Raw genomic sequence first — 57,671 nt, 5'->3', positions numbered from 1 at the left:
TTAGTTCCATCTTTTCTTTTTCTAGTTGACCTACTTACTGTCATTGATGCTCCGCAAACAGGACATTTTAGTAGTCCACTTAGAATTAGCTCACTATCATAGACTCTATTGTGAGTTTTACTCCTATCTTTTAGTATTATTTGTACCTTTTCCCATGTTTGAGTATCTATTATTGCATCATGTTCTCCATCTACAAGTATTGGGTCAGGATTGATATTTCTTCTTCTTTTTTCATTCCAATCTTGTCTTAAATTGTATCTTATCTTTCCAATGTAGACTGGATTTTTTAGTATCTCTTTTATTGTGGCTGTCGCAAATGCATTGCCTTTCTTACTTCTATGACCTTCTTGATTTACTCTATTTACAGTAGCTTTGTATCCATGTCCTTCACTATACAACTCAAATATTCTTCTTACTGTCATTGCTTCTTTTTCATTTATTACTAGTTTAGTCTCTTTTCTCTTCTTTCCTTCACTTGGTGTCTCTACTATGTCGTATCCAAGTACTTTGCCCCCATTCCACTTTCCTTCTCTAGCTCTTGCTATCATTCCCATTTTTACATTCTCTGCTATAGTACCTCTTTCAAATTCACCTATCGCTCCCATTATGTTAAGTTGTAACTTCCCTGCTGGAGTTTCTGTTTCAAAACTCTCTGTTAGAGAACGAAATGCTATCTTATTTTTATCTAATGTATCTACTATGTTAAGTATGTCTATTAGTTTTCTACTTATTCTATTTAGTTTCCAAACTATTACTAAATCAAATTTTCCTGCATTAGAATCTTGTAAGAGATCTTTCAGACCAGGTCGCCCTGAAATATTTTTACCACTTATTCCCCTATCTTCGTAGACTTTGTACACTTCATGCCCTTCTTTTTCACAGTATTCTATGTTCCTTCTTCTTTGTTCGTCAATACTATATCCTTCTTCTGCCTGCTCTACCGTTGAAACTCTACAATAAATTGCTACTTTTTTACTCATGTCAATTCCCTCCTAGTGTTGATATTTTCTCGTCTTATTGTCACTAATTCACATTGGAAATACATTTAGATTCACGTTAAACTTTGTGTATTTCCAATGGTTTAAGTGCTATTTTCACGATTTCACGCTATTTTTTAAGTATAGTTTATTTTTATTTATTATTTACTAAGTTACATTATTTCAATTGTTGTAAGAAATCCATTCAAGTAAACATTTCTTCTTTTACACTCTTCTACTAACCTACCTACTATTTCTACTGGTATCTCTTCAAAATCCCAAATTAATATAGCTTTTATCTCCTCTTGTTTTACTAATTCTATTAGTCTGTTTATCTGTTGATAGTCTCCTGCTACATGACTATCAACAAATTCTACTATGTTAACATTGAAATACTCTAACTCCAGCTTCATCCATGATACTTTACCTACAAAAGGTTCATTTACATCTTCTTCTTTTGATGTTTTTTTAGTATAGATTGCTACATTCTCATTTTTGTAACTACTGTATTTGTTCATTCTGCATGTATTCATTGTCTATCTCCTTAATTACTTATTATTTTTTATCATCTATCTTAATTTTCACGTGAAAACGTGAAAATTTATGCTCTATCGTTGTTATTTCTCAATCTCTATCATGTGAGTTTTATGTTGGTAGAACGTGATTTTTCACGTTCTACTTATTTACTACCCTAATAGTCTAAGTATTGTCTTTGAATGTCTTCCTTGTATGCATTTAGCTCTATTCCTTTTTGATAACATGTCTCTTTTAATCTATCTAGCATCTCTTCTTCAATATCTGAATATGACCAAATTATTACTGCACTAATTCTGTAACATTCAACCATTTCTATTAATCTTTCTAGTTCTCTATAGTCTCCTTCAACCTCTGTATCTATCATTGTTATTGGTTCACACTCATAGTCATATAGGTCTAATGTAAGTATGCTAGTCTTAGTATGAAGATATGACTCACTATCTCTCAATTGTGGCTTTATGTACACTGCTACGTTTTGGTATTTGTATTCTCTGTATCTTTCCATGTTTCTATCTCCTGTCTATTTACATTTATTTTTTATCTATCTTAATTTTCACGTGAAAACGTGAATTTCTATCTTATCCTATTGATATTACTAATCTTTCAGTATGTGATTTTATGTTGGTAGGACGTGATTTTTCACATGTCCTACCTTTAAGTATCTATTGTTCAATCTTTTCACTATCAGAACCTTCTCTTATCAAGTAGTTTTGGATTACATCACTAAGTATCTCAATCACAGCACTACATTTAACGTCTGTCTCAGTCATTTTCCCTATGTTGTCCATTTTGCACCTCTTACTTTAATGTTCTATTTAATTACAATTACTTGGCTCTAGTTTAATTTTCACTATTTCACTTTACTTTTCATTTAGCTTAAGTTTTATTACGTACACTGGTGTTGTTATAGCATTTATCTTTCTCTTTCTAGTTAGTCTACCTTCTTCATAGTCTAGCTTTCCTTCTTTCTTCAATTGATCTAGTACAACGTTTGTATCTTCAAACTTTCCTTGTTTCATTATCTCTTCAAACTTATTCTTTAAGATTGCAATCTCCAATTCTCCGTTTGGTAGCTCTTTTCTACTTCCCCAGTAGTCTACATTAGAGTTGCTTTCTGTGCCACATTTGAACTTAGATGCATTAGTTTCTACGTATTGTATCAACCAATCCTCAGCTTTTCTTTTAATCCCTCTTCTCTGTATGCTCTTTACTTCTGTCTCAACCAACAACCCTCTTATTCCTTCTATGTCTAAGTGTATTCCATAGTCTCTATACCCTGCATTTATTAGTGTTGCAGTTAGTGTTACTAAAGCATACTTAGATGAAGTTCTTCTAATCATATTATCTACTGTTCCACTTTCTTTTAACTTCTCTAAGAATATTTCCTTCTCTTTTTCAAATAGTAGTTTAATCTTATTTATCGAACAGTTAACCAACTTTTTTGCGAAACTGTATCCAAAAACTCCATAGTTTCTATTAGCTAATGCTTTTACTTCGTCAGAATGCTTTGCATCTTCTGTCCAAACTATCCCCTCTAACTCTAATGTCCTTACTTCTAGTCCAGTATTATTTTTAGCTCTACTTAGTATAGATGCCTCTCCATTAGAAATTATTGTAGTTGCCCAAGTTCCTGATTTTCTAAGTTCTATCTCTTTAGTAAGTCTAGCTTTGTCTTTTCCTCCAACAATATTGTAGATTAAGCTTGTTGTATCTTCTATTTTAGACATTGACAGCTCATCTAGTGCATATGCTACCCCATAGTTACCTGTAAGTGAGGTTATTAGTGCATTTTCTGTTGAATTCCAAGTATTATACAGTCCTCCTACTCCTAAATTCGGATTTCCCCAAACAGATATTGCTAACATTGTTGCCGTACTCTTACCTTTACTTGATTCAGTTACAAAATGTGCAAGTAAGGTGTTTATGTCCTCACATGACTTATTTAATTTAGCAACTACTGCTGAACTTACTCCTAGTGCAAATGCTAAAGACATGTTTCTATACGGCATTACTAGATTTTTTATGTCTTTTAAGTATTCATCTAATGTCCCTTTTGGTTTAATGTCTAATGAACCACAGTACCTACTATCTATGTTTATAGCATCATACAGTTTAAACACTTCTTTGCCATTGTACATGCAGTAACCTATTTCACTATGTATATTTCGTATCATTCCAAGATGTTTTTCTTGGTATGCAATTGCATTTATATGGTGCTTAGCATTTATCTCATTTACATCTGCTCCATCAGCACTAAGTTTAATGATTTCTCTCTTACTAGACACACGATCTTTTGGTACATTTAATTCAATTGTTTTACCCATGTAAGTAGTGTTAAGAGGGAGTGTTATCTTTCCTGTGTCTATGTTTAATTCTGGGGTCCCTAGTTTTAGTAAATTAGCAGTTTTGTCCCCTTCAAAAACCATTAGTCCTAACTTTTTAGAGATTAGTAAGTTATTATCTACCTCTTCAAACTCATCATTTTCTTGTGGTATACTTTCATCTTCATCATTTACAAATTCTACTTCAAGAGTATCTTTTTCCTCTGAACTTTCCTTAGTATCTATCACTTGAACCTCTTTATCTACTACTTGAATCTTTTGCGATGTATCTTCATTGACAGTAACTTTGTTCTCTAAGTTCATCTCCTTTTCTTTCTCTTTGTACCAATCTGGTACTATTAGTGGTTTCCTTTCAACTTTCTTTATAGCCATAGCAAATATTCCTCCTTGATGTTTTTATTAGTTGTCTTGTTGCTATGAACCTATATTATCACAGAAAGATCATACTGAAATGTATGGTTGTTACTATCTTTATTTCCCCCCCCTTAGGGATATTTTTGTGAATTTGTTACAAAAAAAATGACCTTATTGGCCATTTTTTGCAATTGATTCTATTTCTTTTAATGTCTTTGTTATCTTATTTTCTTTTAAGTTTGTATCTCTTCCTAAAAACTCTGCTATTTTTTTCAACTCATCTTCAGATATTTTATCTTTTATTGTATCCTTTTCTCTATACGTTACTTCTAATGCATCTTTTAACATACTTAGTTCTAAATCTATTAGCTTCTCTGCATCTTCAAATGTCGTCCAAAGAACATAGTGCCTTTTTTGTTTAACATATTCATCTACAATTTTGCTCCATTTATCATTTAATGCTTCTATCATTAGTGAGTATGCATCTACTAAAATTTCCGCATCTCTAGTAGTTAGACTATTTTCATACTTTGATGAAAGTATCTTTTTTTCTCCATTTTCTGTACCAAACTTTACAAATCCATCTGTTTCCTTTATATTGTATATGGTTTTTATGTTCTTATTTATACTTTTATTAGATATTTCTATTAGCTTTTCTTTCTTTTCATTAGCTTTTTGTAGAACATCTATCATTTCTACATATTCTTTTCTTAGTATTTCACAATACTCTCTGTCTTCACTATCTCTACATGACCCAAGAACTCTATCAAATGCTTTATGTACAAATTCAAGCTTTTCTTCATTTTTTACCTGATTTAGTTTATTATTTTTTATTTTACTTACAAATGAACCCTTTGTACTATCTTCTACTATGTATTGATGAATTACTTCTGCAACATTGAATGGGATAGTGTATCTATTTGAATTTTTCTGAAACTCTTTGATATCCCTATCTAAATTTTTAGCAATTAGAGATATTTTTAATTTTTGTTCATCTCTATAGTTTTTATAGCTACTATCTAAAGATGTATTCAATTCACTTCTTTCTATATTGTATCTTTCACAATAAGCATCTGCAATTATATCATTCAATGACCTTTCTTTAGTTTCCAAAGGAGTTACCATTTCATTTAGCTGTTCTAACATATTTTTCATTTATCTATCTCCTTATCATTTTTTTAGTATTAGTCTATTTTATACCAATATAGCTTTAGTAGAAACCATCAATTCTATTGCTATGCAAATTCCTAATCCTAGTACTGCTCCTATTACAAATCCCCACATTTTACTATCCCTCCTTATTTTAGTATTCTTTTCTTTGTTGTATTACTGTCTTGAAAATTGATATTCCAAATGTTACTCCTGCTACAAATAGTTCTACTGACATGTTTTTTCCTCATACTTGTTAAGAATCTCTTTTAGCCTACCTACAAACTCTTTTGAGAACACATTTTGTTTTATTGATAGTTCCATCAACTTTATTAAGTCATCTTCTGGTAAGTCTAGTGGTCTTACTATCAGTTGTTCTTTCTTTCTTATTGTATCTTTAAAGTACACAAACCTTATTTCTTCTTGATTTAATCCCTTTACAAAAATCTTCTCTATTCCATATGCAACATTATTGTCTCTTATTTTTGCTTGTCTTAATACTAAGCAGTATTTGGTGTTTTTTGTTACTTTACTCATTACAATTCTCCTTCTAGTACTCTTCACTTAGCATCATAGTTGAATATTCTCCATCATTAATTACAAATATCTTTACTTTAGAATTTATTCCCACGTTTCTTACTACAATTTCTTTTTTGTACTTCGGCACTTCTTGTCTGTGTTCTATCTTTAATAAGTTATCCTTTACAGGCTCTATCTCGAAGACTTGTAAGTAGTCCTTTTTTACTGTCACATCTTCTATCATTGACCATAGTAGTAGCTGTATTTCAAATGGTATTTCCTTTGAAACACCTCTCGTTGAGTATCTATCTTTATCTAACATTTATCTTCATCCTTTCATTTTGAACATAGAAAAAGAGATAGTATTTTATATACTATCTCTTCTGAACTACTCTTATTCTTCTATCTTTACTTTAGCTCTTCTAACATTTCGTAGAATCCTGATTCTACTTTCAACTCTTCTATTTTTTCATCAAATTTATAAATCTTCTCTTTTAACTTAGCTTCTAATTGAATTAGTTTCTTATCCCCTGTAACTTGAAGTACTCCTTTATTCCAATTGTCTACAATAGTATCAACTAGGCATTCTGATATTTCTACATACGCATTTAGTACTTCTTTACCTTCTTTTGTTTTCATCTTAGTTTTTTCTAAATCTTTTATTATTTTCTTTGCTTCTTTTTTGAACTCACTTTTACTCCCTGAGTTATCATATGCATCTGATATTGCTAAGCTAGTTGTACTTATTTCTGATACTTTATTGTAGTCATCTGAATATGTACTTGAACTCATACTTGTATTTGTACAGCCTGTTATCATAGCAATCATTATAGTTGTTACTATTATTGTAAATACGTTTTTATTTATCATGCTTAATTACTCCTCATTACCATTAATTTTACTTCCAATAAAACCTATTATCGCTAGTATTACTCCTCCAATTACTAACCATTTTAGTAATCCAAGTACAAATCCTCCTAGCAACATAAATCCTGCTGTAGTAAGTAAGACACATGTAAACCAAAAGCTTGCTATTGCTCCACATCCAAAGTATGTAATATTAACTGATTCATTTATAAGAAAAAATATTACTGTTCCTACTATTAATCCTAAAATTGCTGACATTCTCAATTTCCTCCAAATGTTATTATTCTGTACTTAATTTATTTACCAACCTTTTTACCCATCTATCAGAGTAACCTAGTTCTCTAGCCATCTCTCTTAAGCTTTTCTTATCCTTATTTTCAATGATGTACTTTTTTACGTACTTATCTGAATGCAATTTCATAGGTAGATTTATTTGTTGACCTTTATAGTGCTTATGTATCATCTTTACAATTTCTTCACCTAAGATCTCTACCATTTCTGCATAGATTCCTCTATAGTCACTCTTATCTTTTTTCATGATTCACCTCCTCTGTCAGTACCTATTAATAATAACTACTTCTTTAGAAAGTTTCTTCTGTAATTATCCCTTGAAAAGTTCCACCTATTGTTCCTTTGTTTTACTCTTCTAACTCTGCGTATTTGTATTGTATTCCTCCTATTGAAAAAGCTTCTTGTGGATATAGTTCTAGTGTTTCTTCCAAGTCCCCACTATCCACAATTTCATCTATCATTTCATCTTTAGTTGTCTTGTTTATCCACATTTCAATTATAGTTTCTTTTTCAAATAGCTTATCCACATAGTACTCTTGGTCTAGCCGATCTTCTAATAATTCTCTCGCATACTCTTTTAAGTACCTTTCATCTTGATAGATTAGATATTCTTCTATCTCTATGTACTTATTTGATTTTAGCTCCTCAATGCACTCCTTAGATTTGTGTATGCTTATTGGTTTTATTTCTAAGTTGTACCAAACAAAAAATGTTACTACGTCTTCGTCTACTTCATCAATTTCTTGTAGCATCTCTAGCAACTTATTTGGATTTCTCATTAGGTATGCTTGTAACTCTTCATCTTTTAAGTTAGTTACTATGCTTTCAATGTTTTTCTTAGTAGCTTCATCTATTTTATTGTATTTTTCTACTAGCATTTGTAACTCTGTGAAAAATAGTTTATTTAGTATTTCTGAGTTTTGATTTATCATCTTAGTTCTCCTCACATTCTATTAGATTCTTTAGTTCTTTCTTACAAACAACTACTATTGAAAAGTCATTTGAGCACAAAAATAGAGCTGAAATGTATTCAGCTCCTTCTATTTCGTCTATGTATTCAGGTATTATTCCTTTTAGTTGATGTTTTTTTAACTCTTCTATCCCTTCTTTATCTACTACAGCTACGTATCCACCTAAGCTTTTCGCAGTTCTTTCTGTACCATAGTTTTCATCTAGTATCTCTATAGTGGTTTCTATTGCAGATAGTACTTCTGTCGGTAGCTCCTTTACTAAATCCAAGTCTTGTTTTTTCCAAATGATTATTATCATTACTCTTCCTCCTTATTTTTGGAAACAAAATATGCTAGATGAAGTATATTTGCTCCATCTAGCTCTATCGTAGTTATAATATATATTTGAAGTTAGCTTTTACTACAGTTTATTTCTTCTTTCTCAAAGTACCTTACATTATTCCAGTTTACTTCTGGATTTTGCTTATTCATGAATCTTTCTAACACTAGATTTTTTAGAAGATTTTCAACTACTTCATCTACTGTATCTTCATCTGTTAATTCTATTTCATAGTAGTTCCAATCTTCAAAATGTATTTCTACTATGTATCTACTTATATCTTCTGTATTATCTATGTAGATAGTAGTTCGTTCTCCAAATATTCTATCTGCTATTGATTGATATATTTGTCTATTTTCTCTAAAGTTCTTATCTACTTTATTTATTTCCTCTATTATCATTTGTTTGTATTTTCTTTTCATCTTATACTCCTCTAATTAAAAAAGTGGATAAATATTAAGTATACTTAATATTCACCCACTTTATATCTACTAATCTTCTCTTGTAATTGCTACTTCATTTAAACTATCTAATCTATTATAATATTCATCTAACAGTTTTTTACTTGACTGAGCTAATGCTCTAGCTAAAGCAGGTGGTACAGCATTCCCTACATGTTCACATCTTTTTGAATGGCTTCCAAAGAATTTGTAATCTATCGGAAATCCAGTAATAGCCGCGGCTTCTCTAACTGTTATGCTCCTATGTTCTACTGGATGTACTGGGAAATTACTATGTCCTGGTACTAATGTTGGACTACATTTATTTCCATCTAATCTCATAGTACTCCCTCTTGAATAAAACTTACTTATTTTTAAATCATCAGGTAATTTATCTATATGATTTGCAATACTGTCACCTGCTGGTATATATTTAAATCTTTCTACAGTCTTTGGATTATGCTTCATAGGTAAGTTATCTATATCTTTATCATCTGAATAATCTATCTCTTCAAATGCATCAAATATAGTTTTAGGTTTTAGTAAATTATCATTTTCTCTATCTACTAAATCCTTAGACCCCTTCTCTATAGTTTCATCCATATGTGTAGGTTTAGGGAATTCAAATGGTATACCCACATCTGTCCTTACCGCAACAATTATAATACGCTCTCTCTTTGTAGCAGAACCATACCATGCTGAGTTTAATACTCTGTGATATACATCATATCCCATTTGACTATATATATTCTTTATATCATCTATTACAGAAATTAAATATCCTTCTCTCTTTATATCTTTTAGTAAAGCTTCTTTTTTATTTCTTAATATTTTACCCTCATCTTCAAACTCCTTAGTTATCCCCCCAATTTTCCTAAGATGTGCTTTCTTTCCTTTATAATTCTCCAATTCTTTCCATAGCTCATCTATTTCATTTCTTATCTCTATTGGAGTATCTTGAGATAACACTTCTGCATTTATAAGCCCTGGTACATTTTCTATTATACTTATCTTAGGCTTAATCTTATCTATTATCTCTAGTTGTTTGTGGTAAAAGTAGTTTCTTTCATCATTTGGGCATCTCTCTCCTGCCATACTGAAACCTTTGCACACTATTCCGCCAAAGAATACATCTGCTTCTCCTTGAGACATACCTGTTTTTTCAAGCATCTCATTAGGATCTATGTCTATTATACTTCTTAAATCTACCATTGCTGTCTCTCTAATTTCTGGATTGTTGTATAAAAGAGTCTCTATACATTTATCATTTATATCATTTACATATTTAGATACAAATCCTTCTTGCTTAAATCCAATGTGTGCTCCTCCGGCTCCTACAAAAGTCTCAAATATTGTATACATATTGTTTTTGTCACGCTCCTCTATTTTATCAAACTATAGTACCTATCAATATATTCATAGGCTATTGAATTATCTTTTATTTCTTTTTTCAAACTATTTTTATTAAATTTACATGGATTGTATTTTATAGTTCTTGTTGAATTTCTTGGTGCAAAATCTATACATCCATAATCATCTCTCAATATATTTAACCAGCTCGACATATACCTTCCATCAGACTCTGTTAGGAATAATACATCTCTTCCTCTAAAGTTATTTCTAATTTCTTCACATATTTTAGTATTATTTAAGGATACAACAGACTGACCATTCAGTTCAAGTACCTTAAATATTTGCTCTACATATGGACTTAAATATGTTTCAAAAACATCTGATGCAAATTCTTCGTAATCTTTAGCTCCATATGATATGCCTATTGCAGTTGGCATATTATCAGTATTTATGAATCCTAAAGATGCTAATGATATGAATGCATTCCTCCAATTTCTATTATTATGTGTCTCTAACTTCATTAAGAATTCTTGTTCCATTTTACTTCTATTACACTCTGTTTCTCCTTTTAGTTTAAGATAGCTTAAGTGCTTTAAAAGTATATATAACTCATACATTCTATTATCTCTTATATAATATTGACTTATCGTAACCAATTGTCTGTATTGAGCTTGTTCTAATTTATTTAGTTCGTCTCTAGTTATTTCTCTTACAGCATGTGTACTATCATTTACTTCTATTATCACAGCTTTTTCAGGATATTTAAGTAGTCCTATATTAAATTTACAATTTCTTATTAGTGATGATGGAAAGCAAAATATTGGCTTTGCATTGCAATCAAATTCATATCCTTTAGTAGATAGTTTCTTATCTATAAAGTTTTCATATTGCATTATTTGACCAATTCCTCTTACATAGTCAGTTACACTAATATTCGAACCCTTACATTCTATTATAGCTTTTACACAATTCTCTTGCTTTATAGTAAAATCTGCTGTAATTTCATTTATATAGCTATCTTCGTGTATGAATTCACACTTATCAAAATCAGAACCTATTATACTGCATATATCTTTTTGTACATTACTATCTTTAATTATTAAATCATGTAGTTTAAACTCTTCCATAACTTAATCCCCCTAATATTATCTTTAACTAACTTATGATACTATACATATATATTTTAGTCAAAAATTTAAAAGGATTTCAGCTATACTTTTAAAATTAAAAAATGTATTGATTAAAAAACCAATACATCAATCTTTATTTAACAAACTTATCCTCTTTTGTATACTTTTCAAAACCGCGCTCCGTTACTTGTGATACGGTTCACCATTATTTATTCTATAAGCTCTATATACCTGTTCTAATAATATTAACCTCATAAGTTGATGAGGGAATGTCATTTTAGAAAATGATAATTTATAATCGGCTCTACCTAGTACTTCATCAGATAAACCTAAAGAACCTCCTATTACAAATGTAATATGACTATTCCCTCTAATAGCAAGTTTACTCATAGTATCTGCTAACTCTTCCGAAGATAAATTCTTTCCATCAATAGCTAAAACTATAACATAACTATTACTCTTAATCTTACTTAAGATTTTTTTACCTTCTTTATCTTTTATCATAAGCATCTCTTTTTCACTTAGGTTCTCAGGTGCCTTTTCATCATCTAATTCAATTACATCTAGCTTACAGTATTTAGTCAATCTTTTCTTAAACTCATCTATCCCTAACTTTAAATATTTTTCTTTAATCTTGCCGACACAAACTATGTTTATATTCATATATTTCTCCTTATTCTTTTACAGAAGTTTATAAACATCTGAAACTTCACTTCTTGATAATACATCCAATTTTATATCTTGTCCTACAATTATATTATTTTGTGCTAATATTCCTTTTGATGTTTCATAAGCTAACTCAGGAAAATTATTTTCTTTACTTAAATGAGCTAATAGTATTCGTTCCGTTCCTTCTTTTACAAGCTCTACACAAAATTTTCCAGCATCTTCATTCGATAAATGTCCTTCTTCTGACATTACTCTCCTCTTTAATGAATATGGATAGCTTCCCATCATTAACATATTTGGATCATAATTCGACTCTAAAACAACTAACTTAGATTTATATAAATGTTTTCTTATATTTTCGGTTATTTGACCTATATCTGTTGCTATCGATATCTTATCATTAGTTCCTGCATAGAAGTTATATCCAACTGCATCTTCAGAGTCATGTGGTATTGAAAATGGTCTTATTATTATGTCTCCTAATGAATAAGTTTTATCATTTTCAAAGACTTTCATGTTACTATCTTTTATATCTCCAATTTTATCTTTCATTGAACACCATGTTTTTATATTTGCAAAAATAGGTATATCAAACTTTCTAGATATTATTCCTGCACCTTTTATATGATCAGAGTGCTCATGTGTTATAAATATTCCTTTTACTTTATCTATATCAACTTCGATATCTTTTAATCCTGTAGTTATTCTCTTACCACTAAGGCCTGCATCAACTAATATATTAGTGTCTTTATACCCTACATAATGACAATTTCCGCTACTTCCACTTCCTATTGAACAATATTTTAGCATCCTGCCACCTCTTCTTCATAGTCTCATTAGATTATATTATACCAAAAAAATAGAGCATTAAATATTTTTTAATGCTCTATTTTAAATCTATTTATATTCACTTATAATTTTGTCTATATCTACTCCCTTTTCTTTCCACAGTTCAACAAATTTAGCTCCATTTACATTTTCATACATATACTTACTATAATATTCTTTTAATGTAGCAAAAAATATATCATCCCCTACTTTATTTCTTATTTCATTGAAAATCACAGCACCCTTAGTATATACATTTAAGCTATAGTCAGTTGAATCTTTATATTGAGTTGTTGCTTTAAAAATGTTCTGACTTAAATAGTTTCTACTTTGAATCTCCATAGTATTCATAAGTCTAGACCCTACATCTTTTCCATATTTGTTTTCAAAATAAAGTACAGTAGAATATTCAGTAAGAGCTTCATCTAGCCAAGGCTCACTTATTTCGTCATTACCGATTACCGAGTACCACCATTGATGTGCAGTTTCATGAGCTATAATGTATTCTAATAAGAATTTTTTATTTTCTTTATATATACTTTGGTCTATCATTACCAAAGTTGGGTATTCCATTCCTCCAATATAAAAATCACTAGCTACTACAGAATACGTATCGTATGGATATTCACCAAATAAATTACTAAAAATTTTTATAGAATCTTTTGCTACTTCTGTCGTATATTCAGAAAACTCACTATTTAAATTATATGTATTTATCAATACTCCCTTATATGAATCAGTATCAATATCAAATTTATCACTTAATATAAAAGCAAAATCTCTTACTTTTTTAGCTTCTATTTCATAAAATATTTTTTCATCATCATGTTTTTCACTAACTATCTTTCCTGTGCAACCAACATCATACTTTCTAGGTATTAATATACTTACATTAAAATCACTAGTATCACTATAAAAAGGATCACCTACAGATTCATAACTTTTTAAATTCCAACCTCTATCATCATATACACATGCTATAGGAAACCAATTAGTTACATTTATAGTATTTTCCCCATATCCAAATCTTCCTAAACAATTTGGTATTTTTATAGTATACTTCAAATCTATTGAAATTTTTTCATTGCTTTTAATTGATTTTCCCAAATTTACCTTTAATATGTCATTTTTATCTCCAGTTATACTATATTCTAACTTATCATTATTATTAAGTACATTTTTTACATCTATATACCCTTCATTAAATCCATTTGGATATGCTTGTGACATTTCACTTTCTTCAAAAGGAGCCAATTCTTTCTTTGAAAATGCATTTGGGTATATGTGTAAGTATATCTTGTCTATTTCTTTTCCAGTTTTATTTACATAAATTATATTTTGGTTACACATCATTCTTTTACTTTCATCATCCAAAATAACATCTATTGTATATTGATTTCTACTTTCCTCTTTAATTTTAGATGTTTCTTTAGAATCATTTTTATTAAATAGATATATCCCCCCTCCTAACAATATTATTAACACAATTATGCTCAAAGTTATTCGTCTTATCTTTTTAGTAAATTTAATAACCAAATTATCTCCTCCTATTTTTCATGAATAATTTGAAAAAATATTTACAAGATAAATTTGTAATACCTTTTATGATATAATCTAATCTGAGGTGATAAAATGTTTTTTAAGGAAGTAAATGAAATAGATTTAGGTGAAACTACAATTGCCAATATCTTCATAGATATATTTATGCCTATGGCAAATGGTTTATACGTAAAAGTTTATCTTTTAGGATACAGACAGGCTTGCGATTCTAGTTCAAATCCTAAATTTGACAATAAATCAATTGCTAAAAATTTGAACGTCCCATTATCAGATGTAATTGATGCTTGGAAGTTTTGGGAGAAAAAAAGCATAATTAAAATGCATAAAAATGACGGATTAAATGATTATGACTACTCTATAGAATTCTTAGACCTAAAGAGATTTTATATGGAAAATATGCATATTAATACAACCTCTATAAAATCTAATAGTGATAGCATTGTTTCCGTTGCTGAAAATCCTAGCATTAGAAATATGTTTAACTCTATTAACAAAATAATTGGAAGATATCTTGATCCTGGTGAGAAAATTAATATATTAGATATTATGAATAAGTATAATCTTGATCCAGATATGATTATATATGCTTATCAATATGTAAAAGATAAACACGGTGCTGCTCGTCCAGTTAGATACATTGAATCTATACTGAGAAGTTGGTATGATTCTAATTTATATACACCTCAAGATATAGAAAATAGTTTTGCTGTAAGAAAAGAAAGATATATACTATATAAAACTATATTCAATGAATTAGGATTTTATAGACAGCCTTCTAAAGAAGAAGAGCGCATAATGAATGTTTGGTTAGATAAATACAACATGGATATAGAGGTAATTCTTGAAGCATGTTCTAAATCTAAAAATGTATCAAAACCATCTATATCTTATATAAATGGAATAATTGAAAAGTGGAAAGATAAAAATGTAAAAACTTTAGAAGATGTTAAGTTATTAGATGAAGAGCATAAAACTAAAACAGAAAAGAAGTCATCTAATAATAAAACTAGTAATATTCCTCAAGTAAAAACTAGATATCATAATATAAATCAAACTTTTACAAATTATAGTCCTGATGAACTAGAAAAATTACTTCAAGAAAGTCAAAAAGGTAAATTTAAGTAGGTGATTAAATGAAAGAATCTAAATTAAGAGAGATTTTAGTTTCATATGAAAGAAAGCGTGATAAGGCTGAATCAGATTTAGAAATTAGAAAAAAAGATGTATACAACCAAATTCCAGAAATAAAAAATATCGATGATGAAGTATCTAAAATAGGTTTAAAATTAACTAAACTAGTTCTATCTAATCCATCTAATAAAGATGAAATTTTACTTCAATCAAAAGAAAAAATGGCTGAGCTTCGATCTAAGAAAGAGTTTTTATTAAAACAGTATAAAGTTCCAGATTGGTATTTGGATGTGCAGTATAACTGTAATATATGCAATGATAGAGGATTTTTAAAAAATGGAAATAAGTGTAACTGCTTAAAGCAAGAAATTATAAATGATGCCTACAAGATGTCTAATTTATCTAGAGTATTAGATAGCCAAAATTTTTCTACTTTAGATACATCAATATTTTCAAAAGAAAAAATATCAGCCTCTAATGTTTCTCCATATGAAAATATTTTAGAAATAATATCTATTGCCGAATTGTTTATTATGCATTTTGATAAAGATAATGGAGAAAATTTATTATTTTATGGCGATACAGGCCTTGGAAAAACTTTCATGTGTAACTGTATAGCAAAAGAACTTTTAGATAAAGGTTACCTTGTAATATATCAAACAGCATTTAAAATGTTTGAAATTATTGAAGACTATAAGTTTAAAAATTCTGATAGCCATATAAGTAAAGATAATTATGAAAACTTATTTGACTGTGATTTGCTAATAATAGATGATTTAGGAACAGAACTTACAAATTCATTTACTAATAGTGAATTATTTAATATTATAAATACTAGACTATTATCAGGAAAGAAAACAATTATATCTACAAATCTATCACCTATGCAACTAGGCTCAGAATATGCTCAGAGAATTTTCTCTAGAGTTTTTGATAGGTTCAAAATGGTTAAATTTATAGGTAAAGATTTAAGGTGGGAAAATAAAAAGTAGAAGAAAATACTTAAGGTATTTCTTCTACTTTTTATTTTAATTATCTATTTGTTACCTCTGTTAGTAGCTTTATAAAATCTATACAATCATTTTCACTTGTTGCAAAAGAAGTAACAAGTCTTATCGCTCTTCTTTCCTCATCAACTTTTTCCCATATATTAAATCCATAGTATCTTTCTAATTCATTAATTATGTTATTGCTAAATATAGGGAATATTTGATTCGAAGGTGAATCTACTAAAAACTCATACCCAAGTTTTTTTATACCATCTCTTAATATATCTGCCATATAATTTTCATGACGTCCTATTTCAAGGTATAAATCATCTTTAAATAATTCTAAAAACTGAATTCCAAGTAATCTGCCTTTAGCAAGCATTGCTCCTTTTTGCTTTAAATTATATCTAAAGTCAGCTTGTAAGTCTTTATTACATATAACAAGGGCTTCTCCTAAAAGCGCACCATTTTTTGTTCCACCTATATAAAATAAATCAGTTAATCTACTTATATCTTCAAATGTTAAATCATTCTCTTTACAAGAAAGTGCAGATCCTAATCTTGCACCATCCATAAATAATAATAAATTATTTTCTTTACATACATCATTTAAGTCTTTTAACTCTGATTTTGTGTATATTGTACCTATCTCTGTTGAATTCGATATATACACTAATTTAGGCTTAACTACATGCTCATTTGTGTATTTACTTAAAACAGCTAAAATATCCTCTCTTCTAAGTTTACCATCTTTAACATTTACACCTATTACCTTATGCCCTGTAGACTCTATTGATCCAGCTTCATTTATATATATATGCCCAGTATTAGCTGATATAACAGCTTCATAAGGCTTTAAAAAAGCCGATATGGCTATTAAATTAGTTTGTGTTCCTCCTGATATAAAATGAACATCTACATCTTTATTATTTAGTTTATTTTGTATTAATTCCTTAGCTTCTTCACAATATGTATCTTTACCATACCCCTCACATTGTTCTAAATTACTCTTTAATAAGCTTTCTAATATCTTAGGATGAGCCCCTTCACTATAATCATTCTTAAAACTATACATATTTTCCCCCCATATTCTTTTATAATATATAAATTTATACTACCATCTTTAGATAAAATTCTCTATATTTTTATTTTAAACAATAAAAAAAAACGCTTAGACTAATCTAAGCGTTTAATTGGAGCTGGTGATAGGAATCGAACCTACAACCTGCTGATTACAAGTCAGCTGCTCTACCGTTGAGCCACACCAGCAAAGTGTGTTTTGGCGACCTGGAAGGGACTCGAACCCTCGACCTCCAGCGTGACAGGCTGGCATTCTAACCAGCTGAACTACCAGGCCGCATAAATGGTGGGACTAACAGGGCTCGAACCTGTGACCCCCTGCTTGTAAGGCAGGTGCTCTCCCAGCTGAGCTATAGTCCCGGGAATGGTGACCCATAGGGGAATCGAACCCCTGTTACCGCCGTGAAAGGGCGGTGTCTTGACCGCTTGACCAATGGGCCATAAATGGTGATCCATCCGCGACTCGAACGCGGGACACCCTGATTAAAAGTCAGGTGCTCTACCGACTGAGCTAATGGATCATCTTTCATGTTTTGTAAGTTACTTTTTTCGACTTATTTCGTCGTTTCTCTCACTCACAAATACTATTATATATACTTTTATATATTTCGTCAACACTTTTTTAAAACTTTTTTTATTTTTTTATTTTATTTTCTTAAAAGGCAGTATTTTCAATATATCCAAGGATTATTTTTTTATACTGCCTTTTATTTTTATTAAAAAAACATACTTTTATGCACAAGATTTTATTTTTTCTTTTTTAAATTCTTTAATTAAAAATATACCTACTATTATCATAGCTCCTATATCTGAAATAGGCTGAGATATCCAAACCCCATTTAATCCAAATAGTTTTGGTATTATATAAATTATAGGTATTAATAAAATTACTTGTCTTAATAGTGTTAATAACATTGATAACTTAGCTTTTCCTATAGATTGGAAATAAACTGGACCTAAAATACTTACACCTATTAGAGGTAGTGTTGTTAGATTTAAATTTATACCTTTAACTGCTAGTTTCATTAGTTCAGAATCATTGGTAAAGATACCTACAAATAATTCAGGAACTAACTTTACTGCTATAAGTCCTAATGTAAGTATTATAGAAGATATGATTAAAGCTAATCCTAATGTTTTCTTTGCTCTATCATATTGCTTTGCACCATAATTATAGGCAATTATAGTTTGCATTCCTTGGCTCAATCCAAATATAGGCATTAAGAACATAAGCAATACAGATGTTACTGCTGTCATCGCTCCAATAGCTAAGTCCCCTCCATATATTTTTAATACTTTATTTGTTACTAGATGTATTGATCCTGCTGCTAGCTCCATTGCAAAAGGAGTTAATCCTATTACTACAATTGTTCTTACTATTTTTTTATCTAGCCTTATATTTTTCAACCTTAATTTTAGTGTAGATTTTCCTTTTGTAAAATAATAACAAGCCCATATAAATACAAATAATTGACAAATTATAGTTCCTATCGCTGCACCTTTAATTCCAAACCCAAATCCAAATATAAAAATTGGATCTAAAATTAAATTTAAAATACATGTACTTATCATCATTTTTGCCCCAAGTTTCGGATTTCCTTCAGCTCTTATAGCTCCATTTAATGAAAATCCAGGTAAATTATATACTGCTCCAGAGCAAATTACACTCATATATTCTCTAGCATATTTTATAGTATGCTCACTAGCTCCAAATATATATAATACTTTATCTAAGAAAAATATAGATAATATACTTATCAACACACCTACAAATAATTCTAGGGCGAATGTGCTACCTAATATTCTTTCAGCTTCTTCTTTATTATTTTCTCCTAATTTTATCGATATATTTGTACTTCCACCTACTGATATAGCTACTGCAAATGCACCCATTATTGTAAACATAGGCATAGTTACACCTAATCCAGATATAGCTAATGCTCCTACATTTGGCATTGATCCTATAAAAGCTCTATCTACTGTGTTATAAAGAGAAGTTACCATCATTGCTAAAATGGCTGGCACAGAATACCTCAATAAAAGTTTCCCTACTCTTTCTTCTCTTAGTAATTTTTGATTTTCCATTTTATCACCTTATTTAACCATGTCATAAGTTATACATACTGGTTTATTATTTCTAGGATCTGATACTATCTCTGCATCTATATTAAATAATTCTTTTAAGTTTTCTTTAGTCATAACATCATGTGCATTTCCTTCACATACTATTTGACCTTTCTTGACTCCTATCATATGATCTGCAAACCTAGCTGCATTATTAAGCTCATGTATTACCATTACTATAGTTGTACCTTGTTTTTTATTTAATTCTTCTAATAGATTTAATACCTCTAGTTGATGCGCTAAATCTAAGTATGTTGTAGGTTCATCAAGAACAAGTATATCAGTTTCTTGTGCTAGAGCCATTGCTATCCACGCTCTTTGTCTTTGTCCTCCTGATAGTGCTTCTATTTGTCTATCTCTAAATTCTGATATACCAGTAACTTCTAATGCCCAATCTATTATATTATTATCCTCTTTTTTTAATTTTCCAAAACCGCTTTGATGAGGGAATCTCCCGTATGCTATTAATTCCTCTACAGTCAATCCACTTGGAGCTTGTGGACTTTGTGGTAAAACTGCCATCACCTTAGCAAGATCTTTTGTTTTTTGACTATTTATATCTTTTCCATTTATATAAATGTTTCCGCTTTTAGGTTGTAAAATTCTCGCAACAGTCTTTAATATTGTTGATTTTCCACAACCATTAGCTCCTATTATTGTTGTTATTTTTCCTTTTGGAATACTTAGACTTAAATCTTTAACAATATCTAAGCTTCCATATGATATATTTAAATCTTTAGTTTCTATACAAGACATATTACTACTTCCTCCGTATTAAAGGTAATTATATTTTCAAGTTTAATCAGCTAACATTAAGTATATAAAATAAGGAACTCCTATTATTGAAATAACTATTCCTACTGGTATCTCCATAGGAGCCAATAAGTTTCTAGATATAGTATCTGCTATTAATAAAATTAATGCTCCTATAAGAGCAGATGTTGGTATTAACCTTTTATGTTTTGGACCTACTAATCTTCTAGCTATATGAGGAGATACTAGTCCTAAAAATGCTATACTACCTGCTACAGATGTAGCAACACCAGCTAAAATAACTGCATATATTATTAATCTTCTTCTTTCCTTCTCAACATCTGCACCTAATCCGGTAGCAACTTCATCCCCCAAATTTAATATATCTAAATATCTAGATTTATAAAGTGTAATCCCCATAAATATTAATATAAATGGTAAAACAGCCATTACATACTTCCAATTTGTTCCCCATATACTTCCTGATGTCCAAGCTAATACTCTATTGAACTCTTGTGTAGTAAATTTAAGTTGGAATATCGTAAGTAAAGATGTAAATGCAGTATTTATACCAATACCTACTAACAATAGCATTGATGAATTAATACCATTTTTCCATGCAAGAATGTATATTAAGAATGCTCCAAATAAAGCACCAGACAATGCTACTATTGGCATTGTAAATACTGTGAAATTACTAACACCATCATATACATTCCCATTCATAAAATATATATATGCAACTACAAATAATGAGGCTCCAGAGTTTATCCCTAATATACCAGAGTCGGCCAAGTCATTTTTAGTTACACCTTGGAGTATTGCACCTGCTACTGCAAGAGCAGTTCCTATAAGAATTCCAATTACTATCCTAGGCAATCTCAATCTAAATAAAGCTATTTCATGCGCCCTTGAACCTTGCCCTAAAAAAGTTTTTATCACATCTATAACTCCAATTTTTAAAGATCCCATATTTAAACTTACTAAAAATGTAATTATTATTAAAGAAGTTATAATTCCTATTGTATATATAAATTTTTTATCTTTTTTTACATCTATCATTTATTTATTTTCCTTTCTTACAAGGTATATAAACATTGGAACACCTAATAAAGCAGTTAATGAGCCAATTGGTGTTTCATATGGTGGGTTTATCATCCTAGCTATAATATCACTATATACTAATAATACAGCTCCTAATATCATTGATGCTGGTATTATGTATTTATAATCAGAACCAACAATAGACTTTACAATTTGAGGTACTATAAGGCCTACAAATATAATGTTTCCTGCAACTGAAACCGATGCTCCAGTTAATAATATAACTATTAATAAACATATAAGTCTAACTAAGTTTGTATTTTGACCTAATCCTATAGCAACATCTTCACCTAAACTTAAAATCGTTATTTTAGGTGCCATAAACATTGCTCCTACAAGTCCTATTCCTCCTACTATTAATAGTAAATTAACACCTTGCCATTTAGCACTTATTAATCCTCCAGATATCCAAAAGCTTAGTTGTTGAGATAAATTAAAGTACATAGCTATTCCTGTTGCTAACGATATCAATAGTGTACCTAGCGCTGTACCTGCTAAAGCTAATTTAACTGGATCTACTTTTCTAGCTGACCTAGAACTTACAAAATAAACTAATAAACCACTTATACTTGCGCCTAAGAATGCAAATATCATTAATACAAAACTATTTATAATTAAGTCTGGAAATATCTTTTGTAATACAAATGCTATTGCTATTGTAAATGTCGCACCTTGAGTTATACCCATTACAGAAGGCTCTGCAATTGGGTTTCTTGTAATTCCTTGCATTATTGCTCCTGAAACTGCTAAAAAACCTCCGACCAAAGCAGCTGCAAGCGCTCTTGGAATTCTAACATCTGTAATTATTTTATTACTTAAGTTTACTTCACTACTAAACAAACTTTGAACTATTGTTTTAATATCAATATTTTTTGCACCAATTGAAACTGATAAACCTATACCAACTATAAGAAGTATTATTCCGATTATCATTAACAAATAAGTTTTAGTTCTTTTTTTAGATCTACCCATCTTATACCCTCCTTAAATTGGTAAATTACACATTTTCTATAGAAACGGAAATAGTAGGTGCAAAAATAAACCTATTTTATACACCTACTTAATTATATTATTTTATTAATTCATCTTTTAATTGTTCTAATAATAACTCTCTTCCTATTGGATTATAAGCTTGAGAGAAGTATGGACTTGCATCTAGTATAGTTACATTTCCATCTTTTACAGCTCTTATTTCAGACCAAACTGAACTTGATTCTAAGTTTGCCTTTTCTGATGCATCAGCTATAACAACTATGTGATCCGCATCTATCTCAGCTAATCCTTCAATCGAAACTGTTGGTAATGTTATACTATCTTGAGCAGGCATATTTTCAGGTTTACTAAGTCCCATATCAGTATTTATTATTGTTCCTATTCCACCTTCACTAAATACCATAAATTGCCCCGAAGTTGCTAAAACTGCAACATAAGTTTGTTCACCATTTGATTCTTTTATTTCATTTCCTAAAGACTCTGCTTTTTCATAATAAGCATCTAACCATTTTTGAGCTTCATCTTTTTGATCAAATAATTCTGCTATTCCTAATAATTTAGCTTCCCAATCATTAGATAAATCTTCTATCATAACTACTGGAGCTATTTCTGATAATTCTTCATATATTGGCTCTTGTCTTTCTGCCATTATTATTAAGTCTGGTTCTGCTGCTATTATAGCTTCAACATCCATAGTTTCCATCATAGAGTGTCCAACTACTGTTGCATCTCCTAATTTATCTTCCATGTATGAAGGTATACTATCTGTAGCGTATGAATCTACATTCGCTGTAGCTACTGGAACATGTCCTAATATAGCTAATTCTTCACTACTTCCAGAAATATCTACTATACGTTCTGGGTTAGAAGGTATTTCTACTTCACCTTTTACAGAGTTTACAACTCTAGTTTCTTCTTTTGCATTATTTGAATCATTATTACTTGAGCATCCTGTTAATATTCCGATAGATAGTGCTGCTACCGTAAGTAATGCTATAGATTTTCTTTTTCTCATTTTCTACCCTTTCCTTTATATTCTTATAATCTGTATATATTCTATCATCATTTTTAGCTAATGATAATCACTATCATTATATTTGTATCTTTATTATATCTTCTTTTTTGTATTAGTCAATATATTTTAATCATATTTTTATTTTTTTTGATATTTTTCAACATTTTCTGACATTTATTAGTAATAACTATCATGCTTAGGATATATTTATATCATTTATTATCTAAACCTAAACAAAAAGAGCTTTATCAGAATATTTTACTCTGATAAAGCCCCTTTTATTTATAAATTATGCTATTATGCAAATATATTTTTTCTTATTATAGTTTGAGCTCTATTTGGTCCTACTGAAACCATATCTACATTAACTCCAACTAATTCTTCTATTCTAGCTATATATTTTTTAGCATTTTCAGGAAGATCTTCAAACTTCTCTACGTTAGTTATATCTTCATGCCAACCATCTAATTCTTCGTACACTGGCTCACATTTAGCTAAATCTTCTAATGATGCTGGGAAATCATTTATTATTTTATCTCCCATTTTGTATGCTGTACATATATTGATTTTATCAAATCCTGTCAGTACATCTAAAAGCATGAAAGATATACTAGTTAGTCCGTTTACTCTAGCAGCATATTTTACTATAACTGAGTCAAACCAACCACATCTTCTTGCTCTTCCTGTTACAGTTCCAAATTCATGTCCTTGTACTCTTATTCTTTCTCCAATTTCATTATCTAACTCTGTAACGAATGGCCCTTCTCCAACTCTTGTAGTATAAGCTTTAACTATACCAACTACATCTTTTATCATATTAGGTCCAACACCAGCTCCTACAGCAAATCCTCCTGATATAGGATGAGATGACGTAACATATGGATAAGTTCCTAAATCTAAGTCTAATAAAGTTCCTTGTGCTCCTTCAAATAGTACTCTTTTACCTGCTTTTATTGCATCATAAACAATAACAGAAGTATCTGCTACATAGTTTCTTATTTTTTCAGCATATTCAAGATATTCATTATATATTTCTTCAAAATTGAACATAGCTTCTTTTCCATAAACGCCTATAACTAATTTATTTTTTGCATTTACTTGAGCTTCTAATTTTTTAGCAAAAATATCCTTATCCATTAAATCACATATTCTAATACCAGATCTCTCTGTCTTATCCATGTAACAAGGACCTATCCCTTTTTTAGTAGTACCTATTTTATTATCTCCTCTAGCCTCTTCAGCTAAAGCATCTAGTTCTTTATGATAAGGGAATACAACATGAGCTCTATCACTTATTTTTATATTACTAGTATCTATATCATTGCTATTAAGCATTTCTATCTCTTCCAAGAACCCTTTTGGGTCAAAAACTATTCCGTTCCCTATTACGTTTATAGTATTTGAGTTTAATATACCTGATGGTATTAAACGTAAAGCAAATTTTTTACCTTCTACAACTAATGTATGCCCAGCATTATTTCCACCTTGACCTCTTATTACTACATCAGCTTGTGTAGCAAGATAGTCTATTACTTTACCTTTTCCTTCATCTCCCCATTGAGATCCTACAACTGCGACTGTTTTCATGAACTTCACCTCTATTTCATTTTTTCGAACGCTCTACCTATTTATTCTATCAAATATTCGATGCATTTTCAAACCTTTTTGTCTACTACATTTTTTTAATATGTATTTTCAAAATAAATGATATAATATTGATACTTTAATTATTATTTCACTTAATCTATTTTAATATAAATGTTTATATATCAAATTTGTGGATATATATATATATTAAGACTTATATTCAACACATTTTCCCTATTAACTAATTTACATTTATAAACACTAAAAGCTGTGTAAAAGTGAAAAATTTACTTTTACACAGCTTTTCTTAGTTATCAACATACATTCTGTGGATAATGTGGATAATATTTCGTCTATTTTTCAATATTTATGGATATTTTAATATAAATATCCACATTATATATATTTTATAGAAAATTTGTTCTGTGGATACTTATTAATATTACATATCCCTAGCTTTATCTGCAAACTTTTGAACTTCACCTAACCAAACTAATTCAACAGACCCAGTTTCACCGTGTCTATTTTTAGCTATTAGTACTTCTCCAATATTTTTACTTTCTGAATCAGGATGATAATATTCATCTCTATATAAAAACATAACTATATCCGCATCTTGTTCTATAGAACCTGATTCTCTTAAATCTGATAACATAGGTCTATGATCTGCTCTTTGTTCTGGAGCACGAGATAACTGAGAAAGAGCAACAACTGGACAGTTAAGCTCCTTCGCTATTATTTTTAATGATCTAGATATCTTTGCTATCTCCTGTTGTCTACTTTCATTATTACCTTCACCTTCCATAAGCTGAAGATAGTCTATAAGTATTAAATCTAATCCTTTTTCTATTTTTAATTTTCTACACTTAGATCGTAGTTCTGATATTTTTATTCCAGGAGTATCATCTATGTGTATATTTGCATTAGATAAAACTGCCATAGCATCAATTATCCTTGGCCAATCATTTTCATCTAGTGTTCCCGTTTTTATCTTCTTTAATTCAACGTGTGACTGAGCTGCTAACATACGTTGTACTAATTGATCTTTAGACATTTCTAAGCTAAATACTGCAACAGACGCATCCCCTTTTAGAGCGGCATTTTGTACTAAATTTAGTGAAAATGCAGTTTTACCCATAGCAGGACGAGCTGCAATTAATATTAAGTCTGTTCTTTGAAGTCCATTTATTTTTTTATTTAAATCTTTGAACCCTGTAGTTATACCAGTTACATCACTTTTATTTGTATATAATTTTTCAATCATATCATAAGCATCTACTAAAACTTCATTTATAGATTTAAAGTCATCACTAGCTTTTTCTTGAGATATATCAAAAATTCTTTTTTCTGCTTTTTCTAATACTTCTTCTACTTTTACAGAATTTTCATAACCTAAATTTATAATATCATTAGAGGCTTTTATAAGCTGTCTAAGTACCGATTTTTCTTTTACTATATCAGCATAATACTTTACATTAGAAGTTGTAGGTACTATTGTAGAAAGACTTGTTATATAACTTATTCCTCCAACATCATCTAGATGTCCTTGTTTCCTTAATTCTTCTGTCAAAGTGATTAAATCTATAGGTTCATTTTTATTACTTAATTTAAGCATACTTTCATATATAATCTTATGAGCTTCTTTATAAAAATCACTTGATCTTATAGTCTCACTCACTGTAATTATTGCATCTTTATCAAGTAATATTGATCCAAGTATAGATTGTTCTGATTCCACACTATGGGGAGGTATTCTAGTTACGTCTTCCATTTATATCACCTCAAGTATACTATCTATTGTTTTTCTCTTACATCCACTCTTATTTTAGTTGTAACTTTTTGATGTATTTTTATTTCAACATTCATTGAACCTAATGTTCTTATCGGATCATTTAATAATACTTTTCTTTTATCTACTACTATTTCATGTTGTTTTTTTAATTGTTCAGCTATATCTTTAGAAGTTATTGACCCAAATAATCTTCCACCATCTCCAGCTTTTGAATATATTACTATATTCATTTCTTCCATTTTTTTACCTAATTCTAGTGCTGCTTCATACTCTTTTTGAGCTTTATTTTCTGCTGCTTTATTCTTTTCATTTAATTCCTTTACTGCTGTATTATCTGCTACTACTGCCATTTTTTTAGGTAATAAGAAGTTTCTTGCATATCCATCACTTACTTCTTTCACTTCACCTTTTTTACCCGTTCCCTTTACATCTTTTAATAAAATAACTTTCATCTAATCTTCCTCCTGTAAATATTGTTCTATTATTTCATATACTATTTTATAGGCATGGTTTAAACTCATATTTTCAAGCTGTGCTCCAGCTATATCCATATGTCCACCTCCACCTAATTTTTCCATAAGTACCTGTACATTTATATTTCCAAAAGACCTGGCACTTATAAATACAGTATCATCTTTTCTTCCTAAAACAAACGACGCTTCTATTCCTTTTACACTTAATAATTCATCTGCCGCCTGCGCAATTACAACATTTATATTTTCTATTTCTCTATCAGAATATGCTAATGCAATTTTGTTATTTATTATTTTTGAATTTTTTATAATATCTGCTTTTGTTATAAAGTCTTGGACATCTGAGTTAAATAATTTTTTAACTTCTACAGTATCTGCCCCTACCTTTTTAAGATAAGATGCTGCTTCAAATGTTCTAACACCTGTTTTAAATGCAAAATTCTTTGTATCTAAACTTATACCGGCTAAAAGGCCTTCTGCTGTTGTTTTATTTATTTTTATATCGCCTTCCATATATTGAACTAACTCTGTAACCATCTCACATGTTGAGGATACATATATTTCATGGAATAATAGTACTGCATCATTTATAAATTCCACCCCTCTTCTATGGTGGTCTATAACTACTATTTTTTTAGTTAAACTTAATAGTTCTGGACATTCAGTATAGCTCGGTCTATGAGTATCAACAACTACTACTAGTGTATCTTTATTACAATTTCTAATAGCATCATCTTTGCTTATAAATATATTTTTATAATACTCTTTTTCTTCTAAACGCATTACAAATTCATCTATAGACTCATTAGACGACTCTAAAACTATATTTGCAGACTTATTACAAGACTTACATATATCGTAAATACCAACTGCAGATCCCATTGCATCCATATCAGGATATTTGTGTCCCATTATATAGACTTGGCTACTTCCTAATATAACTTCTCTCAAAGCATGACCTATTAATCTTGATTTTACCTTAGTTGTTTTTTCAACAGCTTTAGACTTACCACCATAAAATGCAAATTTATCTTTTGTCTTTATAACTGCTTGATCTCCACCCCTACCTAATGCTAGGTCTAGGGCACCATTTGCTAGTTTAAAGTTTTCATTTACAGTTTCACCATCTATACCTACCCCCATACTAATAGTTATAGGTAATGCATTTCCATGATTAATATCTCTTATATTATCCAATATAGCAAACTTGCTATTTTCTATTGCCTCTAACTCTTTTTTGTTCATAATTAATATAAACTTATCTTTTGATGTTCTTTTTAAAGCACCATTAGTATTTGTTTCTAATGAAGTTAACATCTTTTCTATTTCTAAGTTTATCAAAGGTCTATTTTCTTCACTTGTACTTTTTAAAACTTCATCATATCCATCAACTTGAATAAGCATAATAACATTTTTTTCATCATTATACATTTTTTCTAGATTTAGATATTCAGTTTTATCAATCCAATAAAGCATCATAAGATACTTTGCATTTTTCTCTTGTTCATTCTTTATTACATTATAAACTACCGTATATTGTCTATCCTTATATGTTACCTCTGTGTATAATTCTTTATTCTCATTCAATACTTTTCTAAGATTCAAATTCTTGATTATACTATCTATGTTTACACCTAATAAATCTGATGACTCTGTCATTTTATAAAACTTATTATTATACCAAGATATTCTTCCATCAAATTCAAGTATACAAAGAGGTATTGGAAGATGCATTATAGCCTTTTTGGTTGTCTCATCTATATCTAAAGATAAGTTTTGAATATATTTAGTCCATTCTTTTTTTCTAATATTCGCTATTCTCCAATTATGAAAGACTATATATATAAAACCAAAGAAAAATAAACAACCTATATATAAATTATAGAAAATTAACATAGAACTCATTAACCCTATAATTATTATATATATATTTATTTCCGGCATATTTATTTTAAAACTTGGCTTGCTCCTCATTTCTACCCTCCTAATTGGATTTATAGCTTCTCACCTTTCTAAAATCAATTACACTGTCTAACATTCCTAAAAATGATATTCCCATTGTACCAAATATTCCTAATGCCAATCCTGATATTAGTATATTTTTACCAGTTCCTTGCTTAATCCATTTTTTTATGTAGTATATAGCTACCGCAATTCCCTGTACAATAAACATGAAATTAAATACCATTTGTAAGTTAAACATTATTGATTCTGTATATAATCCTATTTTCATAAATCCTAGTAATAGAACTAATAAATATAATAATAAAGATGTTCCTACTGCATTCCCTGGTAAATAAAAATCTCTAAATGTAGGCTTTTGCAAACTTAAAATTCTTGTTCTCTTTAACATAAATACTTCTAAGTAATATGTTATAAATGAAGCTATTAGTCCCTGTAAAAATAACATCGTTGGTATCATATTTTTTATAATGTATAATATACCTTCTATATTTAGATTTTTATATAATTCTACATTCATTTCATTCATAATACTAATTTGTTGTTGGAAAGTTGAAGACATTATTTGGTTAAATTCCTCAATTAAATTTACCTTAAATATTATTTTAGCTATGAAATAAAATGTAATTGTGCAAATTATATATATTATCGTACCACCATATATTGGCTCAAACTTATTACCATCATTATTTATAGTCTGTTTAGCTAGTTTACCTATAACTAAACCTGGAACTACACTCATTATGCATGTACTTACAGAATATATAGGATCTACACAAAACATAACTACAAAAAAAGTAACTAATAGTGATAAAAAAGCATATTTATTTTCACATAGTGTACCTATTATTGCAAATGGCACTGGTATTGTTAAGGCTAGTATTCCCAGCATCGGAACGTATGTTGATACTAAAACTAATATAATACCTAATGTGGCTATCAATGTGGCTTGTGATATGCCAAACTTTTTATTCAATTAGAATCACTCCTTATTGTCCATGTGTTTTTGTAAGTTAGATAAGTCCCCATACCAACTTTCTATACTATGTTCTTCTTTTATTCCTATTTTTATCTTTTCTTTAATTTTATAATCTATATCTTTAAAACTTATCCCAAGTCTTTTCGCCAAAAGGTATGTAATCATTATAATATTTGCTAAAGTATCTTGTAATAATTCATCTACAGGTTTTACTCCCTTGAATAAAAGATTAAATAAGTCACTTAAGCTCATTAATAATTCATTCTTCATCCATTCTATTATTTTTACATTTTTTGTAACTTCAGAACCTTTATCAAATCTCAAAATTTCCCCCTCCTTAATATATAAACATTATACCATAATTTAATATATATAAGCAGATAAAATGGATAAACAAAAAACGAGCCCTAAGGCTCGTTTTTTGTTTCAGACTAAATCTTAGTCTAAAGTGTATGGTAAAAGTGCTATGTTTCTAGCTCTTTTTATAGCAACTGTTAATTCTCTTTGGTGCTTAGCACAAGTTCCAGAGATTCTTCTTGGTAATATTTTACCTCTTTCAGTTACGTATTTTTGTAATCTTTGAGTGTTTTTGTAGTCTATTCTAGCATCTTTAGAAGCACAGAATTGACAAACTCTTTTCTTTTTACGTCTTTTCTTGTTTACCATGTGTGTTCCCCTCCTTTTCTAAAATGGTATATCATCGTCATCTATAGCTTGGAATCCTTGTGGGTCTAATCCTTGTGGTTCAAAGCTTGGTTCAAATGTCGGTTCTGAACCTCTAGATGCATCTGGATATGGACTATCCGTTCTATTTCTATTGCTATCTAAGGCTTGTACATTACGAGCACTTACCTTAGTAAAAGTTCTATTTTCTCCTGTTTGAGATTTATATTGGTCAATTCTTATTGAACCTTGTATAGCAACTAATCTTCCCTTAGAAATATAGTTTGCACAAAATTCAGCAGGCTTTCCCATTACCTCAACAGGTATAAAGTCTGTTTCTTTTGTTCCATCTTTTTTAGTATAATCTCTATCGATGGCAACAGAAAATGTAGCAACTGGTGTTCCTGTTCCTGGAATATATCTAAGTTCAGGATCCCTTGTTAATCTACCGACTAATACAACATGGTTCATAAAAACACCATCCTAATTTATAATAAGACTCTTAGTTATTAAGCAACAACTATCATATGTCTTATTACGTTTTCGTTTATCTTTAAGTTTCTGTCTACTTCTTTAGGAACGTCAACAGCAGCCTTAAAGTTAACTAATACGTAGTGACCTTCGTTGAACTTAGCTATTGGATAAGCTAATTTCTTAGTTCCCCAAACGTCAACGTTAACTACTTCACCAGCAGTAGCAACCACTTCTTTAACTTTGTTCATTACAGCTTCTCTTGCTTCTTCATCAGCATTTGGCTTAACAACGTATATTAATTCGTAATTTTTCATGTAATTCACCTCCCTTTGGACTTAACGGCTCTGCTACGCAGAGCAGAGAAATGAGAATAAATTCTCATACTTGCTTATTTTATCATTAAATAATAATATTGTCAATTTGATTTTCGTCCTTATTTATTTATTATTACATTTTTTTTATTTCTAATACGTATATTTTCGACTTATAATGATAATAATACTACTATATAGCCCCCATAACTTAAATATATTTCATCCCAATCTCCCCTAAAAAAGGTGGTCTTTTGACCACCTTTTTTATTATTTATTTATAATTTTTTTTACTCTTTTTTCTAATGTAGCTCTATCTAACATTATTAGTCTTGAACACTTAGTACATTTAACTTTTATATCCATACCTACTCTTGTTATTTCAAACTCTTTACATCCACAAGCATGTTGTTTCTTTAGTTCTACTATATCCCCAACTTTTAGATCCATCGGCATAAATTTATCCCTCCTAGCCTATTTCTTCTACAACTTTTTTTCCATCCAATGATTTTTGTATCTTGAATATTCCTTTGAAATCTACTTCACTTACTTTTAAAACATCTTTTACTTTATTTAGATCTTCAACTAAAAATCTGATTGATATACCACAGCTAGCAGTTATTTCTCTTGGTGTTGGTAATGTTGTGCATTTTATCTCATTTTCTATAAATATTTTTTCCGTTCTTATAGCATGATGAGTTGAATTAAATGATACTATATACATTTCATTCATAATTTTTAAATCCTCTTTTCTATATAATCATTTTAATTATTAAAAGGCTACATATGTTATTATATGTAGCCTTTTAATAATTATCTTTAAGTGAACATTATATTGATATAGTCTGTAATGACTTATTCATTGTTTCTACAATAGTGTACATATTGGTTATAGAACCTACTTGTACCTTTTCTTTTAGACCATAGTAATCTAAGCAAGTTCCACAAGATAGTATTTCTACACCAGATTCTTCTAATATTTTAAGATTCTCTACAATAGCTTCATTCTCTGTAGTTAATTTAACACCACCATTGACAAATATTATATGTTTTGGATAAGGCTTAGACTCAGTTAAAGTATATATAAATCCCTTTATTAATACTTTACCTAGTTCTTCATTACCGTCTCCCATTTTATCTGATGATATAAATATACACTTATCTTCTAAGGCAATATTTTCATTTTTTTCTATTATATCATTTTCTCCCTTTTTTATCTCTATAGAAATTAAATCTTTTTCTTCTTTAATAATTTTTGCTTCACAGTTTAATGAATTTGCTAATTTGATTATATTTTCTTTTGATATAGCATTATCTACAGTAGTAACAACTATTCCTGATTCAATCTTATCTAATTCTTTTTTTGTATTTATAACAGGCATTGGGCAATTTAATCCCCTTGCATCAACTTCTACTTTCATATTCTAAACCATTCCTTTCTAATTTATTTTAAATTAATTCTATCATAAAAATTTTCTATATCATTAATATTTAATTTATTTTAAATATCTTTATTTCATCTTCATATATAACAGCAATAGATTCATCTCCCAAATACTTTATTTCTTTTATGTTATCATTAAACTTACTTATTTCTTCTAACTTGCTATTATAAATAATATTACTTGAATATAATACATATGTATCATCTATAACTTCTAATTTTAGATCTTCTCCTTTTGTTTTTATTACCTTAAACTTTCCATCCTCTATGTATCCCCATTTATTCTTAGAATCTTTAATATATAAATTACTATTATTATATTCTTCAATTTCACATATTCCATCTATTGGTATATGTTCTTTTTGACTTAAAGTTTTGTCTAAAAGTTGTATACTATTTTCAAAAATCATGTATATAATTTCATCATTGTATATAATATCTAATATTATATTATTAAAGCTTATTTCATTTTTTATATTTCCATTTGAATCTATTAAAATAACCTTATTTTCAATATCATCTAAAATATCTATGTGGATACTAATATATCGTTATCTATAGATATTAAATTAGTTACTTTCCCATCTATTTCTACTCTATTATTTATTTCTCCTCCACTATCTATAATCTTCATTAACTCTTTATCTTCACTATTTAATATATTAACAAATACATAATCACTCATGCTTTTATATAATATAGAATTTGCTGAAACAGATGTGCTAAACATTAATTTTCCATTTTCATTTAGGCTAAATCCTTTATTAGTCTTTTTATTTAAAATATCTATATAGTTATTAATAGATAAATTTATATCTTCAGAACTTATAGCTTGGCTATATGCTTCTTTTCCATCTTTATCTATAATTTTAAGTTTATTATTACTAACTAAGCATAAAGTTCCATTATAAGTCTTATATTTATCGTCTTTGTTTATATCTATAGATTTTACCTCTTTAAAGAGTAACTTTCTTGGGCTGAAAAGTTAAAAATACTTATTTTACTAGGATTTATAAATATTAATAATACTAGTGCTACTATTGCTATCAATAATGTTAATTTCTTCATAACTACCATCTCCTAACCTCTATTATTTAATTCTATATAAAAAAAAAGACTCCTTTCATAAAGAGTCTTTTAAATTATTTCTAAATTTTTATATACAAATACACCTTTTTGATAGTATTCTAATTCTTTTTCTTTTGAAATATATGAATATAATTGACCTAACTCTATATATAAATTTGCAAGTAGCTTTGGCTCTTCTAAATTAGAAACTATTGCTATACATTTACTTATATATTCTATCGCTAAATCTATTTCTTTTTCTTTTATATATATATCAGCATAGAACTTTAAAGATTTGTACTCACACATTTTGTTTTTATTTTTTATAGATGAAGCTAAAGTTAACTTACAATACTTTCTAGCTAAGCTATGCTCACCTTCATCTATATAAGACTGTATCATATGAAATAATCCATCTAACATATACTGATCTTCGTCATTTTTCTTTATATCATAAGCCTTTTGAGAGTATTCTAAAACTTTTTCACTATCTCCTATATTAGAATAAACATCACTTATTGTTAAATATATTTTTGCTAATTTATCTTTATCTTCTTCTTTTTCAATTAATTCCAATGCTCTTCTGAAATATTCTTTTGATTCTTCATAATTACTCATACTAAACAAACTTTTTGCTTTTAGGACTATCATTTCAGCTTCTTCTTTTACTGAATTATTTCTTTCTAAGTCGTTTATTTTCTCTATATATTTTAACGAATTCTGTGGCTGGTCTAATTTCATATAACAACTAGCCATCTTGCTATATAATTCTTTATATAAATTAACATCTTCTTCATTTATATCATCTAGTATTTCTTCTGCAAAGTTAAAATGACTTATAGCACCTTTATAAAATTCTTCTTTATTGTAAACTTCCCCTATATATAAGTAGCATTTAAATATATTTTTTTTATCATTATTTTTTATAAAGAAAAATAATGCTCTCTCAAAGCTTCCAATTGCATTTCCATAATCTTCCCTTTGTAAATGTATGTTAGCTAATAAAAAGTTACATTTACCATAATTATCAGTTAAATTATATTCTTTACAAATTTGTAAAGCCTGTATAATATGCTCCTCTGCTATTTCTAGTGCGTCACTTTTTATATATATTTCACTTTGAAGTATTAAGTTGTCAGTTATTTTCTTTGCTTGCATTTCTTTTGTTTCTAACAAATAATCAGTGCTAACTTCTAACCTTTTAGCTAAATAATCTAGTAATTCGTAGCTTGTATGGGATTTATCTCTCTCTATATGACTTATCTGAGCTGCAGTAATCCTATCTCCTGCTAATTCCTTTAATGTCATATTTTTTTCTTTTCTAAGCTTTTTTATTTTTTCGCCCAAACTTAAAATATGCATATCTACTCACCCCTAACCCACTTAACTCATTTTCTTATTTTATAATATAATTATAACTTATGTTTATCTTAAAAACACTATCTAAATTTACAATATTTTCCTAACTTTTATTATTTTCACATAATATGTATATTTTCTAAAAAAAATAAGGTAATATCTTCAAATTTTAAGATATTCCCTTATTTTTTTTAATTATTATTAACAATTTCTTTTAATGCATTTATAACTTTATCTATTTCTTCTTTTGTATTAAAATACCCTAAGCTAAACCTAACAACACCTTGTTCTAATGTTCCTAATGTCATATGAGCTAATGGCGAACAATGAATACCAGATCTAACTGCTATATCATATTGACTATCTAATAAAAATGTCACTTCTCCTGAGTCCATATTCCCTAAATTTAAAGCTATTACTGCAGCTTTTTCTTTTACATTATTCGGTCCATATATTATTACATTGGGAACTTCATTTAATCTATCCATCATATACTGACATAAGTCTTCCTCATGTTCTCTTATCTTATCTATACCTTCTTCTAATATAAATTTAACACCTGCATTCAAACCTGCAATACCAGGCGTATTATGTGTCCCTGATTCATATTTGTCTGGAACTAAGTTAGGCTGAAATAAATCCTCAGATTTACTACCTGTTCCTCCCTCTTTTAGTATATTTATATTTAATCCTTCTTTTATATATAAGATACCTGTACCTTGAGGTCCAAACAAACATTTGTGACCTGGTGCTGCTAACATATCTATATTCATCTCTTTTATATCAATATTATAAACTCCAGCAGTTTGTGATGCATCTACTAAGTATAAAATATTATGTTTCTTTGCAATCTCGCCGACCTTCTTTATATCTACCAATGTTCCACATACATTTGAAGCATGTGTTGTAACTATTAATTTAGTATTCGGCTTAATTGCTTTTTCTAATTCTTTTACATTTAGAAATCCATGTTCGTCACAATTAACAACTGTATTTTCTACTCCATATGCCTCTAATGCTTTTATAGGTCTTATCACTGAGTTGTGTTCCATACTCGTTGTTATTATATGGTCATTTTCATTAACACTACCTTTAATAGCTAAGTTTAATGAATCTGTAGCATTGGAAGTAAATATAATATTCATGGGATTATCTATATTAAATAATTTTGCTATATTTTCTCTTGCATCATATATTTCTCTTGCAGCCCTCATTGATAATTTATGACCTGCTCTACCTGGATTAGCACAGTAGTTTTTCATACAATCTGAAATTGCATTATAAACTGATTCTGGCTTTGGAAATGTAGTTGCTGCATTATCTAAATAAATCATATTTTATTTCCTTTCTTAAAGGCTTATACCTCTTCAAGTAACATAGATACTATATTGTTTAATTCATCTTCATTATAGTATTCAATTTCTATCTTTCCTTTTTTCTTACCTCTAGATATATTCACCTTTGTTCCAAATATGTTCCTTAATCTTTCTTCTACATCTACAATAAATATATCTTTTTCTTTTTTGCTAGGAATTTTAACCTCTTTATCTTCACTTATTTTCTTTGCTAGACCTTCTGTTGCTCTTACAGAAAGTTCTTCTTCTACAATTTTTTTCGCAATTTCTAATTGCTTATCTAAATCTGTTATTCTAAGTAGAGCTTTTCCATGTCCAGCTGTTATTTCTCCATATTCTATCATTGATAAAACTTCATCTTTTAAATTAAGAAGTCTAATAGTATTTGTTATATGAGGTCTACTTTTGCCTACTGCTTCAGATATCTCTTCTTGAGTTACATGATGATTATCAATTAAGCTTTTATATGCTAATGCTTCCTCTACTGGATTTAAATCTTCTCTTTGTAAGTTCTCAATAAGAGCTATCTCCATTATATCTCTTAATGGTAAATCTTTTACAACTGCAGGAATTGATTCTTTTTGTGCTTTCTTGCTAGCTCTATATCTTCTTTCTCCCGCTATTATCATATATTTACCATTTTCATCAGGTTTTACAACTATAGGTTGTAAAACTCCATAAGATTTAATAGATTCTGATAATGTTGTTATTTTTTCTTCATCAAATACTTTTCTTGGTTGATCACCATTAGGATATACTTTATCTATATCTAATTCTATTATTTCTTTTTTGTCAAAATCCATCTGTACTTCTGGTATCAATGCACTAAGTCCTTTCCCTAATCTGTTGCTTCTTTTAGATACTCTCTTCTCCATATTATATAATATCCTCCTCTAAATCTATAAATTCTTCTGCTAGCTCTAAATATGCTATTGATCCTCTACACTTATTGTCATAATAAATAACTGGCATTCCATGACTCGGTGCTTCTGCTAATCTAACATTCCTTGGTATAAGTGTTGTATAAACACTACCTTTAAAATATTTTTTTACCTCTTCAACAACTTGAATAGATAAGTTAGCTCTTCCATCGAACATACTTAAAACAACACCTTGAATATCTATGTTAGGATTTAATCTCGATTTTACTAATTTTATAGTTTCCATAAGCTGACTAACACCCTCTAAAGCATAGTACTCACACTGTATCGGTATTAAAACACTATTCACAGCTGTTAAACAATTTATAGTAAGCATCCCTAATGAAGGTGGACAATCTATAAATATGTACTCATATTCATCTACAACTTCTTTAATGGCCTTTTTTAATATATATTCTCTATTATCCATAGCAGATATTTCAATTTCTGCGCCTGCAAGATCTGTTGCTGCTGCAACAATATCTACATTCTCAAATTCAGTTTTTATAATAGAATCTTTTATACTAACGCCTTCTAACATAACTTCATATATGGTATTTTCAACTTCATTTTTCTCTATACCATATCCACTAGTGGTGTTTCCTTGTGGGTCTAGGTCTAAAACCAATATTTTTTTACCCATTTGACCTAAACTAGCGCTTAGGTTTACATTTGTTGTAGTTTTCCCAACTCCACCTTTTTGATTAAATACTGCAATTATTTTGCCCATAAGTTTTCCCCCTTAAAACTTTTAAAAAAAGATTACTGCTAAGCAGTAATCTTTATTTTTTAGGAATTCTTACAACGACTTCCATGTAATCTCCCTTATCTATTTCATTATACTTAGCCTTAATACCTGTATTTAATATAGCATCAAAAGCTTGCTTCATTGTGTTTAAATATATTTTAATTCCCATAGAAGCTTTTATACTTTGTTTTTTATCTTCATCAGCTACTTGTAAGCTTTCTATCATATCATTAATTAATTTTTCTGTTTTTTTAACAGTGAGTTCATTTTTTATTATTTTATCTAAAACATCTCTCATTAAATCTTCAGCTGGTAATTTTAAAAGAGCTCTTGCATGTCTTTCTGTTAATCCATTTTCAACTAACTTTATTTTTACATCAGATGGAAGTCTCAATATTCTAAGCTTATTAGCTATAGTAGATTGATTCTTTCCTAATTTTTCTGCTAATTGTTGTTGAGTAAAGCTATGCTCTTTTATTAAACTCTCATATCCCATAGCTTCTTCGATGAAATTTAGATCTTCCCTTTGAAGATTCTCTAGTAGTGCTAATACTGCTGAAGATTCATCTGTCATATCATGAATAATAGCCGGTATGGTTTTAAAACTTGCAAGTTTTGCCGCTCTAAATCTCCTCTCCCCTGCTATTAACTCATACTTATCATTTTTTTGTCTAACAGTTATTGGTTGCAATATTCCATAAGTTTTTATAGAATTACTCAACTCTTCTAGTGCTGTCTGTGAAAATACTTTTCTTGGTTGATATGGATTTGGAACTATATTTTCTATAGATATCTCCATAACTCTTTTATCTTCCATAACATCCCTCTCTCATTAGATATAAATATATTTGAATTTCAATAAATCTTTACATTATTTAAGTAATTTCTTAGAAATAACACATCTGTCTACTAGATATAATATTTCTCCATAATAACCACTTAATCCTTCTAATATTATAGAATTTATTCTACTCTTTCTATTTTATAGGACTTTTTGCTGGTTTTCCAGCTTTTCTTGGGTACTTTTCTGGTGTATTTCTTACTTTTTTGAATACTAATATATTGTGTTTTAATTCTTCATTAGGTAATTCTATATCAATTTTTTCAACAAATTCTACCCCTAAAACCTCCATTGCAACTTTAGATTCTTCTAACTCTAAATTAGCATTTGGACCTTTTAAGCATACGAAATAACCACCTACCTTTACAAAAGGTACGCAAAATTCCATTAAAATAGGTAGCCCAGCAACTGCCCTAGCTGTTGCTACATCATATTTTTCTCTATATTCCGAGTTTTTACCAAAATCCTCAGCTCTCCCATGTATAAACTCTACATCTTCAAGATTCACAGCATTACTAACTTCTTGTAGAAAATTTATTCTTTTATTTAAAGAATCTAAAAGAGTTAGTTTTATATCTTTTAAGCATATTTTAAGTGGTAACCCAGGAAATCCTGCACCTGTACCAACATCTATTAATGATATGCCATCTTTTATATATCCATTCTGAACTGCTGAAATAGAGTCTAAGAAGTGTTTTATAAACACTTCTTTCTCTTCTTCTATTCCAGTTAAGTTCATTTTTTGATTCCAATCAACTAATATTTCTCTATATGTTTTTAGGTCATTTATCATTTGGTCATTTGCATCTATTCCAAATTCTAAAATACCTTGTCTTAATATATCGTCGTTAGTCATTCTTTCCTCCTCTATTTCTCTTCATTTGCTCTAAATATATAAGAAGAACTGAAATATCCGCAGGAGAAACTCCTGATATACGTGATGCTTGCCCTATAGATATAGGCTTTATATTATCAAGTTTTTGTCTGGCTTCTATTCTAAGACCTTCTATTGATGCATAACTTATATCTTCTGGAAGCTTTCGATTCTCTAACTTTTTAAATTGATCTATTTGCTTTAATTGCTTTTCTATATAACCTTCATATTTAGTCATTATTACACATTGTTCTTTAACTTCATCTGACACATCATCTCCAGCACCTTTACCTATTGCATCTATTAATTCGTAAGTAACCTCTGGACGCTTTAAGAATTCATATAAAGATAAACCTACCTTTATTTCTGATGCTCCTAATTCTACTAACTTTTCATTTACATCCTTAGGAGTAACTCTCTCAGTCTTTAATCTTTCCAGTTCTTTTTCTACTTCTTCTTTTTTATTTAAAAATCTTTGGTATCTTTCTTCCGAAACAAGACCTATATCATATCCTCTTTGAGTAAGTCTCATATCTGCATTATCTTGTCTTAAATATAATCTATATTCAGATCTAGATGTCATCATCCTATATGGCTCATTTGTCCCCTTTGTAACTAGATCATCTATTAAAACACCTATATAAGCTTCTGATCTATCAAGTACAAAAGGTTCTTTACCTTGTAATTTCATAGCCGCATTTATACCTGCTATAAGACCTTGTGCTGCAGCCTCTTCATATCCTGAAGTTCCATTAAACTGTCCAGCACTAAATAAATTCTCTACACCTTTTATTTCTAATGAGATTTTTAATTGAGTTGGATCTATGCAGTCGTATTCAATTGCATAAGCTGGCCTCATCATTTTTGCATTTTCAAGACCTGCCACACTCTTATACATTTGTACTTGTACTTCATAAGGTAAACTAGTTGATATACCTTGTATATACATTTCTTTTGTATCTAAACCTTCTGGCTCTATAAATATTTGGTGTGAATCTTTATCGTTAAATCTTACAACCTTATCTTCTATAGATGGGCAATATCTAGCACCCGTACTCTCAACCTTTCCACTATACATTGCTGATCTACCTAAGTTATTCATGATTATTTCATGAGTACCTACATTAGTTCTTGTTAAATAACATGGAACTTGATCTATTTCTATCTTATCTGTTAAGAATGAGAATGGGGTTATCTTTTCATCTCCTTCTTGTATTGTCATTACTGAAAAATCAATACTATCTCTGTGTATTCTAGCTGGTGTTCCTGTCTTAAATCTTCTCATATTTAATCCTAATTTAACTAAGCTTTCTGTTAGATTTTTAGCATATCCTAATCCATTAGGACCTTCCATGAAAGAAACTTCCCCCATGTATATTTTTGAGTTTAAATAAACACCAGTTGCTAATATAACTGCCTTTGCATAGTACTCACAACCTAATTTTGTAATAACACCCTTAACTACATTATCTTCATGTATTATATCTATAACTTCGTCCATAACTACATCTAAGTTTGGCTCGTCTTCTATAGTTTTTTTCATTTCCGTATGATATTTAAATTTATCTGCTTGAGCTCTTAATGAGTGTACTGCTGGTCCTTTAGCTGTATTAAGCATTCTACTCTGTATAATTGTTTTATCAGCATTTATTCCCATTTGCCCACCAAGAGCGTCTATTTCTTTAACTAATTGTCCTTTTCCAGTTCCACCTATATTAGGATTACATGGCATCATTGCTATTGAATCTAGAGTTAATGTTATCATTAACGTCTTGTGTCCCATTCTTGCAGTCGCTAAAGCCGCTTCACAACCTGCATGTCCTGCTCCAACAACTATTACATCATATTGTCCTGCATTAAAATTTTTCATGCAAATCTCCTCTCTAATATCCTAATGTTTCACAATAAACATTATTGTTTTACAAAAATATTTGCTGCAATTTATAAATTATAAATTTTTCGATTAATATTTACAATTTATTTCCTATTATTTACCTATGCAGAAATTAGCAAATATAGTATCTAGTAAATCTTCTTTTACCGTATCTCCATTTATATATCCTAGGTAATCCCATATGTTTTTAAAATCAACTTCTATAAAGTCATATGGCATATTTTGATCTATTGCAATTATAGCATCATTTATAGACTCATATGCTTTTAAAAGAGCATCTTTATGTCTAGAATTTGTTACCATTAAGCTAGAAGAGTTTTTAACACTACCTTTATAAACCATCGCTTCTATCTTATCTTGTAATTCTTCAATTCCCTTATTCTGTAATGCTGATATCTTTATTATACTACTACAGTCAACATATTTAGACAATTCGTCTAATTCGATTTGTTGAGGTAAGTCTGTCTTATTTAATAAAACTATGGTCTTTTTATTTTCTAATGTTTGAAGTATTTCTCTATCCTCTTCAGATAATGGTCTTGATGAATCTAAAACCATTATAACTAAGTCTGCCGTATTATATGATTCTTTTGATTTTTCTACACCAATTTTCTCTACGATATCTTCTGTTTCTCTGATTCCCGCTGTATCTACTATTTTTAGAGGGATTCCTTTTATATTTACAAATTCCTCAATTACATCTCTAGTAGTTCCTGCTATGTCTGTAACTATAGCTCTATTTTCACCTAATATAGAATTTAATAATGATGATTTTCCTACATTTGGTTTACCAATTATAACTGTTTTTAATCCGTCTCTTAATATTTTTCCACTTTCAGCAGTATCATATAATTTTTTAATTTCACTTCTTAATTCTTCTGCATTTTCTCTAAGAGTCTTATATGTTATTTCTTCTACATCTTCTTCTGCAAAATCTATAGAAACTTCTAGATGAGCTAAAACTTCTGTTACTTTAAATCTTAACTCTCTTATTTTTTTAGATAAACTACCTTCTAATTGACTTTGTGCTACTTCATGAGCTTTATCAGTTTTCGCTTTTATTACATCTATTATAGCTTCTGCTTGAGATAAATCTATTCTACCATTTAAAAATGCTCTTTTTGTAAATTCTCCAGCATCTGCTAATCTTACATCTTTAGACAATATTAATTCTAATATTTTCTTTACAGAAATAAATCCACCATGACAGTTTATTTCTATAACATCTTCACCAGTATAAGACTTTGGTCCTTTCATATAAGCTACCAACGCCTCATCTATTACTTTTTCTCCGTCCACTACTGTCCCATATATTAATGTTCTAGTATTGTATTCTTTTATCAATTTTCCTGTTACAGATTTGAATATGCTCTCAGCTACAGAAAGTGCTTTTTCTCCACTTATTCTTATAATTCCTATTCCACCTTCACCTGGAGCTGTTGCTATTGCTGCTATAGTATCATCTATAAACAAGTTTATCACCTCTTATATAACAAATTTTATCTATATTATTTTAATTGTTACCTTAATCTTTACATTATATAAAATAAATTTCAAAAATAAAACCCCCTATAGATAGGAGGTTAAATTTTATCTTTTATATTCTACAACTAATCTTCTATATGGATCAGTCCCTTCACTATAAGTTATTACATACTTATCATTTTGAAGAGCTGAATGCATAATCCTTCTTTCATAAGGATTCATATAATCTAATTTTCTAGTTTTCTTAGTTTTTTTAACATCTCTAGCAACTTTATTTGCATATTTTATTAAAGATTCTTCTCTTTTTGATCTATAGTTTTCGATATCTACAAGAACTCTTAAATGTGAATCTTTATTTATTTTATTAAGAGCTAATCCTGTTAGGAATTGTATAGAATCTAAAGTTTCTCCTCTTCTTCCTATCAAACATGCAGCCTCTTTGCCTTCAATTATAACTTTTATTAGATTATTATCTTGAGATACATTTACTTTTGCATTAATTTTTGCATTTTTTAATATATTTTCTACAAAGCTTTTTGCTATATCTATCTCATCTTCTTTCACTACTGTAATTTTATAAGTTCCTTCTTTAGAACCTATAAAACCTAAAAAACCTTTACTTGGAGCTTCTATTACTTCAACTTCAAGATCTCTCTCAACGATATTTAAGTTTTCTTTGTTGAATTCTTCTAGTGCTGAAAGTATAGCCTCTTCTTTTGTTTTACTTTTTAAATTTAGGCTTCGTTTCATTTATTACTTCCTCCTTAGAATTAGCCAGTTTAGCTTTTAAAGGATTCATTATTAAGTAATATTGAGCTATAGAGAATAAGTTACTTACTGTCCAATATAGTGCAAGACCTGCTGGGAATGTATAACCCCAGTAGAATGACATCGCCGCCATAACATAAGTCATAGTTTTCATTGGCCCTTGAGCTTGATCTGGAGGAGTCATAACTTTTTGCATTACATAAGCACTTACCCCTGAAAGTATACCCATCTCAATATGATGCGTTGATGTTAAACTTGATAGCCATAAAAATCCAGTGTTAGCTGCATCAAATGCACTTGCATCTGGGAAAACACCATAAGCTACAGGATCTCTTAAAACACTGAATAAACCTATTATTATCGGCATTTGTATTAATAGTGGTAAACACCCAGCTAATGGATTTATTTTAGCTTCTTGATATAGCTTCATTATTTCTTGTTGCTGTTTTTCTGGCTTATTTTTATATTTTTCTTGTATTTCTTGCAATTTTGGCTGTATATCTTGCATAGCCTTAGTCGATTTAGTCTGCTTAATTGTAAGTGGTAATAATATTATTTTAACTAATATTGTAAATGCTATTATTGACCATCCGTAATTTTGCACGACATCATATATAATTCTTAAAACATGCCCTAATAAATTACCAATTATGTTCAATTCTCCATACCTCCTAGAGTATCTTTTATTTTAGAGGATCATAGCCTCCTGGATGAAAAGGATGGCATTTTAATATTCGCTTTATTGTCAGATATACACCTTTAAATAAACCATACTTTTTAAATGCCTCTATAGAATATTGCGAACAAGTGGGATAAAATCTACAAGTAGGTCCCTTTAGAGGGGAGATATACTTTTGATATAACTTAACTAAACAAATACATAATTTCGATAAGTATGTATTCATTTCCTTCATTATAAACATTAATTTATTCAATCTTGAAAACCTCCATGATACAATACCCCATATGTACCTTATATATACATTTCAGATTTTCTAATAAGATGTTTCATAGATTTTTCTATTTCATCATAATTAGCATCCTTTATCGCAACTCTTGCAATAAAAACAATATCATATCCACTCTTAACGTTTTCATCTATATTTAATCTATAGGATTCCTTAATTCTTCTTCTTACTTTATTTCTTACAATCGCTTTTCCTACCTTTTTAGATACAGATATTCCAATGCGACTATTTTCTGATTTATTTTTTAGTATATACATTACTAAATATCTATTTGCAAAAGATTTGCCGTGTTTATATACCTTTCTAAAATCAGAATCTTTTTTTAAACCTTGTGTTCTATTAAAGTCCATCTTTTAATCCTCCATAAACACAGCTTTTACCATTTTTCTACACAAAAAGGCCACTTTTAAGCGGCCCTTCTAGCTATTAGTGAGTTAATCTCTTTCTTCCTTTAGCTCTTCTTCTTTTTAACACGTTTTTTCCGTTAGAAGTTTTCATTCTTTTTCTGAAACCATGTTCTTTCTTTCTTTGTCTTTTCTTTGGCTGATAAGTTCTTTTCATTCTATTGCACCGCCTTTCAGATTTTTTCCGTTTTATTTTTATACTTTCTATTATTAAAATAACAACTTTACCCTCAAAGTAAACATAACACATACAATTATAAATGCTTTTATTTTAGTTGTCAACGTGTTTTTAGGGTGTCTGGTATACAAAAATTCGTACAATATATATATGTGTATATAACTTTGTTTTTAGATTATCATCAACTGTATAAAAATAGTGGAATTTATACCTGTGTGTATTTTTATCAACAAAATTATAATACTGTGGATAAATTCCTCATATCGTATTGAAGTTTGGCATATATTCTGATATTATTAATATGCTTGTTGATAATGTTAATAAATTTATCAACTATTTTTATTTTATTCACAAACTGTGGATATAAATGTGTATAACTTATAAATCTTAAGACAATACTTTACTTATAAAGTCATTTATTATTAATTTTTACTAGTTTATAACTTTATATACATATTGTTTATATCTTTTATACTTTTTAGGTTAATTTTGACTTATTTTATATTATCCACATCATTATCCATAACTTTAATTATTATTTTTAATTTAATATAGATTTTTTTATTTTTGTTAATAACTTTGTGGAAAATGTTAATTATTTGTTCGGAGGTTTACATTATGGATATAGTTTCTTTATGGGACAAGACATTACAATTAATAAAAGGTGAGTTATCTCGCCCTAGCTTTAATGCTTTTTTTAAGCAAATAGTTCCTTTAAAAATTTACTCGAATGATTTAATTCTTCTAGTTCCTAATGAATTCACGAAAAGCATACTAGAAGATAGATACTTAACTTTAATAGAAGGTTCAATAAATCAATTATCATTAAAAAAGTACAACGTAAAATTTGTATTGAACGAATCAGAAGTTGAAGGCTTAGATGAAGAAGAAACTAAACCTTCTAATATAAAAAAGAATTATCCTAATTTAAATCCTAAATACACTTTTGATACATTCGTAATTGGTAATAGTAATAGATTTGCTCACGCAGCTTGCGTAGCAGTTGCTGAATCTCCTGCAAAAGCATATAATCCTCTTTTCTTATATGGAGGAGTTGGATTGGGTAAAACACATTTAATGCATGCTATTGGGCATCATATATTAAGTGAAAAAAAGGATCCAAAGGTAGTTTATGTTTCATCTGAAAAATTTACAAATGAACTTATAAACTCAATAAAAAATGATAGAAATGAAGAATTCAGAAATAAATATAGAAATGTTGATGTACTTTTAATCGATGATATTCAATTTATTGCGGGTAAAGAAGGTACACAAGAAGAGTTCTTCCATACATTTAACTCATTACATGAGGCAAATAAGCAAATCATCATATCTAGTGATAGACCACCAAAAGAAATTCCTACACTAGAAGATAGATTAAGGTCTAGATTTGAAATGGGGCTAATAACAGATATTCAGGCACCTGATTTTGAAACTAGAATAGCAATACTTAGAAAAAAAGCTCAAATGGAATGTATTGATGTTCCAAATGAAGTTATGACTTATATTGCAAAAAATATCAAATCAAATATAAGAGAATTAGAAGGTGCTCTTACTAGAGTTGTGGCATACTCATCTCTTACAAATAGACATATATCTTTTGATCTTGCGACTGAGGCATTAAAGGACATTATAACAACTTCTAAAACTGAAGAAATTACAGTAGACAGAATAAAAGAAAAAGTTTCTAATGTCTTTAATATCAAAATGGAAGACTTTAATTCTAAAAAAAGAACTCGATCAATAGCTTATCCAAGACAAATAGCTATGTATATATCTCGCGAGCTTACAGATTTATCTTTACCTAAGATAGGAGAGGAGTTCGGGGGAAGAGATCATACAACAGTTATTCATGCCCACGATAAAATATCAAAAGATATACAAGAAAATGAAGATATAAAAGCAAAAATAGATAAAATTATGTCTGAACTAAAAGGCTAATCTTATACACATTTGTCTGTTAATATCGATTTAATAACATGTTGATAAGATTTTTGTCTATTTTTTAATCACAATATATTCTACAAAAACTAACAAAGATATTAACATTTTGTACACATGTTAATATCTTTGACTTTATTCGCGTGTAAATACTTATGCACATTATCAACAACACCTACTACTATTACTACTAATATTTTTATTTATTTTTTTGTATAAAAGGCAAGAGGAGGTTATCCACAGTGAAAATAATTTGTAATCAAAAACTATTAGCTCATAAAATAGGAATAGCTCAAAAAGCTATTAACGGAAAAGCAACTTTAGAACTACTAAAAGGATTGTTATTAACTGCGAAACATGATCAATTGAAACTGACTGGGTATGATTTAGAAATAGGTATAGAAACATATGCTCAATCGGAAGTAATTGAAGAAGGTGAGATAGTTGTTAATGCTAGACTATTTGGAGATATAATTAGAAAGTTACCTGATTCATTTGTCGAAATAGAAACAGATAACGATAATAATATATATATAAACTGTGTTAATTCAAGATTTAAAATAAAAGGTGAGAGTGCAAAAGAATTTCCTAAATTACCAGAAGTAAAAGAGGAAGATTTATATAGTATTCCCCAAGATCTATTAAAAAATATGATTAAGCAAACAGTATTTGCTACATCTCAAGATCAAACTAAACCAATATTAATGGGAGAATTATTAGAGATTGTTGATGGAGATATAAGTTTAGTAGCGATAGATGGATATAGACTAGCTGTTAGAAGTTGTTCAATTGACAATACTATAAATAACGCAAAAGTTATAATTCCAGGAAAAACTTTAACTGATGTAAATAGTTTATTATCATTAGAAGAGGATATTAAAATTGGATTTGATGATAAAAATGCAATTTTTATCATAGATGATACTAAAATAATTACTCGACTTTTAGAAGGTGAGTTCATAGATTATAAAAAATTACTTCCTAGAGAATATAATTCTAAGATAAAATTAAAAACAAGAGATCTTTTAAACAGTATAGAAAGAGCATCATTATTATCTCAAGCTGAAAAGAATAATCTTATAAAATTAACTATAAGAGATAATTCTATGGCAATAACATCAAATACTGATAAAGGTAATGTTTATGAGGAAGTTTCTTTAGAATTAGAAGGTGAATATCTAGATATTGCATTTAACTCTAGATATTTCTTAGAAGGATTAAAAAATATAGATAGTGAAGAAATATTTATAGAATTTACTACAAATGTTAATCCATGCATAATAAAACCTGCTGATGATATTAAATACACTTACTTACTGCTTCCAGTAAGGATTTCATCGAATATATAGACATTAAAAACCCAACTAATCTTAAAGTTGGGTTTTTTGTCAGTAAATTATGCTACTTAGTAAATTTATGATATAATATATTTTTAGCGTAATATTGGAAGAATAATATAAATATAAACAGGAGGAGTCAACATCATGATGGAGATAACTATAGATACAGAATATATAAAATTAGATCAATTTCTTAAACTAGTTGACTTTGCATCTACTGGTGGACATGCAAAATTCTTAATTCAAGAAGGTGTTGTAAAGGTTAATGGTGAAGTTGAAACTAGAAGAGGAAAAAAAATTAGACCAGGAGATATAGTAGAGGTTGAAGGACAAAAAATTAAAGTAGTGTAAAAAGGAGCGCCTTTTATGCGACTAAATACTTTACAATTAGTTAATTTTAGAAATTATGATAATTTACATATAAATTTTAACAAAAAGATAAATCTTCTTATTGGTAGAAATGGTCAAGGGAAGACAAATATAGTAGAATCTATATATATGCTGTCTTTTGGAAAATCATTTAGAACTAGTAAAGATAAAGAAATTATAAAATTTGGAAAAGAAAATTTATATGTAGGAGGTAGCTTCTCAAAATATAACTCAGATAGTTTGATAGAGATAGCTATTGGAAAAAATAAAAAGGGTGTAAAGATAAATAAAGTGCATATTCAAAAAATGTATGAATTACTTGGAAACTTGAATGTAGTAATCTTTTCACCAGAAGATTTAAGGTTAGTAAAAGAAGGTCCTAAAGAACGTAGAGCATTTATAGACAAAGAAATTAGTCAGATTATGCCTAAATACTATAGTTACCTTACTAACTATAATAAGATTCTATTTCAAAGAAATAAGCTTTTAAAAGGGAACTTTGTTGATAAGAATTTGTTGGATGTTTATGATGAAAGTCTTGCTAGGTATGGGAGTTATATTTATATACTGAGAAGAGATTTTATAAAAAAAATAGCTAGTATATCAATGACCATGCATAAAAAGCTAACCGATGATATTGAAGATTTAAAAATCAATTATAAGAATCAAATCAATTTAATAGATGAAGATACTATTGAGACTGCATATAATAAATTTTTTGATAAACTTGCTTCAAGCAGAGACCATGATATAGAAACTCGATCTACTAGATATGGTATACACAAAGATGATTTAAATATATACATTAATGATTTAGATGTTAGACTATATGGATCTCAGGGTCAACAAAGAACAGCTTCTATATCTTTAAAGCTATCAGAAATAGAATTAATAAAAAATGAAGTAGGAGAATATCCTATTCTAATCTTAGACGATGTTTTTAGTGAGTTAGATGAAACTAGGCAAAGACTTCTTATAGAGAATTTGAGCTTAGTTCAAATGTTTATTACTACGGCTGAGATTTCACATAAAAAAATATTTAATGAAAGCAATACAACTATTTTTAATATAAACCAAGGAAATGTTGTGAGCATAGAGAATGGAGGGAACTAAATGAAACAAGAATACGGTGCAAGTCAGATACAAGTATTAGAAGGATTAGAAGCCGTTAGAAAAAGACCTGGTATGTATATTGGTTCAACTGGTCCAAGAGGATTACACCATTTAGTTTATGAAATCGTGGATAATAGTATCGATGAGGCTTTACAAGGATACTGTTCAAAAATATACGTAGGTATAAACGAAGATGGAAGTGTTACAGTAAAAGATGATGGTAGAGGGATACCTGTAGAAGTTCATCCTAAAACTGGTAAATCAACTTTAGAAACAGTATTAACAGTTCTTCATGCGGGAGGAAAATTTGGTGGAGGAGGATACAAGGTATCTGGAGGTCTTCACGGAGTTGGGGTTTCTGTAGTTAATGCTTTATCAGAATGGTTAGTTGCTGAAGTATATAGAGATGGTAAAATATATAAGCAAACTTATGCAAAAGGTATAACTACATCTGCGTTAGAACCTGTAGGAGAGGCTACTCATACTGGAACTATAATTACATTTATGCCTGATTCAACAATATTTGATGAAATAGAGTTCAAATATGAAACATTAGAATATAGACTAAGAGAATTAGCATTTTTAAACAAAGGCATAAAAATAGTATTTGAAGATAAAAGACATGAAAATCCTAAGAAAAAAGAATTCCATTATACAGGTGGATTAGTTGAGTATGTAAAATACTTAAATAAAAATAGAACTGGAATCCATGAAGATATAGTTTATATAGACAAAAAAGTTAAAGATTGTGTAGTTGAGTTGGCTATGCAATATACTGATGGTTATACAGAGAACATATATTCTTTTGCTAATAATATAAATACTCATGAAGGTGGAACTCACTTGAGTGGATTTAAATCAGCTCTTACAAAAACGATAAATGATTATGCAAGAAGAAATAAATTAATCAAAGAGAGTGAACCAAACTTAGTAGGAGAAGATATAAGAGAAGGTCTTACTGCCGTAGTATCAGTTAAGCTTCCCGAACCTCAATTCGAAGGACAAACTAAAACTAAGCTTGGAAATACAGTTATGAGAAGCATAGTTGATGGTGTAACTGTAGAAGAATTAGGAGCATTTTTAGAAGAGAATCCTACTACTGCTAGAATTATAGTAGATAAAGGGCTTAGAGCTCAAAGAGCAAGAGAAGCTGCAAAAAGAGCAAGAGAGTTAACTAGAAGAAAGAGTGTTCTTGAAAGTACCTCATTACCTGGGAAATTAGCTGACTGCGCTGAAAAGGATCCAGCTAAGAGTGAAATATTCTTAGTCGAAGGGGATTCTGCCGGTGGTTCTGCTAAGCAAGGTAGAGATAGACATACTCAAGCTATATTGCCATTAAGAGGTAAAATACTTAACGTTGAAAAATCTAGATTAGATAAAATATTATCTTCTGATGAAATAAAGAATATGATAACTGCATATGGATGTGGTGTAGGAAATGATTTTGATTTAGAAAAATTAAGATACCATAAAATAGTAATCATGACCGATGCTGATGTGGATGGTGCTCATATAAGGACATTATTACTAACATTCTTCTTTAGATATATGAGGCCTCTTATAGAAGAAGGTTATGTATATATAGCACAACCACCTTTATATAAAGTTAAAAAACAAAAGAAAGAATACTATGTTTATTCAGATGCTCAACTAAATAGTTTATTAGATGAGATAGGCAGACAAGGTGTAGAGCTTCAAAGATATAAAGGGCTTGGAGAAATGAACGCAGAGCAGTTATGGGATACAACAATGAACCCAGAAACTAGAACTTTATTACAAGTATCTATAGATGATGCAGTAGTTGCAGATCAAATATTCTCAATGTTAATGGGAGATAAAGTAGCTCCTAGAAAAGAATTTATAGAAGCTAATGCCACTTACGTTAGAAACTTAGATGTATAAGAAAGGGGAATGTGTAAATGGAAGAAAATAATAACAAAATAATCCCTGTTGAAATAGCGGAAGAAATGAAGAACTCTTATATCGACTATGCGATGAGTGTTATAGCTGGTCGTGCCCTTCCAGATGTAAGAGATGGACTAAAGCCTGTTCATAGAAGAATATTATATTCTATGAGTGAATTAAATTTAACTCCAGATAAACCTTACAGAAAGTCTGCACGTATAGTTGGGGACGTTCTAGGGAAGTATCATCCACATGGTGATACAGCAGTTTATTATGCTATGGTTAGAATGGCTCAAGATTTCTCTACAAGAGGACTTTTAGTTGATGGTCATGGTAACTTTGGTTCTGTGGATGGGGATTCACCAGCGGCAATGCGTTATACAGAAGCAAAAATGAGCAAATTATCTTTAGAGCTATTAAGAGATATAGATAAAGAAACAGTAGACTTTATACCAAACTTTGATGAGTCTTTAAAAGAACCATCAGTTTTACCATCAAGATTCCCTAACCTTTTAGTTAATGGATCTAATGGTATAGCCGTTGGTATGGCAACATCGGTACCACCTCATAACTTAGGTGAGGTTATAGATGCAACTATACAACTAATAGATAATCCAGAGTGTACTGTTGAAGATTTAATGCAAAATATACAAGGACCAGACTTCCCAACTTCGGCAATAATAATGGGAAAAGAAAGTATAGCAGATGCATATAGAACAGGTAGAGGTAAGGTAAAAGTTAGGGCTAGAGCGTGCATAGAAGAACTAGCTAAAGGAAGACAGCAAATCGTTGTAACAGAAATACCATATCAAGTAAATAAGGCTAAATTAGTAGAAAGAATAGCTGAATTAGTTAAAGATAAGAAGTTAGAAGGAATATCTGACTTAAGAGATGAGAGTAATAGACAAGGTATTAGAATTGTTATTGAATTAAAGAGAGATGCTAATGCTAACATAGTGTTAAACAATCTTTATAAACATTCTCAAATGGAAGATACTTTTAGTATCATAATGCTTGCACTTGTAAATGGAGTGCCTAGAGTATTAAATCTTAAGCAAATATTATACTACTATTTAGAGCATCAAAAGGATGTTGTGACTAGAAGAACTAAATTTGATTTAAATAAGGCTGAAGCTAGAGCTCATATATTAGAAGGTTTAAAAATAGCGTTAGATAATATAGATGCTGTTATAAGCTTAATAAGAGCTTCAAAAACTACTCAAGAAGCTAAATCTGGATTAATAGAGAAGTTCAATTTAAGTGATGTCCAAGCTCAAGCTATTTTAGATATGAGACTTCAAAGACTTACAGGTTTAGAAAGAGATAAGATAGAAGCTGAGTACGAGGAGCTACTTAAGAAAATAGAAAGATTAAGAGCTATACTAGCAGACGAAAAGTTACTTCTTAATGTAATCAAAAAAGAAATTTTAGAAATAAAAGAAAAATATGCAGATGAAAGAAGAACTGAAATAAGACATGCTGAAGGCGAAATTGATATGAGAGACCTTATAAATGATGAAGAGATAACTATAACACTTACTCATTTTGGTTACATCAAAAGATTGCCATCAGATACTTATAAGAGTCAAAAAAGAGGTGGAAGAGGAGTTGCAGCTCTTACTACAAGAGAAGAAGACTTCGTAAAACATCTGATAACAACGACTACTCATAGTAGATTATTATTCTTTACAAATAGAGGTAGAGTATTTAGGCTAGATGCATTTGAAGTTCCAGAAGGAAAGAGACAATCTAAAGGAACAGCTATAGTTAATTTACTGCAATTAGCTCCTAATGAGAAAATAGCGACATTGATTTCTATAGATGCTAAAGAAGAAGTAAAATATCTATTATTGGCGACTAAAAAAGGAATAGTTAAGAAAACTGATAGAGAAGAATTTAAGAATATAAATAAATCTGGTTTAATAGCTATAGGATTAAGAGCTGATGATGAGTTAATAGATGTTAAACTTACAGATGGAAATAAAGAAGTTCTTTTAGCTACAAGAGAGGGGATGTCTATAAGATTTGATGAAAATGATATAAGACCTATGGGAAGAACTGCTATGGGTGTTAAAGGTATAACATTATCATCGGATGATGAAGTTGTATCTATGAATCTTTGTGACGAAGGAACTGATTTACTTGTAGTTAGTGAAAATGGATTAGGAAAAAGAACTGATATAAATGAATATAGAAGTCAAATAAGAGCTGGTAAGGGAATAAAAACTTATAACAACAGTGATAAGACAGGAAAACTTGTTGGAGCCGAAATGGTAAATGAAGATGATGAAATTATGATAATAAACTCTGATGGAGTTCTTATTAGATTAAAAGTATCTGATATATCAATATTTGGTAGAGTAACAAGTGGTGTGAAACTAATGAAAACTAATGATGAAGTTAATGTAGTTTCAATAGCTAAAATAAATATGGAAGAAGAATAGGAGTTTATCCTATTCTTTTTGTATAATTTAGGTATAATTTAGATATGTATATATAGAGAGGAGAATGTGCAATGAGTAGAAAACGTGGAAAATATTTATTTTTAGGAGCTATAATAGGATTTATAGCTGGATTATTTTTTGCTCCTAAGAAGGGATCAGAATTAAGAAAAGAAGTTAAGGAGAAATTTGACGAAGTAAAAGATAATCCTAAAGATGTTCTACATGAAACATTAGAAGATGTAAAAGAAAAAATATCATTACTTACAGATGATTGTGATGAAGATAATATAAAAATATCAGAAGAGGAAATAATAATTAGTAGAACATTTAATGACGAGGGAGATAATAAATAATGAATGCAATGGGGTGGCAAATAGGAGCTGTTTTATTTGGTGCTTCGGCCTTAATCATAGCTATATATATAGCTAAGTTACTAAATAGTACAACTAAGGTTGTAGAAAATGCCAATAGATTAATTACTTATAATGAAAGACATATTCAGGATATAATTGAAAATACAGCATCTATAACAGAAAGTGTAGATGAAATTATAGAAGTAGCAACAAAAGTAACTAGTATGTTTAAAGTATTTAGAATTTTTAAAAGTAGATAAACAGGAGGTTTTTAAATGTCAATAAATATAAATTCTGTATTAGACTCTCAAAATAATATTTGGAATATATCATTAGAGGGAGAACTAGATGTATCTACATCAGATAAATTAAAAGAATGTTTACATAGCTTGGCAGATAAAGAAATGTTAGATATGAAAATTAATCTTGAAAATCTAGATTATATAGATTCTACAGGATTAGGTGTTATGATAGGGGTTTTAAAGAAGTTAAAAGTGGGAAATAAGGAAATATATATAGTTAACCCTAAAAATAATGTTAGAAAAATTTTTAATATAACAGGTCTTGATAAAATATTTAAAGTGGAGGGATAGACTTTGACTTGTGAAAGTATAAAAATGGAGATTAGTGCAAATCCAGATTATGTAGGAATTATAAGATTAACCACTTCAGGTATAGCAAATAAAATAGGATTTTCTATTGATGATATAGAGGATATAAAAGTTGCAGTATCAGAAGCTTGCACAAATGCAATCAAGCATAGTTCAGATGATAAGTTTTATATAAGTTTTAATATGCTAGATAATGGACTTAATATAGAAATTAGAGACAATGGAAAAGGCTGTGATGTAGAATGTTTAGGTAAGCCTGATTTAAAAAATCCAAAGGAAAATGGGCTTGGTATATTTATAATACAGGCTCTAATGGATGAGGTAAGTATTGAGTCAGAAGACAATAAAGGAACGACAATAAAAATGACTAAATATTTAGGAGTTGATAATTAATGAAAAATGTAGCTAATGCTACTGATTACCTAAATATGGATAATAAAGAACTGTTCAAGATATATAGTAAAAATAAAGATAGAGAAATAAGAAATATTTTGATTGAGAGACATCTATATTTAGTAAACTTGCTAGCGAGAAAGTATATTAATAAAGGTGTTGAATTTGAAGATATATATCAAGTTGCATCGTTAGCACTTATATATGCTATTGATAGATACGATATTGAAAAAGGATTTGAATTTTCTAGTTTTGCAACACCTACAATAGTTGGTGAAATAAAAAAATATTTTAGAGATAAGGTATGGACATTGAGAGTACCTAGAAGGGTACAAGAACTAAGTAAAAAAATTAGTGAAGCGAAATTGGTTTTAGAACAAGAAAATAAAAAACATCCTAAAGCAAGAGATATAGCAAACTATATAGGATGTACAGAAGAAGATGTTTTAGAAGCAATGGAAGCATCATATGGATATCAACCTATTTCGTTAGATGCTTCAAGTAATGATGACTCTGAAGATAAAGATATTACACTTATCGATAAGATCGGACAAGAAGAAAATGATTTTAGAGATATAGAACATAATGACTTTATAAATAAGTTTATAGATACATTAAATGAATTAGAAGTTAAAATATTTAAAGATAGATTCTTCTTGGATAAAACTCAGTCAACTATTGCAAAAGAATTAGATATATCTCAAATGACTGTATCTAGATTAGAAAGAAAGATTGTAAATAAGCTTAGAAAAGAATATGAAAAAAATATGTAAATAAATTTTAAAAAAAAGTATTGACCTACTGTTTAATAGATGATATATTATTGCTTGTCCAAGAGATACGGACAAAAAATAAAACGAAAGAAAATGTTGACAAGATTGAAATAACTTGTTAAGATAAGTAAGTCGAAACAATGAACTTTGAAAATTAAACAGTAGGTTAATTTATAAATTTATTCTTATTTAAGAATTAAAACACAAACAACCAAGCCAGATATTCAGATAATGACTAGCTGAGCAATGGACAACTTTTATTTGAGAGTTTGATCCTGGCTCAGGATGAACGCTGGCGGCGTGCCTAACACATGCAAGTCGAGCGAACTTCTTCGGAAGTGAGCGGCGGACGGGTGAGTAACGCGTGGGTAACCTGCCCTATACACA

The 57,671-nt window shown here is 29.2% G+C and carries 65 protein-coding genes, 5 tRNA genes and 1 rRNA gene (1 of these 71 running past the window's edge); 14 read left to right on the top strand and 57 right to left on the bottom strand.

Going from position 1 to position 57,671, the window contains the following annotated elements; all coding sequences use genetic code 11:
* The 19 genes from EIH23_RS14235 to EIH23_RS14150 all read right to left on the bottom strand — a co-directional run.
* A protein-coding gene (locus EIH23_RS14235; RefSeq protein ID WP_122641095.1) for a recombinase family protein crosses the window boundary here: on the bottom strand, positions 1-980 show its 5' portion. It extends 664 nt beyond the left edge of the window; 980 of the gene's 1,644 nt are visible here — the first part of the coding sequence; its start codon is at positions 978-980; the stop codon falls past the left edge of the window.
* 170 nt (positions 981-1,150) lie between these two features.
* On the bottom strand, positions 1,151-1,510 hold the full coding sequence (locus EIH23_RS14230; protein ID WP_122641094.1) for a hypothetical protein: 360 nt from the start codon (positions 1,508-1,510) through the stop codon (positions 1,151-1,153).
* A gap of 158 nt (positions 1,511-1,668) precedes the next feature.
* Positions 1,669-2,019: a hypothetical protein gene (locus EIH23_RS14225; protein WP_122641093.1), complete on the bottom strand. Its 351-nt coding sequence runs from the start codon at positions 2,017-2,019 to the stop codon at positions 1,669-1,671.
* 157 nt (positions 2,020-2,176) lie between these two features.
* Complete coding sequence (locus EIH23_RS16780) at positions 2,177-2,302, bottom strand: hypothetical protein (RefSeq protein WP_279265944.1); 126 nt, start codon at positions 2,300-2,302, stop codon at positions 2,177-2,179.
* 72 nt (positions 2,303-2,374) lie between these two features.
* On the bottom strand, positions 2,375-4,228 hold the full coding sequence (locus tag EIH23_RS14220; RefSeq protein WP_122641092.1) for a DUF927 domain-containing protein: 1,854 nt from the start codon (positions 4,226-4,228) through the stop codon (positions 2,375-2,377).
* A 153-nt stretch (positions 4,229-4,381) separates the two neighbouring features.
* A complete protein-coding gene (locus EIH23_RS14215; protein WP_122641091.1) occupies positions 4,382-5,365 on the bottom strand; it encodes a hypothetical protein in 984 nt (327 codons plus the stop codon).
* Positions 5,366-5,587: 222 nt separating this feature from the next.
* On the bottom strand, positions 5,588-5,896 hold the full coding sequence (locus tag EIH23_RS14210; protein WP_122641090.1) for a hypothetical protein: 309 nt from the start codon (positions 5,894-5,896) through the stop codon (positions 5,588-5,590).
* 13 nt (positions 5,897-5,909) lie between these two features.
* Positions 5,910-6,200: a DUF960 family protein gene (locus tag EIH23_RS14205; RefSeq protein ID WP_122641089.1), complete on the bottom strand. Its 291-nt coding sequence runs from the start codon at positions 6,198-6,200 to the stop codon at positions 5,910-5,912.
* A gap of 86 nt (positions 6,201-6,286) precedes the next feature.
* Positions 6,287-6,748 (bottom strand): hypothetical protein, encoded by a 462-nt coding sequence (locus EIH23_RS14200; RefSeq protein ID WP_122641088.1) that lies wholly within the window; start codon positions 6,746-6,748, stop codon positions 6,287-6,289.
* 6 nt (positions 6,749-6,754) lie between these two features.
* Positions 6,755-7,003: a hypothetical protein gene (locus EIH23_RS14195; protein ID WP_122641087.1), complete on the bottom strand. Its 249-nt coding sequence runs from the start codon at positions 7,001-7,003 to the stop codon at positions 6,755-6,757.
* A gap of 22 nt (positions 7,004-7,025) precedes the next feature.
* Positions 7,026-7,283, bottom strand: coding sequence for a Mor transcription activator family protein (locus EIH23_RS14190; protein ID WP_122641086.1), 258 nt, complete (start codon positions 7,281-7,283; stop codon positions 7,026-7,028).
* Between the two features lie 100 nt (positions 7,284-7,383).
* Positions 7,384-7,968, bottom strand: a complete 585-nt coding sequence (locus tag EIH23_RS14185) for a hypothetical protein (protein ID WP_122641085.1) — start codon at positions 7,966-7,968, stop codon at positions 7,384-7,386.
* Between the two features lies 1 nt (position 7,969).
* Positions 7,970-8,305, bottom strand: a complete 336-nt coding sequence (locus tag EIH23_RS14180; RefSeq protein ID WP_122641084.1) for a hypothetical protein — start codon at positions 8,303-8,305, stop codon at positions 7,970-7,972.
* A 92-nt stretch (positions 8,306-8,397) separates the two neighbouring features.
* Complete coding sequence (locus EIH23_RS14175) at positions 8,398-8,748, bottom strand: hypothetical protein (protein WP_122641083.1); 351 nt, start codon at positions 8,746-8,748, stop codon at positions 8,398-8,400.
* A gap of 69 nt (positions 8,749-8,817) precedes the next feature.
* Positions 8,818-10,128 carry a DNA cytosine methyltransferase gene (locus EIH23_RS14170; RefSeq protein ID WP_122641082.1) on the bottom strand — a complete coding sequence of 437 codons (1,311 nt, stop codon included), beginning with the start codon at positions 10,126-10,128 and terminating at the stop codon, positions 8,818-8,820.
* Positions 10,129-10,148: 20 nt separating this feature from the next.
* Positions 10,149-11,246, bottom strand: a complete 1,098-nt coding sequence (locus tag EIH23_RS16455) for a hypothetical protein (protein ID WP_206425660.1) — start codon at positions 11,244-11,246, stop codon at positions 10,149-10,151.
* A gap of 186 nt (positions 11,247-11,432) precedes the next feature.
* Positions 11,433-11,912 (bottom strand): 23S rRNA (pseudouridine(1915)-N(3))-methyltransferase RlmH, encoded by a 480-nt coding sequence (gene rlmH, locus EIH23_RS14160; RefSeq protein ID WP_122641081.1) that lies wholly within the window; start codon positions 11,910-11,912, stop codon positions 11,433-11,435.
* A gap of 18 nt (positions 11,913-11,930) precedes the next feature.
* Entirely contained in the window at positions 11,931-12,728 is a 798-nt protein-coding gene (locus EIH23_RS14155) for an MBL fold metallo-hydrolase (protein ID WP_122641080.1), read from the bottom strand.
* A gap of 87 nt (positions 12,729-12,815) precedes the next feature.
* Positions 12,816-14,282, bottom strand: coding sequence for a M1 family metallopeptidase (locus tag EIH23_RS14150; protein WP_122641079.1), 1,467 nt, complete (start codon positions 14,280-14,282; stop codon positions 12,816-12,818).
* Positions 14,283-14,378: 96 nt separating this feature from the next.
* Here EIH23_RS14150 and EIH23_RS14145 point away from each other — a divergent pair, with 96 nt between their 5' ends.
* Both EIH23_RS14145 and EIH23_RS14140 read left to right on the top strand, forming a co-directional pair.
* The gene (locus tag EIH23_RS14145) at positions 14,379-15,431 is read left to right on the top strand and encodes a DnaD domain protein (protein ID WP_122641078.1); all 1,053 of its coding nucleotides are present in this window, start codon (positions 14,379-14,381) and stop codon (positions 15,429-15,431) included.
* Positions 15,432-15,439: 8 nt separating this feature from the next.
* Positions 15,440-16,429, top strand: coding sequence for an ATP-binding protein (locus EIH23_RS14140; protein ID WP_122641077.1), 990 nt, complete (start codon positions 15,440-15,442; stop codon positions 16,427-16,429).
* A 40-nt stretch (positions 16,430-16,469) separates the two neighbouring features.
* Here EIH23_RS14140 and EIH23_RS14135 read toward each other — a convergent pair whose 3' ends face one another.
* The 38 genes from EIH23_RS14135 to rpmH form a co-directional block, all read right to left on the bottom strand.
* On the bottom strand, positions 16,470-17,501 hold the full coding sequence (locus EIH23_RS14135; protein WP_122641076.1) for a threonine aldolase family protein: 1,032 nt from the start codon (positions 17,499-17,501) through the stop codon (positions 16,470-16,472).
* Positions 17,502-17,620: 119 nt separating this feature from the next.
* A tRNA-Thr gene (locus tag EIH23_RS14130) sits at positions 17,621-17,695 on the bottom strand.
* Positions 17,696-17,706: 11 nt separating this feature from the next.
* Positions 17,707-17,783 (bottom strand) — tRNA-Asp (locus EIH23_RS14125).
* Between the two features lie 7 nt (positions 17,784-17,790).
* Positions 17,791-17,866 (bottom strand) — tRNA-Val (locus EIH23_RS14120).
* Between the two features lie 5 nt (positions 17,867-17,871).
* A tRNA-Glu gene (locus EIH23_RS14115) sits at positions 17,872-17,946 on the bottom strand.
* 5 nt (positions 17,947-17,951) lie between these two features.
* Positions 17,952-18,027: transfer RNA gene (locus EIH23_RS14110), tRNA-Lys, on the bottom strand.
* 211 nt (positions 18,028-18,238) lie between these two features.
* Entirely contained in the window at positions 18,239-19,591 is a 1,353-nt protein-coding gene (locus tag EIH23_RS14105) for an MATE family efflux transporter (protein WP_122641075.1), read from the bottom strand.
* A gap of 9 nt (positions 19,592-19,600) precedes the next feature.
* Positions 19,601-20,386: an ABC transporter ATP-binding protein gene (locus tag EIH23_RS14100; RefSeq protein ID WP_122641074.1), complete on the bottom strand. Its 786-nt coding sequence runs from the start codon at positions 20,384-20,386 to the stop codon at positions 19,601-19,603.
* A 42-nt stretch (positions 20,387-20,428) separates the two neighbouring features.
* The gene (locus EIH23_RS14095; protein WP_122641073.1) at positions 20,429-21,445 is read right to left on the bottom strand and encodes a FecCD family ABC transporter permease; all 1,017 of its coding nucleotides are present in this window, start codon (positions 21,443-21,445) and stop codon (positions 20,429-20,431) included.
* Positions 21,446-22,459 (bottom strand): FecCD family ABC transporter permease, encoded by a 1,014-nt coding sequence (locus tag EIH23_RS14090; protein ID WP_122641072.1) that lies wholly within the window; start codon positions 22,457-22,459, stop codon positions 21,446-21,448.
* 97 nt (positions 22,460-22,556) lie between these two features.
* Positions 22,557-23,495 (bottom strand): iron-hydroxamate ABC transporter substrate-binding protein, encoded by a 939-nt coding sequence (locus EIH23_RS14085; protein WP_122641071.1) that lies wholly within the window; start codon positions 23,493-23,495, stop codon positions 22,557-22,559.
* Between the two features lie 297 nt (positions 23,496-23,792).
* Complete coding sequence (locus tag EIH23_RS14080; protein WP_122641070.1) at positions 23,793-25,082, bottom strand: adenylosuccinate synthase; 1,290 nt, start codon at positions 25,080-25,082, stop codon at positions 23,793-23,795.
* 442 nt (positions 25,083-25,524) lie between these two features.
* The gene (gene dnaB, locus EIH23_RS14075; RefSeq protein ID WP_122641069.1) at positions 25,525-26,853 is read right to left on the bottom strand and encodes a replicative DNA helicase; all 1,329 of its coding nucleotides are present in this window, start codon (positions 26,851-26,853) and stop codon (positions 25,525-25,527) included.
* Between the two features lie 23 nt (positions 26,854-26,876).
* Positions 26,877-27,326: a 50S ribosomal protein L9 gene (rplI, locus tag EIH23_RS14070; protein ID WP_122641068.1), complete on the bottom strand. Its 450-nt coding sequence runs from the start codon at positions 27,324-27,326 to the stop codon at positions 26,877-26,879.
* The gene (locus EIH23_RS14065; RefSeq protein WP_122641067.1) at positions 27,327-29,321 is read right to left on the bottom strand and encodes a DHH family phosphoesterase; all 1,995 of its coding nucleotides are present in this window, start codon (positions 29,319-29,321) and stop codon (positions 27,327-27,329) included.
* 10 nt (positions 29,322-29,331) lie between these two features.
* Positions 29,332-30,285 carry a DUF2232 domain-containing protein gene (locus EIH23_RS14060; RefSeq protein WP_122641066.1) on the bottom strand — a complete coding sequence of 318 codons (954 nt, stop codon included), beginning with the start codon at positions 30,283-30,285 and terminating at the stop codon, positions 29,332-29,334.
* 6 nt (positions 30,286-30,291) lie between these two features.
* A complete protein-coding gene (locus tag EIH23_RS14055; RefSeq protein ID WP_122641065.1) occupies positions 30,292-30,612 on the bottom strand; it encodes a MazG-like family protein in 321 nt (106 codons plus the stop codon).
* Between the two features lie 114 nt (positions 30,613-30,726).
* Complete coding sequence (gene rpsR, locus EIH23_RS14050; protein WP_122641064.1) at positions 30,727-30,954, bottom strand: 30S ribosomal protein S18; 228 nt, start codon at positions 30,952-30,954, stop codon at positions 30,727-30,729.
* A gap of 18 nt (positions 30,955-30,972) precedes the next feature.
* The gene (locus EIH23_RS14045) at positions 30,973-31,422 is read right to left on the bottom strand and encodes a single-stranded DNA-binding protein (protein ID WP_122641063.1); all 450 of its coding nucleotides are present in this window, start codon (positions 31,420-31,422) and stop codon (positions 30,973-30,975) included.
* 38 nt (positions 31,423-31,460) lie between these two features.
* Complete coding sequence (gene rpsF, locus EIH23_RS14040) at positions 31,461-31,739, bottom strand: 30S ribosomal protein S6 (RefSeq protein ID WP_122641062.1); 279 nt, start codon at positions 31,737-31,739, stop codon at positions 31,461-31,463.
* Between the two features lie 267 nt (positions 31,740-32,006).
* The gene (locus EIH23_RS14035) at positions 32,007-32,192 is read right to left on the bottom strand and encodes a DUF951 domain-containing protein (RefSeq protein ID WP_122641061.1); all 186 of its coding nucleotides are present in this window, start codon (positions 32,190-32,192) and stop codon (positions 32,007-32,009) included.
* 13 nt (positions 32,193-32,205) lie between these two features.
* Positions 32,206-32,469 (bottom strand): DUF3343 domain-containing protein, encoded by a 264-nt coding sequence (locus EIH23_RS14030; protein ID WP_122641060.1) that lies wholly within the window; start codon positions 32,467-32,469, stop codon positions 32,206-32,208.
* 97 nt (positions 32,470-32,566) lie between these two features.
* Entirely contained in the window at positions 32,567-33,157 is a 591-nt protein-coding gene (gene yedF, locus EIH23_RS14025; RefSeq protein WP_122641059.1) for a sulfurtransferase-like selenium metabolism protein YedF, read from the bottom strand.
* 70 nt (positions 33,158-33,227) lie between these two features.
* Positions 33,228-33,590, bottom strand: coding sequence for a hypothetical protein (locus tag EIH23_RS14020; RefSeq protein ID WP_122641058.1), 363 nt, complete (start codon positions 33,588-33,590; stop codon positions 33,228-33,230).
* Between the two features lie 119 nt (positions 33,591-33,709).
* Complete coding sequence (locus tag EIH23_RS14015) at positions 33,710-33,910, bottom strand: hypothetical protein (protein ID WP_122641057.1); 201 nt, start codon at positions 33,908-33,910, stop codon at positions 33,710-33,712.
* 407 nt (positions 33,911-34,317) lie between these two features.
* Complete coding sequence (locus tag EIH23_RS14010; RefSeq protein ID WP_122641056.1) at positions 34,318-35,610, bottom strand: helix-turn-helix domain-containing protein; 1,293 nt, start codon at positions 35,608-35,610, stop codon at positions 34,318-34,320.
* Between the two features lie 188 nt (positions 35,611-35,798).
* On the bottom strand, positions 35,799-36,941 hold the full coding sequence (locus tag EIH23_RS14005) for an aminotransferase class V-fold PLP-dependent enzyme (RefSeq protein ID WP_122641055.1): 1,143 nt from the start codon (positions 36,939-36,941) through the stop codon (positions 35,799-35,801).
* A gap of 23 nt (positions 36,942-36,964) precedes the next feature.
* Positions 36,965-37,837: a ParB/RepB/Spo0J family partition protein gene (locus EIH23_RS14000; protein WP_122641054.1), complete on the bottom strand. Its 873-nt coding sequence runs from the start codon at positions 37,835-37,837 to the stop codon at positions 36,965-36,967.
* A 1-nt stretch (position 37,838) separates the two neighbouring features.
* Positions 37,839-38,612, bottom strand: a complete 774-nt coding sequence (locus EIH23_RS13995; RefSeq protein ID WP_122641053.1) for a ParA family protein — start codon at positions 38,610-38,612, stop codon at positions 37,839-37,841.
* Positions 38,613-38,664: 52 nt separating this feature from the next.
* Positions 38,665-39,447, bottom strand: a complete 783-nt coding sequence (gene noc, locus EIH23_RS13990) for a nucleoid occlusion protein (protein WP_122641052.1) — start codon at positions 39,445-39,447, stop codon at positions 38,665-38,667.
* A 160-nt stretch (positions 39,448-39,607) separates the two neighbouring features.
* Complete coding sequence (gene rsmG, locus EIH23_RS13985; protein ID WP_122641051.1) at positions 39,608-40,327, bottom strand: 16S rRNA (guanine(527)-N(7))-methyltransferase RsmG; 720 nt, start codon at positions 40,325-40,327, stop codon at positions 39,608-39,610.
* A complete protein-coding gene (gene mnmG / locus EIH23_RS13980; protein ID WP_122641050.1) occupies positions 40,320-42,215 on the bottom strand; it encodes a tRNA uridine-5-carboxymethylaminomethyl(34) synthesis enzyme MnmG in 1,896 nt (631 codons plus the stop codon). Before mnmG ends, rsmG begins: the two co-directional genes overlap by 8 nt.
* Positions 42,216-42,332: 117 nt before the next feature.
* Complete coding sequence (mnmE, locus tag EIH23_RS13975) at positions 42,333-43,712, bottom strand: tRNA uridine-5-carboxymethylaminomethyl(34) synthesis GTPase MnmE (RefSeq protein WP_122641049.1); 1,380 nt, start codon at positions 43,710-43,712, stop codon at positions 42,333-42,335.
* A 117-nt stretch (positions 43,713-43,829) separates the two neighbouring features.
* Positions 43,830-44,474 (bottom strand): RNA-binding cell elongation regulator Jag/EloR, encoded by a 645-nt coding sequence (gene jag, locus EIH23_RS13970; protein WP_122641048.1) that lies wholly within the window; start codon positions 44,472-44,474, stop codon positions 43,830-43,832.
* On the bottom strand, positions 44,446-45,150 hold the full coding sequence (locus EIH23_RS13965) for a YidC/Oxa1 family membrane protein insertase (RefSeq protein ID WP_122641047.1): 705 nt from the start codon (positions 45,148-45,150) through the stop codon (positions 44,446-44,448). Before EIH23_RS13965 ends, jag begins: the two co-directional genes overlap by 29 nt.
* A gap of 25 nt (positions 45,151-45,175) precedes the next feature.
* Entirely contained in the window at positions 45,176-45,397 is a 222-nt protein-coding gene (gene yidD, locus EIH23_RS13960; RefSeq protein WP_206425661.1) for a membrane protein insertion efficiency factor YidD, read from the bottom strand.
* Positions 45,398-45,465: 68 nt separating this feature from the next.
* Positions 45,466-45,810 (bottom strand): ribonuclease P protein component, encoded by a 345-nt coding sequence (gene rnpA, locus EIH23_RS13955; protein ID WP_122641045.1) that lies wholly within the window; start codon positions 45,808-45,810, stop codon positions 45,466-45,468.
* Between the two features lie 76 nt (positions 45,811-45,886).
* Positions 45,887-46,021 carry a 50S ribosomal protein L34 gene (gene rpmH, locus EIH23_RS13950; protein ID WP_021428024.1) on the bottom strand — a complete coding sequence of 45 codons (135 nt, stop codon included), beginning with the start codon at positions 46,019-46,021 and terminating at the stop codon, positions 45,887-45,889.
* A gap of 639 nt (positions 46,022-46,660) precedes the next feature.
* Between rpmH and dnaA the strand changes: the two genes are divergently transcribed.
* The 12 genes from dnaA to EIH23_RS13890 form a co-directional block, all read left to right on the top strand.
* Positions 46,661-47,983: a chromosomal replication initiator protein DnaA gene (gene dnaA / locus EIH23_RS13945; RefSeq protein ID WP_122641044.1), complete on the top strand. Its 1,323-nt coding sequence runs from the start codon at positions 46,661-46,663 to the stop codon at positions 47,981-47,983.
* A 242-nt stretch (positions 47,984-48,225) separates the two neighbouring features.
* Positions 48,226-49,332 (top strand): DNA polymerase III subunit beta, encoded by a 1,107-nt coding sequence (gene dnaN / locus EIH23_RS13940; protein ID WP_122641043.1) that lies wholly within the window; start codon positions 48,226-48,228, stop codon positions 49,330-49,332.
* A gap of 135 nt (positions 49,333-49,467) precedes the next feature.
* Complete coding sequence (gene yaaA, locus EIH23_RS13935; RefSeq protein WP_122641042.1) at positions 49,468-49,674, top strand: S4 domain-containing protein YaaA; 207 nt, start codon at positions 49,468-49,470, stop codon at positions 49,672-49,674.
* A gap of 15 nt (positions 49,675-49,689) precedes the next feature.
* Entirely contained in the window at positions 49,690-50,805 is a 1,116-nt protein-coding gene (gene recF, locus EIH23_RS13930) for a DNA replication/repair protein RecF (protein ID WP_122641041.1), read from the top strand.
* Positions 50,806-52,707 (top strand): DNA topoisomerase (ATP-hydrolyzing) subunit B, encoded by a 1,902-nt coding sequence (gene gyrB / locus EIH23_RS13925; RefSeq protein ID WP_122641040.1) that lies wholly within the window; start codon positions 50,806-50,808, stop codon positions 52,705-52,707.
* A gap of 17 nt (positions 52,708-52,724) precedes the next feature.
* Positions 52,725-55,154, top strand: coding sequence for a DNA gyrase subunit A (gene gyrA, locus EIH23_RS13920; protein ID WP_122641039.1), 2,430 nt, complete (start codon positions 52,725-52,727; stop codon positions 55,152-55,154).
* Between the two features lie 71 nt (positions 55,155-55,225).
* Entirely contained in the window at positions 55,226-55,507 is a 282-nt protein-coding gene (locus tag EIH23_RS13915) for a YtxH domain-containing protein (protein WP_122641038.1), read from the top strand.
* Positions 55,507-55,767 (top strand): DUF948 domain-containing protein, encoded by a 261-nt coding sequence (locus EIH23_RS13910; RefSeq protein WP_122641037.1) that lies wholly within the window; start codon positions 55,507-55,509, stop codon positions 55,765-55,767. The genes EIH23_RS13915 and EIH23_RS13910 overlap by 1 nt, the downstream gene beginning before the upstream one ends.
* Before the next feature lie 15 nt (positions 55,768-55,782).
* Positions 55,783-56,100 (top strand): STAS domain-containing protein, encoded by a 318-nt coding sequence (locus EIH23_RS13905; protein WP_164489090.1) that lies wholly within the window; start codon positions 55,783-55,785, stop codon positions 56,098-56,100.
* 3 nt (positions 56,101-56,103) lie between these two features.
* Positions 56,104-56,511, top strand: a complete 408-nt coding sequence (locus tag EIH23_RS13900; RefSeq protein WP_122641036.1) for an ATP-binding protein — start codon at positions 56,104-56,106, stop codon at positions 56,509-56,511.
* Complete coding sequence (locus tag EIH23_RS13895; RefSeq protein ID WP_122641035.1) at positions 56,511-57,284, top strand: SigB/SigF/SigG family RNA polymerase sigma factor; 774 nt, start codon at positions 56,511-56,513, stop codon at positions 57,282-57,284. Before EIH23_RS13900 ends, EIH23_RS13895 begins: the two co-directional genes overlap by 1 nt.
* Positions 57,285-57,541: 257 nt before the next feature.
* Positions 57,542-57,671: ribosomal RNA gene (locus EIH23_RS13890) — 16S ribosomal RNA — on the top strand; the annotation flags it as partial.

Origin of the sequence: Romboutsia sp. Marseille-P6047, assembly GCF_900604535.1 — a bacterium.
GTDB lineage: Bacteria > Bacillota > Clostridia > Peptostreptococcales > Peptostreptococcaceae > Romboutsia_E.
Note: the sequence above shows the minus strand (reverse complement) of the source record. Positions and strands in the feature narration are given on the sequence as shown.

What these genes read in the sequence shown, in the direction of transcription:
- EIH23_RS14135 (WP_122641076.1), bottom strand. Translation starts at nt 17,501, where the DNA reads ATGTATAGTTTTAAGAATGATTATAGTGAAGGGGCTCATCCTAAGATA.
- yedF (WP_122641059.1), bottom strand. Translation starts at nt 33,157, where the DNA reads ATGAAAGTAGAAGTTGATGCAAGGGGATTAAATTGCCCAATGCCTGTT.
- EIH23_RS14180 (WP_122641084.1), bottom strand. Translation starts at nt 8,305, where the DNA reads ATGATAATAATCATTTGGAAAAAACAAGACTTGGATTTAGTAAAGGAG.
- EIH23_RS14225 (WP_122641093.1), bottom strand. Translation starts at nt 2,019, where the DNA reads ATGGAAAGATACAGAGAATACAAATACCAAAACGTAGCAGTGTACATA.
- yaaA (WP_122641042.1), top strand. Translation starts at nt 49,468, where the DNA reads ATGATGGAGATAACTATAGATACAGAATATATAAAATTAGATCAATTT.
- EIH23_RS14090 (WP_122641072.1), bottom strand. Translation starts at nt 22,459, where the DNA reads ATGGGTAGATCTAAAAAAAGAACTAAAACTTATTTGTTAATGATAATC.
- EIH23_RS14095 (WP_122641073.1), bottom strand. Translation starts at nt 21,445, where the DNA reads ATGATAGATGTAAAAAAAGATAAAAAATTTATATATACAATAGGAATT.
- EIH23_RS13915 (WP_122641038.1), top strand. Translation starts at nt 55,226, where the DNA reads ATGAGTAGAAAACGTGGAAAATATTTATTTTTAGGAGCTATAATAGGA.
- EIH23_RS14185 (WP_122641085.1), bottom strand. Translation starts at nt 7,968, where the DNA reads ATGATAAATCAAAACTCAGAAATACTAAATAAACTATTTTTCACAGAG.
- EIH23_RS14140 (WP_122641077.1), top strand. Translation starts at nt 15,440, where the DNA reads ATGAAAGAATCTAAATTAAGAGAGATTTTAGTTTCATATGAAAGAAAG.
- EIH23_RS14155 (WP_122641080.1), bottom strand. Translation starts at nt 12,728, where the DNA reads ATGCTAAAATATTGTTCAATAGGAAGTGGAAGTAGCGGAAATTGTCAT.
- EIH23_RS16455 (WP_206425660.1), bottom strand. Translation starts at nt 11,246, where the DNA reads ATGGAAGAGTTTAAACTACATGATTTAATAATTAAAGATAGTAATGTA.
- EIH23_RS14210 (WP_122641090.1), bottom strand. Translation starts at nt 5,896, where the DNA reads ATGAGTAAAGTAACAAAAAACACCAAATACTGCTTAGTATTAAGACAA.
- EIH23_RS14065 (WP_122641067.1), bottom strand. Translation starts at nt 29,321, where the DNA reads ATGAGGAGCAAGCCAAGTTTTAAAATAAATATGCCGGAAATAAATATA.
- EIH23_RS14170 (WP_122641082.1), bottom strand. Translation starts at nt 10,128, where the DNA reads ATGTATACAATATTTGAGACTTTTGTAGGAGCCGGAGGAGCACACATT.
- rsmG (WP_122641051.1), bottom strand. Translation starts at nt 40,327, where the DNA reads ATGACTAACGACGATATATTAAGACAAGGTATTTTAGAATTTGGAATA.
- EIH23_RS14215 (WP_122641091.1), bottom strand. Translation starts at nt 5,365, where the DNA reads ATGAAAAATATGTTAGAACAGCTAAATGAAATGGTAACTCCTTTGGAA.
- EIH23_RS13910 (WP_122641037.1), top strand. Translation starts at nt 55,507, where the DNA reads ATGAATGCAATGGGGTGGCAAATAGGAGCTGTTTTATTTGGTGCTTCG.
- rplI (WP_122641068.1), bottom strand. Translation starts at nt 27,326, where the DNA reads ATGAAAGTTATTTTATTAAAAGATGTAAAGGGAACGGGTAAAAAAGGT.
- jag (WP_122641048.1), bottom strand. Translation starts at nt 44,474, where the DNA reads ATGAAACGAAGCCTAAATTTAAAAAGTAAAACAAAAGAAGAGGCTATA.
- EIH23_RS13995 (WP_122641053.1), bottom strand. Translation starts at nt 38,612, where the DNA reads ATGGGCAAAATAATTGCAGTATTTAATCAAAAAGGTGGAGTTGGGAAA.
- dnaB (WP_122641069.1), bottom strand. Translation starts at nt 26,853, where the DNA reads ATGGAAGACGTAACTAGAATACCTCCCCATAGTGTGGAATCAGAACAA.
- noc (WP_122641052.1), bottom strand. Translation starts at nt 39,447, where the DNA reads ATGGAAGATAAAAGAGTTATGGAGATATCTATAGAAAATATAGTTCCA.
- EIH23_RS14010 (WP_122641056.1), bottom strand. Translation starts at nt 35,610, where the DNA reads ATGCATATTTTAAGTTTGGGCGAAAAAATAAAAAAGCTTAGAAAAGAA.
- EIH23_RS14145 (WP_122641078.1), top strand. Translation starts at nt 14,379, where the DNA reads ATGTTTTTTAAGGAAGTAAATGAAATAGATTTAGGTGAAACTACAATT.
- EIH23_RS14045 (WP_122641063.1), bottom strand. Translation starts at nt 31,422, where the DNA reads ATGAACCATGTTGTATTAGTCGGTAGATTAACAAGGGATCCTGAACTT.
- EIH23_RS14175 (WP_122641083.1), bottom strand. Translation starts at nt 8,748, where the DNA reads ATGAAAAGAAAATACAAACAAATGATAATAGAGGAAATAAATAAAGTA.
- EIH23_RS14205 (WP_122641089.1), bottom strand. Translation starts at nt 6,200, where the DNA reads ATGTTAGATAAAGATAGATACTCAACGAGAGGTGTTTCAAAGGAAATA.
- rlmH (WP_122641081.1), bottom strand. Translation starts at nt 11,912, where the DNA reads ATGAATATAAACATAGTTTGTGTCGGCAAGATTAAAGAAAAATATTTA.
- EIH23_RS14015 (WP_122641057.1), bottom strand. Translation starts at nt 33,910, where the DNA reads ATGTTTAGCACATCTGTTTCAGCAAATTCTATATTATATAAAAGCATG.
- EIH23_RS14195 (WP_122641087.1), bottom strand. Translation starts at nt 7,003, where the DNA reads ATGTCAGCAATTTTAGGATTAATAGTAGGAACAGTAATATTTTTTCTT.
- EIH23_RS14105 (WP_122641075.1), bottom strand. Translation starts at nt 19,591, where the DNA reads ATGGAAAATCAAAAATTACTAAGAGAAGAAAGAGTAGGGAAACTTTTA.
- EIH23_RS14080 (WP_122641070.1), bottom strand. Translation starts at nt 25,082, where the DNA reads ATGAAAACAGTCGCAGTTGTAGGATCTCAATGGGGAGATGAAGGAAAA.
- recF (WP_122641041.1), top strand. Translation starts at nt 49,690, where the DNA reads ATGCGACTAAATACTTTACAATTAGTTAATTTTAGAAATTATGATAAT.
- EIH23_RS14030 (WP_122641060.1), bottom strand. Translation starts at nt 32,469, where the DNA reads ATGAATGAAATGTATATAGTATCATTTAATTCAACTCATCATGCTATA.
- EIH23_RS14200 (WP_122641088.1), bottom strand. Translation starts at nt 6,748, where the DNA reads ATGATAAATAAAAACGTATTTACAATAATAGTAACAACTATAATGATT.
- rpsR (WP_122641064.1), bottom strand. Translation starts at nt 30,954, where the DNA reads ATGGTAAACAAGAAAAGACGTAAAAAGAAAAGAGTTTGTCAATTCTGT.
- yidD (WP_206425661.1), bottom strand. Translation starts at nt 45,397, where the DNA reads ATGAATACATACTTATCGAAATTATGTATTTGTTTAGTTAAGTTATAT.
- gyrA (WP_122641039.1), top strand. Translation starts at nt 52,725, where the DNA reads ATGGAAGAAAATAATAACAAAATAATCCCTGTTGAAATAGCGGAAGAA.
- EIH23_RS14230 (WP_122641094.1), bottom strand. Translation starts at nt 1,510, where the DNA reads ATGAATACATGCAGAATGAACAAATACAGTAGTTACAAAAATGAGAAT.
- EIH23_RS14100 (WP_122641074.1), bottom strand. Translation starts at nt 20,386, where the DNA reads ATGTCTTGTATAGAAACTAAAGATTTAAATATATCATATGGAAGCTTA.
- EIH23_RS14005 (WP_122641055.1), bottom strand. Translation starts at nt 36,941, where the DNA reads ATGATTTATTTAGATAATGCAGCAACTACATTTCCAAAGCCAGAATCA.
- gyrB (WP_122641040.1), top strand. Translation starts at nt 50,806, where the DNA reads ATGAAACAAGAATACGGTGCAAGTCAGATACAAGTATTAGAAGGATTA.
- EIH23_RS14035 (WP_122641061.1), bottom strand. Translation starts at nt 32,192, where the DNA reads ATGCCGATGGATCTAAAAGTTGGGGATATAGTAGAACTAAAGAAACAA.
- EIH23_RS14020 (WP_122641058.1), bottom strand. Translation starts at nt 33,590, where the DNA reads ATGATTTTTGAAAATAGTATACAACTTTTAGACAAAACTTTAAGTCAA.
- mnmG (WP_122641050.1), bottom strand. Translation starts at nt 42,215, where the DNA reads ATGAAAAATTTTAATGCAGGACAATATGATGTAATAGTTGTTGGAGCA.
- EIH23_RS14085 (WP_122641071.1), bottom strand. Translation starts at nt 23,495, where the DNA reads ATGAGAAAAAGAAAATCTATAGCATTACTTACGGTAGCAGCACTATCT.
- rpsF (WP_122641062.1), bottom strand. Translation starts at nt 31,739, where the DNA reads ATGAAAAATTACGAATTAATATACGTTGTTAAGCCAAATGCTGATGAA.
- EIH23_RS13895 (WP_122641035.1), top strand. Translation starts at nt 56,511, where the DNA reads ATGAAAAATGTAGCTAATGCTACTGATTACCTAAATATGGATAATAAA.
- EIH23_RS13905 (WP_164489090.1), top strand. Translation starts at nt 55,783, where the DNA reads ATGTCAATAAATATAAATTCTGTATTAGACTCTCAAAATAATATTTGG.
- EIH23_RS14220 (WP_122641092.1), bottom strand. Translation starts at nt 4,228, where the DNA reads ATGGCTATAAAGAAAGTTGAAAGGAAACCACTAATAGTACCAGATTGG.
- EIH23_RS14190 (WP_122641086.1), bottom strand. Translation starts at nt 7,283, where the DNA reads ATGAAAAAAGATAAGAGTGACTATAGAGGAATCTATGCAGAAATGGTA.
- dnaA (WP_122641044.1), top strand. Translation starts at nt 46,661, where the DNA reads ATGGATATAGTTTCTTTATGGGACAAGACATTACAATTAATAAAAGGT.
- EIH23_RS16780 (WP_279265944.1), bottom strand. Translation starts at nt 2,302, where the DNA reads ATGGACAACATAGGGAAAATGACTGAGACAGACGTTAAATGTAGTGCT.
- rpmH (WP_021428024.1), bottom strand. Translation starts at nt 46,021, where the DNA reads ATGAAAAGAACTTATCAGCCAAAGAAAAGACAAAGAAAGAAAGAACAT.
- rnpA (WP_122641045.1), bottom strand. Translation starts at nt 45,810, where the DNA reads ATGGACTTTAATAGAACACAAGGTTTAAAAAAAGATTCTGATTTTAGA.
- EIH23_RS14000 (WP_122641054.1), bottom strand. Translation starts at nt 37,837, where the DNA reads ATGGAGAAGAGAGTATCTAAAAGAAGCAACAGATTAGGGAAAGGACTT.